Origin of the sequence: Collinsella sp. AF04-24 (assembly GCF_003465685.1) — a bacterium.
Lineage (GTDB): Bacteria > Actinomycetota > Coriobacteriia > Coriobacteriales > Coriobacteriaceae > Collinsella > Collinsella aerofaciens_AP.
Genome location: NZ_QSBK01000020.1, coordinates 1 through 42,008 on the forward strand (window position 1 = coordinate 1; position 42,008 = coordinate 42,008).

32 protein-coding genes, 2 rRNA genes and 2 pseudogenes are annotated in these 42,008 nt (G+C 59.7%); 10 read left to right on the plus strand and 26 right to left on the minus strand.

Features of this window, described 5'->3' with window-relative positions:
• Positions 1-184, plus strand: a pseudogene (locus DWV32_RS08190) (IS30 family transposase); the annotation flags it as partial.
• A 319-nt stretch (positions 185-503) separates the two neighbouring features.
• On the opposite strand, the gene DWV32_RS08195 reads toward DWV32_RS08190, so the two are convergent.
• Positions 504-794 carry a CDP-alcohol phosphatidyltransferase gene (locus tag DWV32_RS08195; protein ID WP_118260475.1) on the minus strand — a complete coding sequence of 97 codons (291 nt, stop codon included), beginning with the start codon at positions 792-794 and terminating at the stop codon, positions 504-506.
• A 294-nt stretch (positions 795-1,088) separates the two neighbouring features.
• Here DWV32_RS08195 and DWV32_RS08200 point away from each other — a divergent pair, with 294 nt between their 5' ends.
• Positions 1,089-1,610: a nitroreductase family protein gene (locus tag DWV32_RS08200; RefSeq protein WP_117757849.1), complete on the plus strand. Its 522-nt coding sequence runs from the start codon at positions 1,089-1,091 to the stop codon at positions 1,608-1,610.
• Positions 1,611-1,673: 63 nt separating this feature from the next.
• Here the strand turns inward: DWV32_RS08200 and DWV32_RS08205 are convergent, their stop codons facing one another.
• The 3 genes from DWV32_RS08205 to DWV32_RS08215 all read right to left on the minus strand — a co-directional run bounded on the left by DWV32_RS08205 (position 1,674) and on the right by DWV32_RS08215 (position 4,859).
• Positions 1,674-2,249 (minus strand): hypothetical protein, encoded by a 576-nt coding sequence (locus tag DWV32_RS08205; protein ID WP_147346223.1) that lies wholly within the window; start codon positions 2,247-2,249, stop codon positions 1,674-1,676.
• Positions 2,250-2,333: 84 nt separating this feature from the next.
• Positions 2,334-3,551: a helix-turn-helix domain-containing protein gene (locus DWV32_RS08210; RefSeq protein WP_117757851.1), complete on the minus strand. Its 1,218-nt coding sequence runs from the start codon at positions 3,549-3,551 to the stop codon at positions 2,334-2,336.
• A 273-nt stretch (positions 3,552-3,824) separates the two neighbouring features.
• Complete coding sequence (locus DWV32_RS08215; RefSeq protein ID WP_117757852.1) at positions 3,825-4,859, minus strand: YeiH family protein; 1,035 nt, start codon at positions 4,857-4,859, stop codon at positions 3,825-3,827.
• A 193-nt stretch (positions 4,860-5,052) separates the two neighbouring features.
• Between DWV32_RS08215 and DWV32_RS08220 the strand changes: the two genes are divergently transcribed.
• Positions 5,053-5,754, plus strand: coding sequence for a GntR family transcriptional regulator (locus tag DWV32_RS08220; RefSeq protein WP_050766156.1), 702 nt, complete (start codon positions 5,053-5,055; stop codon positions 5,752-5,754).
• Between the two features lie 116 nt (positions 5,755-5,870).
• Here the strand turns inward: DWV32_RS08220 and glmS are convergent, their stop codons facing one another.
• Positions 5,871-7,718: a glutamine--fructose-6-phosphate transaminase (isomerizing) gene (gene glmS / locus DWV32_RS08225; protein WP_117757853.1), complete on the minus strand. Its 1,848-nt coding sequence runs from the start codon at positions 7,716-7,718 to the stop codon at positions 5,871-5,873.
• Positions 7,719-8,250: 532 nt separating this feature from the next.
• Here glmS and DWV32_RS08230 point away from each other — a divergent pair.
• Positions 8,251-9,384, plus strand: a complete 1,134-nt coding sequence (locus DWV32_RS08230; RefSeq protein ID WP_233540441.1) for a LacI family DNA-binding transcriptional regulator — start codon at positions 8,251-8,253, stop codon at positions 9,382-9,384.
• Here DWV32_RS08230 and DWV32_RS08235 read toward each other — a convergent pair.
• The gene (locus DWV32_RS08235; protein WP_117757855.1) at positions 9,381-10,031 is read right to left on the minus strand and encodes an HAD family phosphatase; all 651 of its coding nucleotides are present in this window, start codon (positions 10,029-10,031) and stop codon (positions 9,381-9,383) included. The genes DWV32_RS08230 and DWV32_RS08235 overlap by 4 nt on opposite strands.
• A 173-nt stretch (positions 10,032-10,204) precedes the next feature.
• Between DWV32_RS08235 and DWV32_RS08240 the strand changes: the two genes are divergently transcribed.
• Complete coding sequence (locus DWV32_RS08240) at positions 10,205-11,083, plus strand: ATP-dependent sacrificial sulfur transferase LarE (RefSeq protein WP_117757856.1); 879 nt, start codon at positions 10,205-10,207, stop codon at positions 11,081-11,083.
• A gap of 302 nt (positions 11,084-11,385) precedes the next feature.
• Here DWV32_RS08240 and DWV32_RS08245 read toward each other — a convergent pair whose 3' ends face one another.
• The 8 genes from DWV32_RS08245 to DWV32_RS08280 form a co-directional block, all read right to left on the minus strand.
• A complete protein-coding gene (locus tag DWV32_RS08245; RefSeq protein ID WP_158566120.1) occupies positions 11,386-13,080 on the minus strand; it encodes an ATP-binding protein in 1,695 nt (564 codons plus the stop codon).
• 370 nt (positions 13,081-13,450) lie between these two features.
• On the minus strand, positions 13,451-14,101 hold the full coding sequence (locus tag DWV32_RS08250) for an HAD family phosphatase (RefSeq protein WP_117757858.1): 651 nt from the start codon (positions 14,099-14,101) through the stop codon (positions 13,451-13,453).
• 242 nt (positions 14,102-14,343) lie between these two features.
• Positions 14,344-14,796: a PTS sugar transporter subunit IIA gene (locus tag DWV32_RS08255; protein WP_117757859.1), complete on the minus strand. Its 453-nt coding sequence runs from the start codon at positions 14,794-14,796 to the stop codon at positions 14,344-14,346.
• Positions 14,797-14,808: 12 nt separating this feature from the next.
• Positions 14,809-15,747: a transketolase family protein gene (locus tag DWV32_RS08260; RefSeq protein WP_117757860.1), complete on the minus strand. Its 939-nt coding sequence runs from the start codon at positions 15,745-15,747 to the stop codon at positions 14,809-14,811.
• Complete coding sequence (locus tag DWV32_RS08265; protein WP_117757861.1) at positions 15,747-16,577, minus strand: transketolase; 831 nt, start codon at positions 16,575-16,577, stop codon at positions 15,747-15,749. Before DWV32_RS08265 ends, DWV32_RS08260 begins: the two co-directional genes overlap by 1 nt.
• A gap of 62 nt (positions 16,578-16,639) precedes the next feature.
• Entirely contained in the window at positions 16,640-17,323 is a 684-nt protein-coding gene (gene fsa, locus DWV32_RS08270) for a fructose-6-phosphate aldolase (RefSeq protein WP_117757862.1), read from the minus strand.
• A 125-nt stretch (positions 17,324-17,448) separates the two neighbouring features.
• A complete protein-coding gene (locus DWV32_RS08275) occupies positions 17,449-18,723 on the minus strand; it encodes a class II D-tagatose-bisphosphate aldolase non-catalytic subunit (RefSeq protein ID WP_006235615.1) in 1,275 nt (424 codons plus the stop codon).
• A 144-nt stretch (positions 18,724-18,867) separates the two neighbouring features.
• Positions 18,868-20,340 carry a PTS fructose transporter subunit IIC gene (locus DWV32_RS08280; RefSeq protein WP_117757863.1) on the minus strand — a complete coding sequence of 491 codons (1,473 nt, stop codon included), beginning with the start codon at positions 20,338-20,340 and terminating at the stop codon, positions 18,868-18,870.
• 415 nt (positions 20,341-20,755) lie between these two features.
• Between DWV32_RS08280 and DWV32_RS08285 the strand changes: the two genes are divergently transcribed.
• Together DWV32_RS08285 and DWV32_RS08290 are read left to right on the plus strand one after the other, a co-directional pair.
• Positions 20,756-21,766 (plus strand): LacI family DNA-binding transcriptional regulator, encoded by a 1,011-nt coding sequence (locus DWV32_RS08285; protein ID WP_233540442.1) that lies wholly within the window; start codon positions 20,756-20,758, stop codon positions 21,764-21,766.
• A gap of 119 nt (positions 21,767-21,885) precedes the next feature.
• Entirely contained in the window at positions 21,886-22,869 is a 984-nt protein-coding gene (locus DWV32_RS08290) for a DNA/RNA non-specific endonuclease (RefSeq protein ID WP_117757865.1), read from the plus strand.
• A 113-nt stretch (positions 22,870-22,982) separates the two neighbouring features.
• On the opposite strand, the gene DWV32_RS08295 is transcribed toward DWV32_RS08290, so the two are convergent.
• The 4 genes from DWV32_RS08295 to DWV32_RS08310 form a co-directional block, all read right to left on the minus strand.
• Entirely contained in the window at positions 22,983-25,058 is a 2,076-nt protein-coding gene (locus DWV32_RS08295) for a translation factor GTPase family protein (protein WP_117757866.1), read from the minus strand.
• 310 nt (positions 25,059-25,368) lie between these two features.
• Positions 25,369-26,133: an amino acid ABC transporter ATP-binding protein gene (locus DWV32_RS08300; RefSeq protein ID WP_117757867.1), complete on the minus strand. Its 765-nt coding sequence runs from the start codon at positions 26,131-26,133 to the stop codon at positions 25,369-25,371.
• Positions 26,126-26,779, minus strand: coding sequence for an amino acid ABC transporter permease (locus tag DWV32_RS08305; RefSeq protein ID WP_233540443.1), 654 nt, complete (start codon positions 26,777-26,779; stop codon positions 26,126-26,128). Before DWV32_RS08305 ends, DWV32_RS08300 begins: the two co-directional genes overlap by 8 nt.
• A gap of 150 nt (positions 26,780-26,929) precedes the next feature.
• Positions 26,930-27,790: a transporter substrate-binding domain-containing protein gene (locus DWV32_RS08310; protein WP_117757869.1), complete on the minus strand. Its 861-nt coding sequence runs from the start codon at positions 27,788-27,790 to the stop codon at positions 26,930-26,932.
• Between the two features lie 347 nt (positions 27,791-28,137).
• On the opposite strand from DWV32_RS08310, the gene rlmD reads away from it, so the two are divergent.
• Entirely contained in the window at positions 28,138-29,586 is a 1,449-nt protein-coding gene (rlmD, locus tag DWV32_RS08315) for a 23S rRNA (uracil(1939)-C(5))-methyltransferase RlmD (protein WP_117757870.1), read from the plus strand.
• Between the two features lie 79 nt (positions 29,587-29,665).
• Here the strand turns inward: rlmD and DWV32_RS08320 are convergent, their stop codons facing one another.
• The 5 genes and pseudogenes from DWV32_RS08320 to tilS form a co-directional block, all read right to left on the minus strand.
• Positions 29,666-30,487, minus strand: coding sequence for a phosphatase (locus tag DWV32_RS08320; RefSeq protein WP_117629855.1), 822 nt, complete (start codon positions 30,485-30,487; stop codon positions 29,666-29,668).
• A gap of 159 nt (positions 30,488-30,646) precedes the next feature.
• Positions 30,647-31,837, minus strand: a complete 1,191-nt coding sequence (locus DWV32_RS08325; protein ID WP_117757871.1) for a pyridoxal phosphate-dependent aminotransferase — start codon at positions 31,835-31,837, stop codon at positions 30,647-30,649.
• A 176-nt stretch (positions 31,838-32,013) separates the two neighbouring features.
• Positions 32,014-34,153 (minus strand): annotated as a pseudogene (gene ftsH, locus DWV32_RS08330) (ATP-dependent zinc metalloprotease FtsH).
• Position 34,154: 1 nt separating this feature from the next.
• Positions 34,155-34,703 carry a hypoxanthine phosphoribosyltransferase gene (gene hpt, locus DWV32_RS08335; RefSeq protein ID WP_117757872.1) on the minus strand — a complete coding sequence of 183 codons (549 nt, stop codon included), beginning with the start codon at positions 34,701-34,703 and terminating at the stop codon, positions 34,155-34,157.
• Between the two features lie 147 nt (positions 34,704-34,850).
• Positions 34,851-36,392 (minus strand): tRNA lysidine(34) synthetase TilS, encoded by a 1,542-nt coding sequence (gene tilS / locus DWV32_RS08340; RefSeq protein ID WP_187361850.1) that lies wholly within the window; start codon positions 36,390-36,392, stop codon positions 34,851-34,853.
• A gap of 48 nt (positions 36,393-36,440) precedes the next feature.
• Between tilS and DWV32_RS08345 the strand changes: the two genes are divergently transcribed.
• On the plus strand, positions 36,441-37,250 hold the full coding sequence (locus DWV32_RS08345) for an MBL fold metallo-hydrolase (RefSeq protein WP_117629858.1): 810 nt from the start codon (positions 36,441-36,443) through the stop codon (positions 37,248-37,250).
• An 81-nt stretch (positions 37,251-37,331) separates the two neighbouring features.
• On the opposite strand, the gene DWV32_RS08350 is transcribed toward DWV32_RS08345, so the two are convergent.
• Positions 37,332-37,763, minus strand: a complete 432-nt coding sequence (locus DWV32_RS08350; RefSeq protein WP_055251783.1) for an Hsp20/alpha crystallin family protein — start codon at positions 37,761-37,763, stop codon at positions 37,332-37,334.
• 277 nt (positions 37,764-38,040) lie between these two features.
• Between DWV32_RS08350 and DWV32_RS08355 the strand changes: the two genes are divergently transcribed.
• Positions 38,041-38,508 (plus strand): hypothetical protein, encoded by a 468-nt coding sequence (locus tag DWV32_RS08355; protein ID WP_117757873.1) that lies wholly within the window; start codon positions 38,041-38,043, stop codon positions 38,506-38,508.
• A 130-nt stretch (positions 38,509-38,638) separates the two neighbouring features.
• On the opposite strand, the gene rrf is transcribed toward DWV32_RS08355, so the two are convergent.
• Positions 38,639-38,754: ribosomal RNA gene (rrf, locus tag DWV32_RS08360) — 5S ribosomal RNA — on the minus strand.
• Between the two features lie 145 nt (positions 38,755-38,899).
• Positions 38,900-41,873 (minus strand): 23S ribosomal RNA (locus DWV32_RS08365).
• Positions 41,874-42,008: the final 135 nt, after the last annotated feature.

A 42,008-nucleotide genomic window follows, 5' to 3' on the forward strand; every position in this document is an offset into this window, starting at 1 on the left:
CGAGCCCCGCGGCGCGCTCGGCTTCGCGACGCCCGCCCGCGCCTTCCGGGCGACGCTCGGCGACGACGCGGCGGCGCTGCTGGAGGCGTACGGCATCGAGGACGTGCCCGTCGACGGGCCCGACCTGACGCCGGGGCTCATCGCGCGGGCGCGCGATGAGAGGGGCGATGCCCCGCTGTCCTAGCCTGAAAGGGAAAAACGGAATAGACGGAACCGACCGTTCGGCTGGGTCTGGGAGGAGGCGCCGGGCGGCGGGCGGAGCATGGCCACCGGACCCATCGAAACACATCTCCACCGTTCCTTCAACTGGGAAAATGCCGACCGGGGGCCCGAATGGGACCTCGGGGGCGTTCGGCTAGCTGCGGGAACGGCCTATTCGCTCAATGTGTTCGGCTGAGATCGGAAATCAACCCAAGACGTGCGACCTACATAACATATCGACAAAAAAGACCGCCGGCGCGGGGCGGCGCCGACGGTTGCGAGAGAATATCGATTGTTGGCTGTTAAGCAGCGACGGCCTCGTAGACCGTGGCGCCCGAGAAGCTGTCGTGCAGGCTCTTGCCGCAGATCCAAGGCAGCTCGACGACCTCGCAGACCGTGTTGACCAGCTCGGAGCAGTCAGTAAAGTGGCCCTTATCGTTGAGGGCCTCGCAATCCTGAACACGCCAATAGCCATCGGTGTGCGTAATGTAGTACTCGTGATCGTTGATCGACACGAAAGCGCGCGTCTTGGAACGCAACAGCTTCAGAAATCCTTCGAAGTCGGTCTCGACGACATCTCCAGCCTGGAACATGATGTTACCTCCTGGCCCGGCGCCACCATGGCGCGTTGATAAACGTTGGTACTCCTTTAGTAAAACCTTTATCAGGGCTTATGCGTTCGTCATTTAGGCAAGTGGTAAAAAACCGCAGGGTAGACGGGATAAAACGTTTAACCATCCCATTTGTTTGTCACATTCTGAAGGTACTTTTATGCAAACCTACTTTCCCAATTGGAATCTATCCTTTTGGCCGGGCAATTGACCGTCTACCGTTTGAGCCCGACGGGTATGAACGGGGCATCTGCAACGCCACTACAAGGAGACACCATGGAGACTATCGAAGCGCTCATCCACCGCCGCAGCTGCCGCAAATACAGCGATCGTCCCGTCGAGGCCGAAAAGCTTGCACGTATTATCGAAGCTGGCCAATATGCACCGAGCGGCATGGGCCGCCAACCGGTGACGTTTGTCGCCGTCACCGACCCCGCGACCGTCAAGCGTCTCTCACAGCTCAACGCCCAGGTCATGGTCAGCAACAGCGACCCCTTCTATGGTGCCAAGACCGTTGTGGTGGTGCTGGTTGACCGCAGCGTGCCCACGCATCTGGAAGACGGCTCGCTCGCCATGGGCAACTTGCTCAACGCCGCCTATGCACTGGGTGTCGATTCGTGCTGGATTCACCGCGCGCATGAGGTCTTTGACTCGCCCGAGGGCCTGGAGCTGCTGGCCAGCTGGGGCCTGCCCGCCGACGGCAGCCTGCGCGGTGTCGGTCACTGCATTCTGGGCTATGCCGAGGACACGCTACCCGAGCCCAAACCCCGCCGCGACAACGTCGTCTACGTAAGGTAACCCAGGAGCGTCATAGGGGTAGCTAATTTGGGACGGGGCTATTTTAGCCACCCCACTCGCAACTTATCTTGCCGATGGAGTTGTCGTCGTTTCGTTCGTGTGGGTCGTTTCGGCGCCGTCGCTCTGTTCGCCCTCGTCCTTTTGAGCGTCGGCGATGGTGGAGGCCGCCGCGACGATGCCGCGCTGGGGTGCGACGCCCGTCTGGGTCTGAGCGCCCTCGACAACTTCTGTGCCTGCATGCGCGAGCTCGGGCGATTTAAACACCGCGTCCAAGTTGGCGCCACCGCCGGCGTAGCCAAGCGCAGCGAGTGCGATGACGATCACTGCAACGACGACCGTGATCGGAACATAACGATGCCAACCAGCCGGATTGAGTCCGCTGCGACGAGCCGCCCCGCGGCTGATGTAGCCGAGCGTTCCGTCGTGCTTGAGCTTTGAGCCCACCACGCACTTGCGGCCCCACAACGAGGACTCTGCCTGCATGGCCAAGCGGGCGCTTGCCGAAGGATAGCCGTATTTAGTGCGCTTGAACGAACCATCAAACCCCGAGGCGTGTTTGCCCCACGTTACCGATGTCGTGCGTCGGTTGACCGGCGCGGCGCTCCGCCTTCTGCGGCTCGGTTTTGTAGTCTCAGCCATACGCCCCCGCACGCCGTAACCAAATCGAAACAATAACGCTTTGGACTGTAGCACACGCGTCGCGCGCGGTCACGGGCGCCTCGCTCAACGGTCATCGTCCTTCAGCAAGCGCCACAGCGTTGTTCGGCTTATGCCCAGCACCTCCGCCGCACGGGTTCGGTTGCCATGGAGATGATCTACAACCAGATGCGCGATATCTCGCTCGGTATCGGTCAGCGGTCGCAGGATATACAGGTCGCTTTCGAGTGTCGGGGCGCCAAAGGTTGCGGTCTTAATCACGTCCTCTTGGGCTAGCACTTCCTCCGCCACAGCGCGATCCACCGTGCCCGCCCCCACCAATATATACAGTCGTTCCGAGACCTCGCGGAGCTGCAGATAATTGCGCGGCCAGCGGTAAGCATCGAGCGTCTTCGTCGCCGCGGCGGACAGCGTGGGTGCTGCCGTCCCAAATGCATCAGCGAGATATTCCAAATAGCGCGCAACCTTCGTCGACGCGGCTCCCTGCTCGACGATTGCCGGCGCCACGCTCACCGCACAGGCGAAGCGCTCGGTCACAAAGGCGGCTTGATCACTTTCGCTGCCGCCCGGCATGTCATTCGCCGTCAGCACCACATGGCAGCGCGTCGCCAACGCGGTGTCGGCCATCGTGGAAACGAGCTCGCGAAGGCGCTGGGGGCCAACCGCATTCCAGCCCGCAATGCAAAGTGTCAGCCCCGTTTGGAACAACGGCGATTCGGCGCTTTTGAGCACGTGGCGCCAACCGCGATCGGTAAGCTCATCGAGCGCAACGGCAACAAAGGGTTGACCGGCAAAAGGACCGTCCAGATAGAGGCGCTTGGCGATCTCGATCTGACCCGCTCCCAGCTCGCCCTCGAGCATAAGGGGCACACCGCGCGCGTAGCTCTCGGCGACCGGCGCAGCTACCGAGGCCGCCCCCTCAACGATGCCGTACGCGCTCGATTCGTAGCGGGCCTCAACTTCGTCGGCGTTGAGCCACTCGATGCCCGCATGTGCCGCGGCGCCGCGCACCTCGCGGACCACGACGACCCAAAGGCCCCCACCCTCTTTGTCGGTGGGGCGAACGGTCAGACTCAGGCGCGTACCTGCACGTCCCATAACCAGACGCGCGCCGTCTCCTATACGGTCGAGGCGCTCAGCGACAAAAGCCGCCACATCCCGCTCAAGCGCCGCGTCATTCATGGTCGAAATCGCGACGTCCCCACGCACATCGATTGCCAATGCCGAGGCCCCGGCAGCAGCCAGGGCCTCGGTCAAGATGTTCAGCTTGGCATCGCTATCCATAATTTGCCCCTGTCCGCGGCGACGTGCAGCCGCCGACGGTCGCACGACCGAGTGTTTCAAAATTGAACGATATTGCTCACCAAACACTATAGGGCAGAAAGCGCCGACCTGCGAGTATAGGTGTTGCCCCGCATCGCCATCCTGGCGGGGCGATAAGAGCTCTTCGGGACTTATAAACCTGCGGACAAGCCATACCCGCAAGAGCTCCTATCGCTCCACCGTGAGAATGCGCTCACCAGCACGCAGCACGCAGCACGCAAATAAGCTACTTCTCTACCAGATTCCCAGCACGTGCTGCATCCCCAAACTCATGCACGCAATGCCAATCCAGCAGCAAAAGCCCAGCGCGATGGGCTTGCCGCCCTTTTTGACAAGTTCGACGATATCGGTATTAAAGCCAATAGCCGCCATGGCCATCACGATAAAGAACTTCGACAGCTCCTTGATGGGCGCCGTAATGGACGCGGGAAGCTGAAGCACCGTGGTGATTACGCTCGCCAGCACAAAGAACAGCACAAACATGGGAAACGCGCGTTTAAGCGAGAACGTGCTTTTAGCGTCGCCGCCGGCCTTGCGCGCCAGATGCATCTGCCAACATGCGAGGACCAACGTGATGGGAATAATGGCCAGCGTTCTGGTGAGCTTGACCACCGTGGCGCTCTCGAGCACATTGGCGCCGGGATGCATGCTGTCCCAGGCGCTCGCCGCAGCCGTTACGGACGAGGTGTCGTTGATGGCGGTGCCGGCAAACAGGCCAAAGCCCTCGTCTGTCAGCCCGAGCATACCGCCGAGCGTTGGAAACACGAGCGCCGCGATAACGTTAAACAGGAAGATGACCGAAATGGCCTGGGCAATCTCGCGATCGTCGGCATCGATGACGGGTGCGGTCGCGGCGATAGCAGAACCGCCGCAAATCGACGAACCCACACCCACAAGCGTCGCGATCTTACCCGGCACGTTCATAACGCGGCAGAGCACAAAGGCGATGACAAGCGAGGTCGAGATTGTCGCCACGATAATCGGCAGCGACTGGGCGCCCTTGGACAGAATCTGGGAGAGGTTCATGCCAAAGCCAAGCAGGATAACCGCGTACTGCAAGACTTTTTTGGACGTATAGGTGACGCCGGCGGCGAGCTGTTCGCGACGATTCTTGGGAAAGACGAGCGCCAGGACCATGCCAAAGAGGATGGCGAATACCGGACTGCCAACCACCTCAATTTGTTTGCCGAGCAACGTCGCGGGAATGGCGATGATCAGGCAGAACAAAACGCCTTTCCAGCGCTCGCGTACGATATTTGCCAGTTGCATATGGGATTCCTTCTTTCTATTTCACGTTTGCGACGGCTTATGATACGGCAACATTGAGCGCAGCCTTGCGCAAACACAGACTAAGATGCCGCAATAGTTCTCAGGCAACAGCCGAATTACCCACCGCGGAGAGCTGATTCGCGGCATAATTAACAACTGACATATGAGTTTGATAGAACAGTTGCGAGGCGCTATGGAAGAATCGATGCACGTCGGCGAGCAGGAAACGAGCCTACAGGACCAGTCCTACCACACCATTCGACGCAAAATCGTCTACCTGGACTACAAGCCGGGCGAAAAGCTGGGCGTCAAGCAACTTTGCGACGACCTGGATATGGGGCGCACCCCTGTGCGCGAGGCTTTGGTTCGCTTGGCGCAGGAAGGCCTGGTGCGCACCGTGCCCCAGAGCGGCACCTACGTCTCACCCATCAACCTCACCCTTGCCGAGAGTGCCTGCTACATCCGCGAACATCTGGAAAAGCAGGTGATTGTGGAGTGCTGTGCGCGAGCCACGTCGGCCGGCATCGAGCAGCTCGACCGCGCCATCGTGCTGCAGGAAAAGGCCATGGCCGAAGAGGATCGCATCGGCTTCTTTTTGAGCGACAACCTCATGCATCACATGATTTTTAGCATCGCATGTCGCAGCACCGTTTGGTCGTGGCTCGAAGAGACCAATGCCGACCTGGAGCGCTTCCGCTGGCTGCGCGCCGCCACGCAGGTTCTCGACAATCAGGACATCGTGAACGAGCACAAGCAGATTCGCCGCGCTATCGCCGGTCGCGACCCCATCGAAGCGAGCTTTTTGGTCAGCAAGCACCTGCATATGATGTTCCGCAACCAAACCGAGGTTCTGGACCAGTTCCCCGAGTACTTCGAGACCAGCAAGCTCCGCTAACCTGCCAAAAAGGGACAGGTTTATTTTGGCAGGTTTTATCTGGGCAAATGCAGAAAAGGCCCGGCTCCGTCTTTGATGCGGAGCCGGGCCTTAGTTGTTAGAACGACGGAACTCGATTATTCGACCGTGACGCTTTTCGCCAGGTTGCGGGGCTGGTCAACGTCGCAACCGCGCAGGATGGCTACCTCGCGGGCGAGCAGCTGCAGCGGGACGCTCGCCGTGATGGGGCTGAACACGTCGCGGACGGCCGGCACGCGAATGATGCAGTCGGCAATCTTGTTGATCTCCTCGTCGCCCTCGGTGGCAACGACGATGACCTTGGCGCCGCGCGCCTTGCACTCCATAAGGTTCGACACGGTCTTGTCGTAGGTGGCACTCTTGGTGGCCACAGCGATGACAGGGAAACCCGGGTCGATCAGTGCGATGGGGCCATGCTTCATCTCGCCGGCGGCGTAGGCCTCGGCGTGCAGGTAGCTGACCTCCTTGAGCTTGAGAGCGCCCTCGTAGGAGATAGCGGCGCCCATGCCGCGGCCCACGAACAGCGCGGACTGCGCGTCCTTGCAGACAAGCGCGGCCTCGTGCACGGCCTCGGTCTGCGTATCCAGAATCCACTGGATCTGCTCGGCCGTATCGGAAAGCTCGCGGAACAGCATGCGCGTCTGCTTGGTGGTCAGGCGGTACTTGACCTGCGCCAGCAGCAGAGCCAGCAGCGTCAGGCTCACGACCTGGCCGATGAAGCTCTTGGTCGAGGCGACAGCGATCTCCTTGTTGGCCTTGGTGTAGATGACGCCATCGCTCTCGCGCGCCACCGGGCTGCCCACCACGTTGGTGATACCAAAGACCTTGGCGCCCTTGATGCGCGCATCGCGAATGGCGGCAAGGGTATCGGCCGTCTCGCCCGACTGGGACACGGCAACGACGAGCGTCGTCGGCGTGATGATGGGGTTGCGATAACGGAACTCGCTGGCCGCCTCAACCTCGGTGGGGATGCGAGCCCAGCCCTCAATGAGATTCTTAGCAATGAGGCCAGCGTGATAGCTGGTGCCGCAAGCGATCACGTAGACGCGGTCGATGTCGTTGAGCTCCTCGAGCGAAAGGCCCAGCTCATCGATGTCGAGCTCGCCGGCAGGCGTCATACGGCCAACCAGCGTGTCGCGCACGACGCGCGGCTGCTCGTGGATTTCCTTGAGCATAAAGTCGGGATAACCGCCCTTTTCTGCCATGTCCAGGTCCCAGTCGATGTGGGTGACCTTGGGCTCGATAGCGCTACCGGCCTCGTCGGTGTACTCGACGCCTGCGGGCGTGAGCTTGGCAAACTGACCGTCCTCAAGCACCACGACATCGCGGGTGGCGTCGATGAGTGCAATGACGTCGGAGGCGACATAGGCGCCGGTCTCGCCTGCGCCGACCACAATCGGGGAATCCTTGCGGGCCACGGCGATCACGCCGGGCTCGTCAGCGCATACGGCGGCCAGACCATAGGCACCGACCACGTGGGTGCAAGCCTCGCGCACGGAGGCCGTCAGGTCGTGCGTCTCGGCATAAGCCTCTTCGATCAGATGCGCGAAGACCTCGGTATCGGTCTCGCTCTTAAAGTGATGGCCGCGGCCCTCCAGCTCCTCGCGCAGCTCGGCGAAGTTCTCGATGATGCCGTTGTGGACGATGGCGATACGACCGTCGCAGCTGGTGTGGGGGTGAGCGTTAACGACGGAGGGCTTGCCGTGGGTAGCCCAGCGAGTGTGACCGATACCGCAGGTTGCGTCGCTATCGATATTGGAAAGCTCGCTCTCCAGGCCCGCGACCTTGCCCACGCGGCGGATAACGTCGAGGTGCGCCGCGGCGCCCTCGCCCACCTCGAGCGCGACGCCCGAGGAGTCATAGCCGCGATATTCCATACGCTTAAGGCCCGTGACCAGTATGTTCTTTGCAATATCAGAGCCGGTGTAGCCGACAATTCCGCACATAGGATAAATCCCTTCGTCCGCGTGACTGCAAAACGCCCACGCACAAGGGGCGCTGAGACGTATAACGTTCGAGTATTGTACTCACGCAGGCGCAAGCTGATATACCAGATGTGGTATCTCAACTTAGATACCACCCGATGTACACACGTCCAAACCACCACGATGGGGACAGGCACCTTTGTGGTGGTTTGGGGCGGGCCAGCGCTCTGTCCCGGCGAAAGATCTCGATCTGTAACATCTGGGCCGCAATAAGCCGGCTTAGTGTTACAGATCGAGACATTACGGTTCGGCCCCCGCACTATGTCTCAATCTGTAACAGGTAGAGCCGCTTTTGCCGTCCAGATGTTACAGATCGAGACAATTGAAGGCCCGGGCAGCTCAAGCCACCACAAAGGTGCCTGCCCCCTTCGTGGTGGTCGCGCCGGCAACGGCGTTTCCCCAGATAAAACCTGCCAAAATAAACCTGTCCCTAATTGGCAGGTTTAGGATGCTACAATCTGCCTTGTACTTGAAACGCATCAAAGGGGCCGGTATGGCAAAGGTAAAAATCAGCGACGTCGCGCGCGAGGCGGGGGTCTCACTGGGCACGGTATCCAACGCGCTCAACCACCCCGACAAGCTGCGCCCCGAGACCCTCAGGCTCATCAACGAGACCATCAATCGCCTTGGCTACCTGCCCAATCAAAGCGCCCGTCAGCTTGCAGGCGGCACCACCAAGTCCTTTGGCTTGGTCCTCCCCCGCCTTGACCACGGCTTCTCGCTCCAAATTGCCAGCGGCGCCCATAACGAGGCCCGCAAGCACGGTTACGACCTGCTCATCGCCAACGCCGATAACGACAACATTCTCGAGGACCATTACCTGCGCTATTTTATGGGCACGCAGATGTCCGGCGTCATGGTGCAGCCCATGGCATCTCCCGATTGGCACCCCGCTATGACCAAGATGCCCGTGCCGATCGTCCATCTGGACATCCATTGCTCCGAGCCCGGTTACTACGTGGCCGCCGACAACGAGGCACAGGGGCGTATTATCGCCGAGCTCGCCATCGCCCGCGGCGCACGCCATATCACCGTTGTGGGTAGAGCGGCATTTATGCAGCTCACGCTGCGCGTACTTGGCATTCACAAGGCCCTTGCCCTGTATCCCGATATCAAAATTGAAGTCATTGACGCCGGAGAGTGGAATACCGCAGCCGACGGCTACAGTATCGGTGCCCAGATTGCCGAGCGCCCTGCTGACGAGCGCCCCGATTTTGTCATCGGTCTGACCGACGTATTGGCCTCGGGCGTTATCTCGGCGCTGACCGACAAAGGCATCTCCGTCCCCGAGCAGGTCCGCGTGGCCGGCTGCGACGGCAACCCCCTTGCATGGAGCGGGTCGGTTCCCCTTACCACCGTGGCACCGCCGGGCTACGAAATTGGCCGCAAGGGTGTGCAGCTGCTCATGGAACAGATCGAGGACAAGCCCGCCGCCAAGACCAAACGAGTCCGCATCGGCTCCGCCGCGCGTACCGTCACCACGGTCACAGCCACCGAGGACATTAACCGTCAGGAGCTCGTGCGTCCCTTCCTGCTCGAACGCGTAAGCACCCAAAAGGCCGAGCAGCGCCCGACGGGCCCATCCGCGGCCCCAATAACCGACATCAACCTGGGCGCCTACCTTTAGCGCACGGCCTTGACCGCTGCCGGCAGATCGAACAGCGTATCGAGCACAGCCTCGCAGCCATCCACCACGTCCTGCGGCAGCGGCACGATGTCGGGAGCGGCGAAGACGTGGCAGCCGGCCGTGATGCCCGAGACGCAGCCGTTGCGGGAATCCTCGACCACGGCGCACTCCTCGGGAGCAAAGCCCGCGCGCTCGCAGGCGAGCAGGTACATCTCAGGGTCGGGCTTGCCGTGTACGACGTCCTCGCCGCAGGTCACCGTCTCAAACTTATCAAAGAGGCCGACCATCTTAAGGTTGCGCTCGGCGGTAACATGGCGCGACGACGTCGCAAGACCCACGTGATAGCCCGCAGCCAGCAGCTCGTCCAGGCACTCGGCGGCACCGCCCTTAAGCTCCAGATCGGTCTTGACCATCTCGTCGCGAATCTCCTTGTGACGACGATAGATCGCCTCAGCGGTTTCGCGGCCGCCGTAATGCACATCAAGGATCTCCATGACATCAGGCAGCGTGCGGCCGATAAACTGATGGATCAGCGCATCATCAATCGCGAATCCCAGCTCGGCCGCGCCCGCCTTCCACGCCTTGATACCCAAACGCTCGGTATCGACCAGCGTTCCGTCCATGTCGAAAATAACGGCCTTGATCATATCGGTCCCCCATCGCTTCGCGCTGCTGTACTCCCGCAACTTTACCGCACCTGTAAACTTGTATATAACGTATATAGCATATTGCACTTTCGTTACATAGATAGAAGTCTTATGACAAGCGGCTCGGTAGGATTATAGTTTTCGACCGAGTACTCAACGGCAAGGATCGATTCATGCTTTCAGACACCACCGCACCTGCAGAGGGGCTTCAGGACAAACTCACAGCGCTCGAGCAGCTGCTTTTGGCATACGGACGCGTCGCCATCGGCTTTTCCGGTGGCGTCGACAGCAGCTTTTTGGCCGCGGTCTGCGCCCGCATCATGCCCGCCAGCACGCTTCTCGTTCACCTCACCACGCCGCTCATCGGCACGCCCGAGCAGGCTTCGTTTGAGTGGGCGGTTGACGGGCAGGCCGATGAGGGGCCGCATTTTAAGCTCCCCGTGCTCAACCTCTCGGTCGATCAGCTGCAGCTCCCCCAGGTAGCCTGCAACGACGCCGACCGCTGCTACCACTGCAAGCGCGCCGGCTTTACCGCCATCGTCAATCACGCCAGGTCGCTGGGCTTTCCCACCGTTATCGACGGCAGTAACGCAAGCGACCGCGGCGACTACCGCCCCGGCATGCGCGCCGCCCAGGAGCTCGGCGTGCGATCGCCGCTCATGGAGGTCGGCTTTACCAAGGACGAAGAGCGCGAGCTGCTGCGCGCCTGGGGATACCCCGTCTGGAACCTGCCAGCAGGAGCCTGCCTGGCCACGCGTGTCCCCACGGGCGAGGAGCTCACGCGCGAGAAGGTCGATGTGATTCGCGCCTGCGAGGACTACCTGCACAACCTTGGCCTGGCCCAGGTCCGCGCACGCCTCGTTGGCGGCTGCATGCATATCGAGGCCGCGCCGGCAGACGTCGCCAAGATCGCCGCCCTCGGCAGCACCGCGGTCAACGACGAGGGCAAGGCCCCGCTTCCCGTCGCCATCGAATCTGCCCTGCGCAACCTAGGCTGCGGCCATATCTCCCCCGAGGTCACCCCCTACATCCACGGCAACATGAACCTTTAAGTTACGCCGTTTTACAAACGGCGTAACTGCTCGGCGCTGCGCAGGTTCCGGGCACGGCAAACTGACGTTCAACTTCACGGGCGCGACCAAAAGGTCAGCGCCCGCTTGTTTCACGTCACCTTGCCGCACCCGGAATCTGCTCGCTCGCTTATGCTCAACCTGGGCTACATAAATTGTCGCCAACCTGCCAAGAAGGGACAGGTTTATTTTGGCAGGTTTTATCTGGGGAAATATCGCGGAGCCACCGCCTCTCTAGTATCCATCTAACTTCGAGAGACACTAGAGAGGCAACTCGGCTGCATCTACCTCTTCCGATAGCGGCGGTTGCGGCTCGTCGATGAACCCATTACTTCAATGAGTCCTTTATCCGCCATTTTTGGCAGATGGTAACGGACGGACGAAATCTTGACCCCCGATGCAACCGCTATTTCTCGCGCCGTCATATCCATTCCGGCGCTGAGAGCCTCCAGGATCCTATCCGCCGTCGAAGCTGACGATTCTCTGCTCATATCGATAATTTCAAACGCGTCTTTGCCACATTTTGACAGGACATGTTTATCGACAAGGTCCCCGCAGATCAGGCGAATGTCATCCGAATCCCACTTCAAAGCCTCTCGTATTTTTTGAACATCGCATACGCACCCATGCTCCCGCATAAACATGAGTAATGTTTCCTCGCGATGCGTCAGCTCGGTGTCCACATGGCCCTGAATCCACATGCGGTTTTCAGCAAGCTCCGCCCCGTGCCGGGAAAGCAGCACCGTAAACGAATCGGCCTTAACGATAAATTTCGGCCTGCCAAGCGAACGAGACTCCATCTCGCGAATCATAGCCGGGATGCCAGATCCCTGACTTTCCGCAACAGCCCCCTCAGCATGCTCTAACGGCGTCGCCCCCATCAGACTCATGAGCTTTGGGTTTCGGCAGCGCGATTCCCCGTCCGCAAGATTGTCCACCGTCTTTCCGCCCCAAAGCCCGCCGGGGTTTTTGATCTCTATTCTGTCTGGGTAGATATCGACGCTCACGGCCTGCCCCACAAACATGGGCGAATACTCTCGATGAATGCAGGCATTCGCCAAGGCCTCGCGCAAAACCTCCTGGGGTACTTCCCAATCTTCCCTTCTACCAGCGCCTCGCACTATCGCCGCTTTGCGCAAGTTTCGTCCGATCGCAGCGAGGGCATCTTCGATGCAAGCCGGAATCGGGCCATCGCACAACTGGCGGTCAATAAACCGGGGTTGCCCAGGAGCAGATTTTTCCACATCGGAATGAACGGCGACATCGATCATCAGCTTGGGATAGAACTGCTGGGGGTAAATTCCCGCCGACAGAAGCCCCGCGAGCTTCACATCCCCATCCTTTGTAGTGATATTGAGTCTGGCCAGCTGCTTTTCCAGCGTATCGGCCCCGCGCAAAACGCGCGGGGTCTGCAGCCGGCGATTTGCGATAATGGACCGCACGACATCCGGATCCAAATCCTCGACTGTTGCCTCCGAAACCACCGTACCGTCTGCATCACTCGGAAGCAACGCACTCTGTAGCTCATATAGCTCAGCGGGCGACATCTTGATATCTTTATCATCCACGCGCTTGTAGCTACCGTTCTGCACGCCGCGCGCGCCGATATAGCATGGCTTCGCTTTGAGCTCAAGTTCAAAGATGCGCACCAGAAGTACCTGGAGCCCGTCGACCTCGCCTCGATCAAGCTCATACCGCGGCGCATGGGTCACCACCGCCGCTGAGCCTCCGTCTCCGACACCCGAAACAAACTGGTCGCGCACCCTGTCGATAGCAAAGTTGGCAGAAGGAACAAATCCTTCGGCTTCGTTCAGGCCCAAAATAATGAGCCCGCCCGCAGTGTTCGCAAAAGCACTCACTGTCTCCCATACGTCTGCACTCAATTTATTCGTGCAGGCTTTAACTTCTACCGATGCGTCATCGGTCCCCCGCCTGCGAAGGCGCTCAACGATAAGGCCAAGAGGTTCATCCAACAGCATTGGCATTCCGTCTCTCTAAAACAATAGATTTATCTCTCTAAATCTTAGTATATCTCTCTAACTTTAGAGAGATGAGCACCTTCTTTTAGAGAGATATTTAGAGAGATGTATCGAATTCACTGCTAGATTACCTAAGGCCATCTCTCTAACCGATTTTTTCTTTAGAGAGACATTTAGAGAGACAAGCGTAATCTCTCTAACCATGGGCGCCGCTCTTTAAAGCGTACACATCCCAACCGTGTCCTAAGTTGCGGCGGGCATTGCCCCGCCAACCCGCCAAAAGAGGACAGGTTTATTTTGGCAGGTTTTATCTGGGGAAACGCAAGCGGGGCCACGCCGAAGCTACCGTCATCAACCTCGGCGCATACCTTTAGCGCACGGCCTTGACCGCCGCTGTCAGATCGAACAGCGTATCGAGCACGGCCTCGCAGCCATCCGCCACGTCCTGCGGCAGCGGCACGATATCGGAGACGGCAAAGACATGACAGCCGGCCGTGATGCCCGAGACGCAGCCGTTGCGAGAATCCTCGACCACGGCGCACTCCTCAGGAGCAAAGCCCGCGCGCTCGCAGGCGAGCAGGTAAATCGCGGGGTCGGGCTTGCCATATGCGACATCCTCGCCGAAGGTCACCGTTTCAAACTTGTCAAAGAGGCCGACCGTTTTAAGGTTGCGCTCGGCCGCAACGCGGCGCGACGACGTCGCAAGGCCCACGTGATAGCCCGCGGCCAGCAGCTCGTCGAGGCACTCGGCGGCGCCGGCCTTAAGCTCCAGGTCGGTCTTGGCCATCTCAGTGTGAAGCTCAATGTTGCGGGCAAAAATCGCGTCGGCGGTTTCGCCCTTGCCGTAATGTGCCTCAAGGATGTCCTTAACATCGGCATTCGAACGGCCGATAAACTGATGGATTAACGCATCATCAATCGCAATCCCCAGCTCGGCCGCGCCCACCTTCCATGCCCTCATGTCCAAACGCTCGGTATCGATCAGCGTTCCGTCCATGTCAAAAATAACAGCTTTGATCATATCGGCCCCTTCATCGGCTTGCGTTGCCGCAAATCTACTGCACGTCACAACCTTGTATATAACGTATATATCATATTGTACTTTCGTTACATAGACAGAAGCCTTATGACGTAACCTGCCAAAAAGGGACAGGTTTATTTTGGCAGGTTTTATCTGGGGAAACGCAGACAGGGCCGCGACGCCTATAGCGTCGCGGCCCTTTTCCTTGGAGAAGGATCGATTAATGGAACGGAGAGCCCGTTCTAACCCTCGAGCCCGGCGTTGATGAGCTCGGCAATCTCGACAGGATCGGTGCTCGTGCGCACTTTGTCGCGGAAGTCGGCATCCATCAGCATCACGGCAGCCTTGGAGAGCAGACGCAGGTGCGTAGTTCCAGCCTCGCCGGCGGGCACGTACAGCGCGAGCGCAACATCGACGGACACCCCATCGAAACTCGGCCATTCAACGGGCTCGGCCAGTTTAAGCACGGCAACGCCCGGCGTATGAATCGCGTCGCTTTTGGCATGCGGAACGGCAAAACCGGCGACAAGGCCGGTCTCGGCCTCGTTCTCGCGAGCAATAAAGGCAGCCTCTACAGCAGATGCGTCATCGGCAAAACCAAGCTCAACAGCCTGCTCGGACAGATAATGCAGCGCGTCCTCGCGCGAGGCGGCGGCGTAGCCAATCGTCACTTGGTTGGCAGATACAAACCCCATGGAAAACCTTCCTTACAACACGGACCTGACCGCGGCTTCGATGCCGTCGGCGTCCAAACCGTACTTGTGCAGCAAATCGACCGCAGGGCCGGACTCGCCATATACATCGCGCACGCCGACGCGTCGCATCGGCACCGGATGCTGTTCCGCGAGCACCGAGGCCACGGCCTCGCCAAGACCGCCGATAATCGAATGCTCCTCGGCGGTGACCACGCGACCAGTCTTCTTGGCGCTGGCAACCACCAGGCGCTCATCAAGCGGCTTGATCGTATGCATGTTGATGACCTCGGCGTCGATACCATCGGCAGCGAGCGCCTCGGCAGCCTCAAGCGCCTCGGCGACCATGAGGCCACAAGCGACGATGGTCACATCGGACCCCTCGCGCACGACCACGCCGCGACCAATCTTGAACTCATAGTCCTCGCGGTCGTTGATAACCGGTGTTGCCAGGCGGCCGAAGCGCATGTAGACCGGTCCCTCAAACTCATAGGCGGCGCGCACGCAAGCGCGAGCCTCGATGTCATCGGCGGGGACGATCACCGTCATGCCCGGAATCGTGCGCATGAGCGCGATATCCTCGCAGCACTGATGCGTAGCGCCGTCTTCACCGACCGAGATGCCCGCATGCGTAGCGCCAATTTTGACGTTGAGGTGCGGATAGCCGATGGAGTTACGCACTTGCTCATACGCACGACCGGCGGCGAACATAGCAAAGGTGCTCGCAAAGGCGACGCGACCCGTGGTCGCAATGCCGGCGGCAAGCCCCATCAAGTTGCTCTCGGCAATGCCGGCGTCGTAGAAGCGCTCAGGATGAGCGGCCTTAAACTTACCGGTCTGTGTGGCGGCGGCCAGGTCGGCATCGAGCACTACAAAGTCATCGCGCTCATTGCCCAGCTCGACAAGTGCCTCGCCGTAGCTAACGCGCGTGGCGACCTTCTTGACGTCTGCCATTAGAGCTCCTCCCCTGCTGCTGCGAGCTCGGCCATGGCCTGCTCAAACTGTTCATCGTTGGGCGCCTTGCCGTGCCAGCCCACCTGGTTTTCCATAAAGGAGACGCCCTTGCCCTTCACCGTCTCGGCGATAATGGCCACGGGCGAGTCGCTCACTTTGCGGGCCTCGGCAAAGGCGGCTGCAATCTGCGCCATGTCGTTACCGTCGGCAAGCTCGATCACATGCCACTTAAAGGCGCGGAACTTGTCGGCAAGCGGCATAGCCGAGTTGACTTCATCGATACTGCCGTCAATTTGCAGGCCATTGTGATCGACGATAGCGACAAGGTTATCCAGGTCGTGGTTGCCGGCGAACATTGCCGCCTCCCACACCTGGCCTTCCTCGCACTCACCGTCGCCCAACAGTGTGTAGACGCGGTAGCTGTCACCCCAGTGCTTTGCGGCAAGTGCCATTCCAACCGCGGCGGAGATACCCTGACCGAGCGATCCGGTAGACATGTCGACGCCCGGCGTGTCATTCATATTGGGATGGCCCTGCAGGCGGCTGCCGATATGACGGAGCGTCTCGAGCTCCTCCCTGGGAAAGAACCCGCGCTCGGCGAGCACGGCATAGAGTGCCGGAGCGCAATGTCCCTTGGAGAGCACAAAGCGATCGCGCTCGGCGCGGCTCGGATTCGCCGGGTCGACATCCATTTCCTCAAAGTAGAGGTAGGTCATAATGTCGGCGGCGCCAAGCGATCCGCCCGGATGCCCCGACTTGGCGGCGTGGACACCCGTGACAATACCGCGGCGAACCTCATTGGCAATCTTGGCCAGTTCCTGATCGGTCATGGAGTTTCCTCTCTTGAGCACGCCGGCCCGGCATAACAAATGCTGGGCCGGCAGAACCATCGTTACTGTGCCTCGACGACCTTTTTCCAGTCGGCCTCGAACGAGGCAAGGCCCTGGTCGGTCAGCGGGTGATGCAGGCACTTCTTGAGAGCGGCCATGGGCACGGTCGCGATGTCGGCGCCAAGAAGAGCCGCCTGGGTCACGTGGTTGGGCGTGCGGACCGAAGCGGTGATGATTTCGACGGTGTCGTCGACGTTCTTGCCAGTCCAGTCATAGTTCTTGATGCAGGTCACAACGTTGTCGAGCTGCGAAATACCGTCCTCGGCGATATCGTCGAAGCGTCCCACAAACGGGCTGATGTAGCGAGCGCCGGCGTTGGCGGCCATCAAGGCCTGGGTCGGCGAGAAAACAAGCGTCATGTTGACGCGCACGCCTGCATCGGCCAGGGCGCGGCAGGCGGCGAGGCCGGCCTCGCACACGGGAAGCTTAACCACGATGTTGGGAGCCAGGGCGGCAAGACGCTTGCCCTCCTCGATCATGCCCTCAGCAGTGGTCGCAGTGGACTCGGCGGACACGGGCAGGCCCTCGCAGAGCTCGGCAATCTTGAGCATATGGGGCTCAAAGTCGGCGAGTTTGCCGCCGGTCTTGGCGTACAGGGACGGGTTGGTGGTTACGCCGGCAAGGCAGCCCCAGCTCTTGGCCTCGGCGATCTCGTCAAGGTTGGCGGTATCGATAAAGAACTTCATGGTGCAAACTCCTTCGGAGGAATCCAAAACTCAAAAGAAAGGACAAAGGGGATGCCCCTTTGTCCTATGTGCCGGGCCTGCAGCTGGGACATGCCCCAGGCCCGGCGTCGTGTAGGAAAAACTACTTAGTCCTCGAGAGCCTTCTCGATGCGGCTCGTGACGCCCTTGAGGTTAAGGCCGACGACGTACTGCTTGATCGGGCGCTTGATGTGCTCGATCACAAAGCGCTTGCCGTCGATGTCCTGGGCAGCGAGGTTGCGATAGAGTTTCTCGACCTGCTCCTTGACCTCGGGATCGTTAAAGGCGTAGTGGCCGGAGACATCCAGAATCTTCAGGCTGAGCTCGTCGTCGGCCAGGATGTCGTCAACCTGCAGGTTGACGTCGTCGCCGGTCATCCACTTGCGCCAACGCTCGGTCTTGATAGCCTTGACCAGCAGCGTGTGATACAGGTCGGAGGGATCGTCGCACAGGCCGTTGTCGACCAGAATCTGCTCGGTAGCGCAGAGTTTGAGGTAAGCGCGGGTCTCCTCGGTGCCATACTGCGGAGCAACGTTGGAGGCGGTCACGTGTGCCGGGATATGCTCGAGCAGCGTCGCGTCATCCAGGTAGTCGGCGTTGTGCTCCTTCAGACCCACGCCGTAGCGCTTGGCCATATCGGCAAGCTCGCGAGCGTTCTTGAAGTTGTAGTGACCGACCTGCTCCGTCCAGCGGGTAAGGGTGCCGGTCTGGCCGACGATAAAGGTGGGCATGGGGCAGCCGCGCTTCTCGAGCTCGGGCTGCAGCTGAGAAATGAACTCCTCGTACTTATCGGTAGAGGTCAAGCCGCCATTGGTCTCCTCGGTACCGACCTCATAGGCGACCTCGGGAAGGTTATGCTCGCGACGGTACTGCTCAAGGTAGTCGATAAGATCGATCGTACGGCGAAGCACCACGTCGAGCGGAATAACCTTGCCGATCTGATAGGGGTCCTTGGTGGGGTCGACCATCAGCAGGTCAAAGCCCGCCTCCATGTCGGCGACAAAGGACTTGCGGGCGAGCTCCATGGCCTCGTCCTCGGGCAGGTGGGCGTTACGCTCCTCGTCGCGCTGCCACGGACCGCCGTGATCGCGGCACAGGTAGTACGGACCGGTGTAACCCACCTCGTCGGCAACCTTCTTGATGTCGGCAGCAAAGCGCGTCTGGTCCCAACCGTTGACGTAGCCGGCGCCCATCTCGTCCATATCGACCTGGTTGCGGCTAGCGATAAACATGGGCGGGAAATCCTCGTCCTTGGCAAGCTCGAACACGGCCTGAATCAGGTTGGGGCTCATGGGGCCAATGCCGACCATGGTTGCGTGATCGCCGCTATCCTGCAGCTTGAGCATGCCCTGAACGGCCTGGCGGATGGTGAGGTTGGACATTTTGTTCTCCTTCTCCAGAGGATTTTTGACAAAAGTTCCCTGGGACCCAGATGCGGGCCCTATCAGTACGGATGGATTTTGTTGTGTAGGGGCGGTTGTGCGGAGTCAAATCCATCCCTCCGCACAACCGGAGTCCTTAAAGGTTTACTTGGCCTGCTTATCGAGCGTGGGCTTCATGGCAATCAGGATTGCAGCGGCGACCACGGAGCCAATCACGATGTCCAGGCAGAACAGCGCGACGTTGTTGGTGGCAAGGGCGACGATAAAGCCACCGTGCGGGACGTAGCAGTCGATACCCTGGAAGGCGGCGAGCGCCGCACCCACGGCAGAGCCGATGCAGATGCCGGGCAGGGTGTGGCCAAGGTCCTTGACCGCGAAGGGGATAGCGCCCTCGGTAATGCCGATGCAGCCCATGAACAGTGCGGAGATACCCATCTGACGGTCGGCGTCATCGAACTTATTCTTGGCGATGAGCGCAGCGAGGCCACAGGCGATCGGGGGAATGGCGACGGCGACGCGGAACATACCGTTAGGGCCGTAGATGCCGGAGGCCATGATGGCCATAGTAAAGGTCGAAGCGGTCTTGTTGATGGGGCCACCCATATCGAAGGCGGTCATAACGCCAATGACCAGGCCCAGGACGACGGCGGAGCCGCCCTGCAGGCTACCGAGCACGCTGGTGAGCCAATCCATCACAAAGCCAAGCGGCGTGGCCAGGATGTAGATGTAGGCCATGCCCAGGACGAGCGAGGTCAGAATCGGGATGATCAAGATCGGCATGATGGTCTGGATGGTGTTGTTGACCTTCCAGGTCTTCATCCAGCGGACAAAGTAACCGCAGATGACAGCCATAATCATGGCGCCCAAGAAGCCGGTCGAAACACTGTTGCCGCTCGGGGTGACGACTGCGTTGTTGACCAGGTAGCCCAGGACAAAACCGGGGGCGAGCGCGGGCTTGCCGGCCATCGAGTAGGAGATGTAAGCCGCAAGCACTGGAATCATCATGGAGATGCCGGCCATGCCGATGGTGTTAAGGCTCACCATCAGCGGATTCGTAACCTCCATGCCGTTGGCGCCGGCGGTACCGGATGCCAACGAGAAGGCGAGGAACACGCCACCGATAACGACAATGGGGATAAAATAGGAAACGCCGGTATTGAATGCATTGAGCAGCGTCTTGCCAGGATCGGCAAAGATAGACTGCTTGGACGCCGGTGTCGGGGCCTGCGGGGCAGCGGAGACGGCCTTCTTCTCTGCCTTGGCCTCGGCCTTGGGCGCGTCAACGGCGCCACCCGTCGCCTCGATAATCTCAACAGCCTGGTCGATGATCTTGACCGGATCGGCGATTACATCCGAGGTACCGACCTTCAGGAACTTGCCCTCGGCCATCTTCTGCTCAAAACGGTCCTCGTTCTCGACACCCACGTCGACGGACTCCAGGACCAGGTCGGCGGAGTCCACGTCTTCCTGCGTGAGCTCATTCTCGATACCCAGGCCACCCTGAGCCTCGACCTTGCACTCGATGCCACGGGCGGCGCATTCATCCTGAATCGCCTTCTGGGCCATATACGTGTGGGCGATACCCACGGTACAGGCGGCAACGCCTACGATCTTCATTGCTTCCCTCTTTTCATAGAGTTGCGTGCGCAAGACACCGTTTGCGGAGGCCTCCGGAGCATCCCCTGCCGTTTGGACTTGCTGTCTTTTCGACAAGACCAATATAGGTGCTCAATTTTCTTAATGCCAGCTTATTTCGGTAAACGCGCAGGTCAGAGCGTTGGTTACGCTATTTAGTTATGCGTTTAACCAAAAATGAATCCTGCGATTTTACCCTCGATTTCAAAAGTCAAGAAGTATTTGATTTTCTCGGTAGACGGCAGATACGCATGCCGGTCACAAATTTCGACCCCACCCGTATACCGCATTTGTTGCATACTCATATGAAAGGAAAAGGTCGCTCACCGAAGCGCATCCCTCACCAAGACTCAAAGTCATCATGTTGGAAAATGCTCATCTGTCGGAAGGAGTCGCTGTGGCAAAACAGCGCGTTACGATTGCAGACGTCGCTCGAGAGGCGGGAACCTCGACGGCAAGCGTCTCGTATTACCTCAACGACAAACGAGAAAAGCTTAGCGAGAAGACGCAGACAAAGATTGCGCGCGTCATCAAGGAACTCGGATACGTTCCCAACGCCCAAGCGCAAACGCTCACCGGCAAGCAGACCCACGTCATCGCCATCATCATTTTGGATAACACCAACAAATGGGCGGGGCTCGTTCTCAATGGCATGGAGCAGGTCATGCTCCCCGCGGGCTACCAGACGGTCGTTTGCACGAGCAACTTTAACCCCGAGACCGAGCTCATGTACGTCGACAAGATGCTCTCGTTGGGCGTCGATGGCTTTATCATCCAGCCCACGGCAAACTTCAAAGCCGTGCACGACCGCATTAGGCGTGCCGGCAAGCCGGTCGTCTTTTTCGATGCGGCCATCTATAGCCCAGGTACCAGCTGGATCAAAACCAACCTTTACGACGGCGTGTACAACGCCACGCAGGCGCTTCTCGATGCCGGCTACGAGGACTTTTTCTCCATTGCCGCCAATATGACCGAAATGCGCACCCGCATGGAACGTTTTCAGGGATATGCCGAGGCATTAGCCGCGAATGGGCAGCTCTACAAAGCCATCCCCATCGATCACAACAAGCCGTCAATCAACGAGCTCACCGAATACTTTAAATACAAATTCAACCCCGCCAAGCGTACGCTCATCTTCGTACAAAACCAATGGGCGCTCCCCCGCGTCTACAAGGCACTTCAGCCCATGGCCCATCTGCTTCCGCAGCAAATCGGCCTTTTGGGACTCAACTGCGAAGACTGGACTAATCTCACCACACCGACCGTCTCCACCATCATCGAGCCCGTCGACCAGGAAGGTCGCGAAGCAGCCGAGATGCTGCTCGCCCTACTTGACGGCAGCAGCGAACCCGGCGAGCAGCGCATTCTCGAGTGCAAGCTCAACTGGCTCGACTCCACCTCGATCTAGACCGCGGGACAAATAAATCAGGAGTGTTTGTCCCAAATCTTAAGTATTTGTTCGATAGAACGGCCCCTGCCGGCTCCTGCTAGACTGGTAGATTCCCAACCGTCCATCCAGGAGCCTCAATGTCGCGCAAGTCCACCTACAAGCAAGTACTTTCCATCGGCACCGCCGTGGTGCTGGGGTTTGCGCTGTTTACGGGATCGCTCGACGGAGCTCCCAAGCTGCTGTCGCCGCAAAGCAATGAACAGGCGGCGGCTCTGGCCGAAAAGCAAAACGAGAGTCCCAGCCGCACCGAGGACGAGGCAGACCTGGTCGCTCGGCTCGAATCGGGAACGGCGAGCTCCCCGGGCCCTCAAAACGGCCAGGACTCTGGCGATGGCTCCGAATCCGCCACGACCAACAACAACGGCAACGTTGCCGAGGACAGCGCCGCCACCCCCATCGACGAGGTTGAAAACCCCGACCTCAACCGCGCCCGCGGTGTTTATCTCAGCAGCATTCCCGACTACGCCGGCAACCCCTACGTTGCCCTTCGCGCCGACAGCACGCACCCGCTCGGCACACCGTCATTCACGCTCGATGAATACGAGCGCGCCACCGAAGAGGGCTGCTTTAAGAAGTTCTCCAAGCTCGACAGCCTGGGCCGCACCCGCAAAGCACTCGCCTGCGTGGGCCCCGAATCACTCGGTCAAGGCGAGCGCGGCGATATCTCGCGTATCCATCCTGCCGGTTGGCACCAGCAGCGCTACGACTTTATTCCGGGCCAGAGCCTCTACAACCGCTGCCACCTCATCGCCTGGTCGCTCTGCGGCGAAAACGCCAACCGCAAAAATCTCCTCACCGGCACGCGCTATCTCAACGAAACGGGCATGCTGCCGTTTGAGGAGCAGATTCTCGGCTACATCCGCGACACGGGCAACCATGTGCTCTACCGCGTCACGCCCATGTATAACGAAGAGGAACTCGTCTGCCGCGGTGTCCGCCTCGAGGCGCAGTCGGTCGAGGATCACGGCAAGACGTTGTGCTTCCACGTGTACTGCTACAACCTGCAACCGCATGTGCAAATCGACTACGCCACCGGCCGCAACCAGGCCTCGGGGGATTAGCCCCGAGCCACGACAAGAACCGATTTGCAATCCCCCAGGGATCAAAAAGGGCCGCTCCGGATCACCCAGAGCGGCCCTTGCATCGACATGCGTGGCGCAGACAAAGCCACACGTTACTTAGCGCGGCCCTCCTCATAGCGCTCGACCAGCTTGGCCTGAACGTCATAGGGCACCTGCTCGTAGCCAGCGGGCTTCATGGTAAAGTCGCCCGTGCCGCGCGTAATAGAGCGCAGGCGCGTCGAGTAATCCGTCAGCTCGGCCAACGGGGCCTGGGCAATGACCACGGTATCGCCGCGCTCATCGGTCTCCATGCCCGTCACGCGACCGCGCGAGGCCGAGATGTCACCCATCACGGCACCGGCGTAGCTCTCGGGGATTGTCACCGTGATTTCCTCGATGGGCTCCAGCACCACCGGGTCGGCATCGGCGCATGCCTTGCGCAGGCCGATGCGAGCCGCCGCGCGGAACGCCATCTCGTTGGAGTCGACGCTGTGATACGAGCCGTCGTACACAGCCACGCGAATGCCCGTGAGCGGATAGCCGGCAATGATGCCGTCCTTCATGGTCTCCTGGACGCCCTTGTCCACGGCGGGAATCAGCGAGCGCGGAATGCGGCCGCCCACGACCTCGTCCACAAACTCATAGCCATCGCTCGTGCCGTCGGGCCCAATGAGCGGCTCCACGCGCAGCCAGCAGTCGCCGTACTGACCGGCGCCGCCGGTCTGCTTCTTATGGCGGCCCTGGGCACTTGCCGTACGGCGAATGGTCTCGCGATACGGAATGCGGATCGGCACACTCTTGGCAGCAACCTTGGCGCGATCCTCCAGACGGTTGAGCAGCACCGAAACCTGCGCCTCGCCAACGGCGGAGATAATGGTCTGGCCAGTCTCCTCGTCGCGGTCGATGCTCATGGTCGGGTCTGCCTTGCAGGCCTTCTCGATAAACGTGTAGAGCTTCTCCTCGTCGCCGCGGTTCTCGGCCTCAATAGCGATGCGATACTGCGAGTTGGGGAACTTAAACGCCGCAGCCTCGACCTTGCCGGTAATGGAGAGCGTGTCACCCGTCTCGGCCGCCAACTTGGGCGCCACGATAATGTCGCCGGCATAGGCGTGACCGACCTCGGTCATATCGCGGCCGCACATCACATACAGGTGAGCCAGACGATCGCTCTTGCGGGTACGCGCGTTGATCAGCTCAAGGCCCGGCTCAAGCGTGCCCGTCAGCACCTTGATAAAGCTGATGCGACCCTGCTGCGGATCGGCCAGCGTCTTAAACACAAACGCCACCGGACGATCATCGTCACTCGAGATCTTAAGCGAATCGCCGTCGATAAGCGGCATCTCGCCGTAGTCGGTCGGCGCCGGGAAGTACGTGGCAATGTCGTCCATCAGCGAGTTGACGCCCTGCTCCTTAATGCAATCGCCCGCAAAGACCGGCACAAAGATGCGCTCGGCGATCGCCTTCGACAGCAGGCCTTCAAGCTCCTCCTGCGTCAGCGTCTCCTCGCCTTCCAGGTACTTCATCATCAGCTCATCGTCGGCCTCGGCCACCAACTCGCACAGATGGTCATGGGCCTCCTCGGCCTGGGCACGATACTCCTCGGGAATCTCCGACTCAACGGCTTCGATGCCGTTGCAATGGCGCGCCTTCATGCGCACCAGGTCGATGATGCCGTCAAAGTCCTCGCCCTCGCCCCAGGGAAGGGTCACGGCGCCCAGGCGCGTGCCAAAGCGCTCCTGCAGCAGGTCCATTGTGGTCGCAAAGCTGGCCTCGGAGCGCGACAGGCGGTTTACGAATACCGCACGTGCCAGACGCAGGTCCTCGGCGGCATACCAGAGCTTAACCGTCGTAGGCTGCGGGCCGGCCTCGGCGTCAACCACAAACAGAGCCGTCTCGCAGACGCTCATCGCGGCAAAGGCGTCGCCGATAAAATCGGGGTAGCACGGGGCATCGAGCACATTGATGCGCGCGCCCTTCCAGTCGATCGGCGCGATGGTCGTCGAGATGGAGAATGCACGCTTGACCTCTTCGGGGTCATAGTCGAGCGTAGGCTTGGTGCCGTCGTGGCCGCCCAGACGGGCGGTCTTACCGGAAAGGTGGAGAATGGCCTCGGCGAGTGAAGTCTTGCCCACCCCGCCTTGGCCTACGAGCACCACGTTCCTTACGTTACCGGTCTTGGGAGCACCCATGATGACCTCCTTGCAGGGCCGCGCGCAATGCGCGACGCCAACGGGGAGGGTTCGCGGTCGGTGCCGTCCCGGGAGCAGCATGGTCGGCAGCCGAGCCGACTCACCCTCCAAATGTCCTATGCCACCACCCTACCCTCACGGGCGGCTGTCCATGCATACCTTTCGGCGCACGTATGAATACAGGCGGCGAGAGGAAGAGACAAGCTTGTGAGGCGATTATTGAACCCCGTCGATGCAAACAAAAAGCCGCCACAGACGGTAAGACCTGCGGCGACTTCGCCTCAATTAATAGTTGAGTAGATAGCTGAGCCTATCCCTCGATACGGCTCAAGAACTCGCGGGTACGCTGCTCGCGCGGATGGTCGATGACCTGCTCGGCAGGACCCTCCTCGGCAATACGACCACCGTCCATAAAGACCACGCGGTCGGCAACATCGCGCGCAAATTGCATCGCGTGGGTCACGATCACCATCGTCATATTCTGCGCCGCCAGGTCCTTAATGACACGCAGCACCTCGGCCGTCAGTTCGGGGTCGAGCGCCGAGGTCGGCTCGTCAAAGAATAAGATTTCCGGATCGAGCGCCAGGGCGCGGGCAATACTCACGCGCTGCTGCTGACCGCCCGAAAGCTCACACGGCACCTTGTTCTCGTTGCCCGTCAGCCCCATTTGCGCAATCAGCTCGTGAGCGCGGGCTTCCGCCTGCTCGCGCGGACGCTTAAGCACGCGAATCGGCGCATCGGTGATATTTTTCATCACGGTATAGTGCGGGAACAGATTGTAGTTCTGGAACACCAGACCAAAACGCGAACGCGCTTGCTTGGGAACATCTCCCTTCGCATAGACCGCACCCGATCCCGCATCCGTCGCAACCGCAAGGTCGCCAAACGAGAGCGAGCCACCATCGAGCGTCTCGAGCAGCGTGGCGCAGCGCAGCAGTGTGGACTTACCGCCGCCCGAAGGCCCGATAATCGCCACGACCTCGCCGCGCTTGACCTCGAGCGAAATATCTTTGAGCACCTCATTGCCACCAAACGCCTTGCGCGCGCTCGTTATATTCATTACCGAATTAGTCATGGTAGTAATCCAATTTTTTCTCGGCGGCGCCCAACAGCATCTCGACCACAAAGTTAAAGACCCAGTAGATCAGCGCCGCAATCGCAAACGGCACCATGCTCACCTGCGAGGCAACCAGCGCCTTGGCGGTCGAGAACATCTCACCCACGCCAATGGCAAACGCCAGCGACGTGTCCTTAACCAGCGTGATGATCTCGTTGCCCATCGCCGGCAGAATACGCTTGGCGACCTGCGGCATCACGATATACAGAAACGTCTGCATGCGCGAATAGCCCAGCACCTCGGCTGCCTCGTATTGACCGCGCGGAATGGACTGCAAGCCCGAGCGATAGATCTCGGCAAAGTAGCCGGCGTAGTTGATGAAGAACGCCACGACGCATGCCGTCCATTTGGAATCGGGCGTGAGCGAGATGCCGAACACGTAGTACGGGGCAAAGTAGATGGCAAACATCTGTAGCATGAGCGGCGTGCCGCGCATCACCGAAATATAGATGCGCGCGATCCAGCGAAGCGGCGCAATTTTGCTCATGCGCATAAACGCCACGGGAATTCCCAGCGGAATCGACCCCAACAGCGTCAGCACAAACAGCTGCAAGCTGACCAAGAATCCCTGGCCAAGCATCTGCATCATGACCTGAATAGACAACCCAAGCTCTCTTTCACAGTAACGGAACAGCGAACCCAATGCTAAAGCGGGTTTTCCAGGTGCCCGAGTTTGCCGTGAAAGAGGAGCGCCGCGTACTAAATGTACGCAAGCGACGGTTTGAACGGCAAAATCGGGTGCCTGGGAAAGCCGCTATTTGAGCACCCAGTTGTCGAAGGAAAGACCATAGCTTGAATACTTGTCGCACAGGTCCTTGACCGTGCCGTCCTCGTAGAGCGCCTTGAGCGACTCGGTCACGGCGTCGGCCGACTTGGTGTCGCCCTTCTTAAAGCCGACGGCGTAGTGCTCGCTGGACAGCGGCTTGTCGAGCTGCGTATAGGCATCGGGCTTGGCGGCAAGCTGATACTGGGCAATCGAAAGGTCGCAAGCCACGGCATCGACCGCGCCGCTCTCGAGCTGCATAAACGCCGTGTTGTACTCACCGATGGTATCGAGCGTGGCAAACGTCGCCGCCAGATCCTTCTGGTCACCCTCGAGCACGTCCTGAGCGGCGGAATCAGTCTGGGTAATCACGGTCTTGCCGGCAAGATCGTCCCAGCTCTTGATGCCCGCATCCTTCTTGACCACCAGCACCTGCTCATTGAGCATGTACGGCTCGGAGAACGTGTAGTCGTCCTCGCGGCCCTCCATGGTAAAGCCGTTCCAGATGCAGTTGATGGCACCCGAGTTGAGCAGCGTGTCCTTGGCATCCCAATCGATGGCCTCGTATTTGACCTCCCAGCCCTGCTTGTCTGCAACGGCCTTGGCAAGATCGAGGTCGAAACCAGTGTACTCGCCGTCGTCGCCCACAAAGCCGTACGGAGGATAGGACTTATCAAAGCCCACCACGAGCTTCTTGGACTCCGCAGCGCCCTTCACGTCCTTGGCCGCGGCAGAGCCAGCAGCGGAGCCCTTGCCGGAACCACCGCCGCAGCCGACAAGACCAAGGCCAAGCACCGTGGCAAACGAGCCGGCTAGGCCAACAAACTGACGACGAGACATATCGGTATTCATGGTATTCCCCCTTGGTGGCACTTTAGTTAAGTAAAGTGAGTCATGTAACGTTCAGAATCATACACTTTACCTTGATAGAGTACAAGGGAGGGTTTGCCCGGCGTGGGCGGGGAGCGGCGCGTAATTAAGTTTCCTGCTCTACAGTCCTGCGCAAGACGGAAAGCACATTAAGTGCTTTCCTTTGCGTGCGGAACTCGCGATAAACTTAATTACGCGCCGCTCCCCGCCCACGCCGGGCAAACGTCGTTGGACTTATCACTGACACGATTAAACCGCTTGTATATCGTCTGCTGGCTTGGCACGGTACAATACTTGCAGCTTTAATTCATGAATTAGTGGGGTTATTGATGGCAGAATCTCGTGCGGAGCGTAAGGCTCGTCGTGCTTTGATTGAGGCGGCTGAGGGGTCGGAGGAAAAAAAAACTTCTAAGAAATCCAAGTCGTCTCAGGTTGCGAAGGGTAAATCGACCAAGGGCAAGGCCAAGGCCAAGCGTTCCGGCTCTCGCCGGAGCGAGGACAAGGCATCTCAGACTCGCACCAAGCGCCCACATAGTGATTCGGTTTCGCCTGCGCGAAAGGCCGTGGATCCCAAGTCGCCTTGTTCCATCATGCGGGCTTGTGGTGGATGCACGGCGCTCAATCGTCCTTATAAGAAGCAGCTGGCGGCCAAGCAGGCTGCTATGGAAGAGCTGTTTGCTGAGCTCTGCGAGCGCGAGGGTATTGCCGTTGATCCCATTCGCGGTATGGGTGTTACCCTGGGCGACCCGGGTAAATATCCTGCGCCGCGTAGCTTTCGTCATAAGGCTGCCACCCCCTTTGCTCCCGGTAAGGAGGGTGCTGTCCGTTGCGGTTTCTTTGAGCGCGGCACGCACAAGATCGTTGCCGTACCCGAGTGCCCTGTCGAGGCCCCCGGTGCGCGCCAGATTCTCAACGGCATCGCACGCGAAGCTGAGCGGCTGCATATTCCCGCGTTTAATGAGGACAAACATCTTGGTTTGCTTCGCCATGCCGTAGTCCGCCGCGGCTGGCGTACCGACCAGGTCATGGTTACGCTCGTGACCGCCCAGCGTGACTTACCGCATGCGCAGGAGTTTTTTGAGGCCGTCGCCGCACTCGATCCGCGTATCGTCACCGTTGCCCAAAATATCAACGGACGCCCTGGCAACGCCATCCTGGGCGAGGAAACCCGTATCGTATATGGCGCTGAGTGCATGCGCGACCAGCTACTCGGCTGTGAGTTCGACATCTCCCCTACCGCTTTCTATCAGACCAATCCGCAGCAGACCGAGCTGCTCTACCAGTTCGCTATCGAAGGCATGGATTTGCGCCAGGGCGACGTGCTTATGGATGCCTACTGCGGCAGCGGCACCATCGGCCTTTGCGCCGCGAAGGATGCCCAGGACAGGGGCGTCGGCATTATGCTGCTCGGCGTGGAGCGAAACCCCGCGGGCATTGCCGACGCACGTCGCAATGCCGAGCTCAACGGCCTTACCCGCAGCGCTTGGTTTATGGCCGACGACGCCACCGGTTACATCCTGGACGCCGCCGATAACAACGAGCGTGTTGACGTTCTCTCCATCGACCCACCGCGCGCCGGATCCACACCCGAGTTCCTCGAAGCCGCTTGCGCGCTCAAGCCACGCCGCATCACCTACATCAGCTGCAACCCCGTGACCCAAGAGCGCGACCTGCACCAGCTCCTCGACGGAGGCTATCGCCTGCTCAAGATCACGCCGGTCGACATGTTCCCCCATACCGACCACACCGAAACCGTAGCGATCCTCGAGCGCCGCTAACCCACCCCGGTCGATTTTTGGGACAAGAAAGGGGGCGGCCCGTCTGGACCGCCCCCCTTTCGTTGGCTATATGAGCCCGCTACATCCCCTTGCGCAGGTCACACACGCCGGCTGCCGCCATCTCGCGCAGCAGCGTCTCGCGGTCGCGCGTCACGATCAAATCCAGCGGGAAGTGAATCTCGTCGAGCATCTTGCGCGCGTGATCGAGCTTGCCAATGGCCATGCCAATGTGGGCATCGGTCGACACGCCAATACCCACGCCCAGCTCGGCGCAGCGCTCGGCGATCTTGCGGCATACGGCCCAATGCTCAGTGTCGACACCGTGTTCAAGACTATGGTTGTTGATCTCGATGATCTTGTGCTTGGCCTTGGCCGCCAACAGCACCTCATCGATATCGAACGGCACGCCCGAACGACCCGCATGCCCAAGCATGAACACCTTGGGGTGCTCCAGGGCATTGATGTACATCTGGGTCGTTTGGGCGAGCGTCGCGCCTTCGGCAAACTGCGGGTTATGCACGCTTGCCACCAAATAATCCAAATTACGCGTCACCAAATCGAACAGCGAATGCTCACGACTATACGAATCGCCGGCGATATCGAGCGAAACGGGAATGTCTTCGCCAAACAAGCTGCCGTCCAGCGAAACGATATCAGCCTCGGCACCACGCAGCACCAGCACGCCGCTCCAAATGCGCGGCCAGATATCCTGGTTAATAAAGAATTGGAAACTGCGCAGGTCATTGGGACAAGGCGTAACCATCGAGCTTAAATGATCGGCGGAACCGAGCACCTGAAGGCCGCGCTCCGCCGCCCAATAGATGTTCTCCTCGATGGTTGAGTACGCATGCGCAGAGAACATCGTATGAGTATGAATATCACAAGAAAGAAGGTAGGGCATCGGGTCTCCTTGTCCAGTATGGCCGTCGCGTATATTCATTGTACGCATAGCTTTCGGCAGTCGTAAAACTGCTTCATCCCAATCACACAACGGCATAGACAACGGGGTCTGGCTTAAAACCAAACCCCGTTTCACGTAAAACATTGTAAGCAGAGCGCTTTACTTTCGACGATATTCGTCGGCCAGCTGCTTCCAGGCAGGCAGAGAGTTGACGATTGTCTCATAGCTCACGCAGTAGCCCAGGCGGAACCAGCCCGGCATGCCAAAGCTATCCGAAGGCACCGCGAGCAGCTCATGCTTCTTCGCGCGCTCACAGAACGCATTCGCATCGGACTCCAGCGCTTTCACCCATAGGTAGAACGCGCCATCCGGCTCAACATAGGTGTAGCCGTACTCCGCTAGTGCATCGGTAAGCGCGGTGCGGTTGCGAGCATAGGCCTCGACATCGCTCGGTTCATCAATGCAGTCGATGATTACACGCTGGAAGAGCGCCGGTGCACACACGAAGCCCAGCGTACGGGCGGCACCGGCAACGGCGGGCATTAGACGAGCTGCCTGAGGATTCGTATTGGGAACCAGGATCCACCCGACGCGCTCGCCCGGTAGCGAAAGCGACTTGGAATACGAGTAGCACACGATGGTGTGCTCGTAGATCGAAGGCACCCAAGGCACCTCGGCGCCATAGACAATCTCGCGATACGGCTCATCAGAGATGAGCATAATCGGATTCTCGGGATCGCGCTGAGCGTTGGCCTCGCGCAGAACATTGGCCAGTCGCGTCAGCGTGTCGCGTGTATATACGGCACCGGTCGGATTGTTGGGCGAGTCGATGATGACGGCAGCCGTCTTATCGGTAATCGCCTTGAGCACGTTACTCACGCTCAGCTGGAACGTATCTTCATCGGCGAGCGCCTCAACACACGTGCAGCCGGCCTTCTCAATCCACACGCGATACTCCGGAAAGTACGGGGCGATAACAACAACCTCATCGCCCGGGTTCGTAACGGCGTTGAGCGTGCAGGTGAGCGAAGCCGCGGCACCCACCGTCATAAAGACGTCCTTGCCCTCATAGCTCGTGCCAAAGCGACGGTTGAGCGAGTCGGCGACGGCCGCTCGACATTGCGGCAGACCCGGCGCAGGCGTGTATCCATGCAGCTGGTCGCTCGGCAGCTCCAATGCCTTCTTAATGGACTCAGCAACAGCAGCGGGCGCCGGAACACTCGGGTTGCCCAGCGAAAAATCGAATACGTTTTCCGCACCGATCTGTGCCTTGCGCTCAAGGCCATAGCTAAAAATCTCACGGATGATGGAGCTTTCCGCACCGCGAGCATACATAGTTTCGTTGATCATCTGTTCCCCTTTCGCATAGGCGCTATTGTACGCTTTAGCCAACTAGAGCGCCACAATGTTGATTGGGGACAGACTTAAATGCGTGAAAACGCTCATTTAAGTCTGTCCCCAATCAACATATCGCTCAAAAGAAAAAGCCTCCACAGGTTTCCCCGCAGAGGCTTTCGCTACAAGAACTATTTGTCGGCGTCGGTGTTGCCGTCAGCGTTGACAGCATTGCCATCACCGGCATCATCGGATGCGGCTTCGGCATCCTCCCGCATGGCCGCCTGCGCAAAGGCCGCAGCATCAGCCGCCAGCTCCTCCTCGCTCATGCGAGGCGAGCACTTCTTGGTCGGCATGCCGGCCGCCTTGGCGTTGCGCTCCTCCTTGGCCGCCAGGATATCGCCCTCGCGCTCAAGGTAAGCATCCCACTCGTTGTCGAGCAGGGCGTTCACGGCGTCGCCTTCGACGGTCTCGCGCTCAAGCAGCACCTTCGCCATCAGATCGAGCTGATCGCGACGGGCATCCAAAATCTCGACCGCACGGCGATGGGCTTCGCGCATGATGCGCTGAACCTCGATATCGATGCGGCGCGCCGTCTCCTCGGAATAATCCTGGTGATCGGCGTAATCGCGGCCCAGGAACACCTGATGCTGCGCCTCGCCAAACACCTGCGTGCCCAGTTCCTCGCTCATGCCCAGACGCGTGACCATCTCGCGCGCCATCTTGGTCGCGCGCTCCAGGTCGTTGCTCGCGCCCGACGTGATGTCGTCGCACATGAGCTCCTCAGCAACGCGACCGCCCAAGAACACGGCAAGCTCATCGAGCATCTCGTTCTTGGTCTTGAGGAAGTGATCCTCCTGCGGAAGCTGCAGTGTGTAGCCCAGAGCCTGGCCACGGCTGACAATCGAAATCTTGTGAACCGGATCGGAGTGCTCCAGGATATGACCCACCAGGGCATGACCGCTCTCGTGGTAGGCAATCGTGGTGCGCTCGGCTTCGGTCATCACGCGACCCTTGCGCTGCGGTCCGGCAATCACGCGCTCCATCGACTCCTCGACCTCGTCCATCGAGATCACGGAACGATGGCGGCGAGCAGCCAAAAGCGCAGACTCATTGAGCAGGTTCGCCAGATCGGCGCCGGTAAAGCCAACGGTCATCTGGGCGAGCTTCTCAAACTTAACGTCCTCGTCCATCGGCTTGTTCTCGGCATGCACGCGCAAGATCTGCTCGCGGCCCTTCACGTCCGGACGGTCGACCGTAACCTGACGGTCAAAACGGCCGGGGCGCAGCAGCGCCGGGTCCAAAATATCGGGGCGGTTGGTCGCGGCGATCAGGATGACCGACTCGCTTTCCTCAAAACCGTCCATCTCGACCAGCAGCTGGTTGAGCGTCTGCTCGCGCTCGTCGTGGCCTCCGCCCAAACCGGCTCCACGCTGACGTCCCACGGCATCGATCTCGTCAATAAAGATGATCGACGGAGCCTGAGACTTGGCCTCCTTAAAAAGGTCGCGCACGCGGCTGGCGCCAACACCCACGAACATCTCGACAAAGTCAGAGCCCGAGATACTAAAGAACGGCACGCCCGCCTCGCCGGCAACGGCCTTGGCCAGCAGGGTTTTACCGGTACCCGGAGGGCCCACCAGCAACACGCCGCGCGGAATCTTGGCACCCAGCTTGCGATAGCGGTCCGGATCGCTCAAAAAGTCGCGGATCTCCTCGAGCTCTTCGACTGCCTCGTCCACGCCGGCAACGTCCTCGAACTTGACCTTGGGGCGCGTGGCCTCGTTGGTCTTGGCGTTGGTCTTGCCAAACTGCATGTTCCTATTATTGGCGCCCATCATCTGGCGCATAAAGTAGAACATGATGGCGATCAGGGCAATCGTCGGAAGCACACTCATCGCCAAGTCGCCCCAAAAATCGGGATCGTTGGTGTTGACGATGTACTTGGTATCGGGGTGCTCCGCCATGAGCTCGGCAAGCGAATCGGAACCGACATAGGTCGAGGAAAAGCTCTTGAGCTCGCTCGTGTCGCCCTTGTCCTTTTTCGTCTTCCAGTAATGACCCGTCACGCTTCCGTCCTGAACCGTATAGGTCAGATCTTCGACGCGATCCTGCTTGATGGCGCTGACCCATCTCACTCGTCGCGAGCTTTACGGTATTGCTGGAGTTGGCAAAGCCGGAGCCCATGTTAAAGAAGGCGTAACCCAGGAGCGCGCAAGCCAAAAGAAAATACAGCCAGCCCGTACGCGTGGGCTTCTTGCCTCCGGGCATCCCCGGGATCTTTGGGTCCCGGGGAGTCTGGGAATTGTTGTCGTTACGGTCGTCGGGCATCTTACGAATAAACCTCCGGTTTCAAAATGCCCAGATACGGAAGGTTGCGATAGCGCTCGGCATAGTCGAGGCCGTAGCCCACCACAAAGGCATCGGGGCAATGGGTTCCAACATACTTGGGCGTGACGGCCGAGACGCGGTCCTCAACGTCCTTCCACAGGAAGGCAGCGACCTCCAGCGAGGCGGGCTTACGGCTCTCGAGATTCTTCATCAGGTACTTGAGGGTCAGGCCCGAGTCCAGAATGTCCTCGACAATCAGCACGTCGCGACCACGGATGTCGATATCCAGGTCCTTAATGATACGCACTATGCCCGAAGACTTCACACCGTCGCCATAGCTCGAAACAGCCATGAAATCGATGTTGGTCGGCAGCTCGATCTTGCGCATCAGGTCGCCCATAAAGACCACGGCGCCGCGCAGGACCGCAATCAGCACCAGATCCTTACCCGCGTAGTCGCGAGTAATCTGCTCGCCTAGGCGAGAGACGATACCGTCGATATCCTCCTGCGTAAACAGAACCTTCTCGATATCCGGATGTTGAGAAGCCATGACAACCCTTTCTTGTGCTTATCGCCCACGCACCGCCGCATGGACGCGAACTACACATTCTAGCAGCGCACGGGGTATATTTACCAGCACGTGCGCCATCAGCGCGGGAATACCGTCAACGTCGCACAGAATAGCTGGCGCGAAGCGCTATTCCGCATCGACCACACGAAGCAGATATGCCACGCGCGTTGCGGCCGTGCATTTAAAACGCTCGTCCGCGCGAACGCCCGCGACCCATACTACGGCACCTCCCGGAGCCGTTCTTACCACGGGTACGCCAGAGCGGTCTGAAACAGGAATGCGCGCCTCGTTTAACAGGTCTGACACTTTCTTGCTTCGGCCGTTCATCCCCAACGGGCACATCACGTCTCCCGGCACAGGGCTATCCACCCACAGGCGCGCCGATCGTGCCTCGGTGGGGATCTCCCCGCGCGAGCCGGCTAACATCCGCTCGCCATCGCGGTCGGCAAACCCCAGGGCCGCCGCATCCACCAAGGCCGCAACCTTTCCGGCAGCAGCAAGCTCGCGGGCACGGTGCACGATATCGCACCCCGGCTCCACAGCCATCGGCTCCGCTGTCAGCATATGCCCCGCCCCCAGCGGCAGACAACCGGGAACGGAGATCCAATCGGCCACTAAACCCTCGCGCGCCGCCGGGGCCTTGAACGCCAGCATGCCAAACTCCACACGGGCATCAATTCCCGCAGGAAGCGTAACCGAGCCCGAGCCCGCAGCGACGCAGGCGAGCACGCGCTCCACGTGCCGCATCTCCGGTCGCGCGTCGGGATCGATGCGCTTAATCGCCAACCGCACGATACGCCGTGCAATCACAACCTCAGCGGCGGCAAGACGGCGCGCATCGAGCACCAGTGCGCCCGCCGCTTCCTTGCGCAGGCAGCTTCGAAACGCCTGTGCCGAAAGCTGGGAAAGAAAGGCGTCTTCGTCGCCCAGAATTTCGCAAGCGGCGCCAATCGTCTTACAGACGCTCGCGTTGCGCCGTGCCACCACCGGCATCACCCGATGGCGTACATAGTTGCGCAGGTACGAAACGTCCTCGTTGCTTTCATCTTCCCGCCATGGCTGACCGTGCACCTGCAGATAGCCCACGAGTTCATCGTGCGTGAGGTCGAGCAAGGGGCGAACCACAATGTTCCGACGGCGCGGAATGCTCGATAGACCCGCGGGACCCGACCCTTTAATGGCATTCATCAAAAATGTTTCCGCGCGGTCCGACGAAGTATGCGCGGTACAGATACGAGCCGCCGTCCGCGGTGCGCCCGATTCGGCACAAAGTTCGCGAACGTATCTCCGTGCCGCGGCATAGCGCACCTCGCGAGCCGCAGCCTCGATATTGCCCGATTCGTCATCAAAATAGGCATGCTCAACACACAGCGGCAAACCGTATTGTGCGCACAGGTCACGTACAAAGGCCTCGTCGCCATCGGATGCCTCCCCGCGCAGATGATGGTTTACATGCAGCACGTGCAATCGCTCGCGCGCAATGGGAGCGACGCCGCGCCCGTCCTGGATATCCAGCTTTGATGTGCAAGCCATAAGGAGCAGCGCCGTCGAGTCCGCACCGCCTGATACCATAAGCACTACGGGGGCAGCGGCCTGCCGCGTTGCCAGGGCGCTCTTATCCGTCCTCGGCGCGGCATGATGTCCATAGTGCTGAGATACCGTTGGCATTCGCTTCCTCCTCTATTCGTCCGCACTCATTGTATCCTTTGGAATCTTATGTCTCGCCTGCACCTTCATATCCTCGGCAGCGGCTCAAAAGGCAACTGCGCACTCGTCGAGGGACCTCAGGGGCTCATCATGATCGACAACGGCCTGTCCCGCCGCGAGACACTTAAACGCATGGCGGAGCTTGGCCTCTCGGCAGACGACGTCGCCGCTCTTGTAATCACCCATGAGCATGGTGACCATATCAAGGGGCTCGATGTATGGTGCAAGCACTGGCATGGTCCCCTCTTTGCCAGCAGGGACACCCTTTCATGCAAAGAAAACCTCGCGCGCCTGCCCGTAGAGGAATTTGACCCCGGCGACACGCTCCCCATTGCCGGCATCCACGTGCAAACCTACTCAACATCGCACGATGTCATCAATCCTGTCGGCTATCGATTTAATGCTCTCGATGATTCCATTGGGTTTGCCACCGACACCGGAGAGTTATCGAGCAAGGCCATAGGCATCCTCAAAGACTGTCGAGTTCTCGCGCTCGAAAGTAACCACGATGTAACTATGTTGCGCGAAGGAGCGTACCCCCGCTTTCTTCAGGAGCGCATCCTGTCCACAAAGGGGCACCTCTCCAACAACCAGGCCGCCGAAGCCGCGCGCGAACTTGTTACCGATCGCACCGAACAACTCATCGCCATGCACATCAGCCAGGACAATAATCGTCCAAGCCTTACCGTCAAAAGCTATGCCAACGCGCTTGATGCAAGTCTCGATGATGAACTCGGCAGTTCTGCCACCCGTCTTCAAGGGCCACGGAAGCTCTCGATACGCCCTGCAAGCCAGTATCAACCGACAACCATTCAATAGCCCCTCAAGACAACAAAGGGGGGCTGGGAATCACTTCCCAGCCCCCCTTAACTCATACTCTCGATTGAAGCAGAGCCATCGTTAGTCGATGGAGATCTTCGTAACGTTCTTCTTCTCGACAATCTTGGGAACCGTAACGGTCAGGATGCCGTCAGCATACTTAGCCGAAAGGCCCTCGCTCGAAGCGTCCTTCAGATACACGCCGCGCGTCGCGCTGTACGAGCTAAACTCCTTCTGCAGGAAGTTCTTGCCCTCGTTCTCCTCGTCCTCCACAACGTTCACGCTAATCGACAGGCGACCCTCGTTAAGCTCAACGTCGATATCATCCTTAGCGACGCCGGTCAGATAGGCCTTGACCTCATAACCATCGCCCTTGTCCTCGACATCAACGGGGAACGCCTTGGAAGCAATCGAGTTGTTTGCAAGATCGGTCATATCATCAAACAAATCGAACAGCGAGCTAGCAGAAGGACGAACGCCAAAAACCGAACGATAAGGAACCATGCTTGCCATGTTTACCACTCCTTTTAAGGACTGCCGAGTCATCTTCTAGGTGACTGGGACTTCTTTTGACGCTCTTATATATGCCCACCCAGTGCTCATATATACATCGACTATAAAGTTTTTTGAGTCCAGTACTATAAGCATATCTAAGTGTGTATGACTCAGGTCTTAGTAAGGTTAAGGTTCTTTGAACCAGAGCTTAAATAAGAAGTATGTTCGCAGCTACAAATAACAAGGGGCTTACAATGAGCGCGTACACGTTGTTGGTAACGAGCTAAAGGGCATCATGGACGACCAAAACCAGAACAATATGTTTATGCCGACGCAGGGCGAAGATACTTCTACGCAGCCGCCACGGTTCCATCGCCCCCACATCTCGCAAGAGCCCATTAATGATCCTGAGCCCGATTATGTGACGAGAAATCGATATCAAACGCTCGAGGATGCCCAAACGGGACGTAAACATATGGGCGTTGCCTCGGGAGACCCTGTATATCTGAAAGACGCACCATTATCTAAAAACAGCGCAGCTAGCGATGAGCCGATGAAAGCATCCGCCGCTCATCAACAAAGAGGGCCTCGACCCAAGCAAACCTTGACGCATTCGGCTCGCTATCTCGAAACGCCAAAACAGGGAAAATCAATCTTCGTTTCGTCAAGTAAACGACGCAAGCAGCATCAGCTGACAATTCTGCTTTTGATCATTGCGGCCATAGCAGTTGCCCTTGTTATACGATTTAATTTCTTTAAATAAAGGCTCAATACCAAAAACAACAAGATCGTCTGGTGTAATTGAGTCATTTACACCCCGTAAACGCAAAAAAGGGGGAGGCCGCGAGGCCTCCCCCTTCTTCAAGTCATCCGACGGCTCGGTGCCGTCCACCGGTCAGCGGCGCCCTGGCCTCCCACGGGCTGGCCCCGCAGTACTCTCGGCGCGATGGGGCTTAGCTTCCGGGTTCGGAACGGGACCGGGCGTGCCCCCCATGCTCTGGCCGCTGACCGGTGGGCGGCGCCCACCGTTACGGTGTCCGGTATCGCATACACGTGCCCTGGGGGCCGCATGGCGTATAGGAAAGGTCTGACTCGGGGGCATCCTCGTGCCCGGACCGCGCATGAGCGCATGTCCCGCGGGCCGCGAGGTGCGGTTCCGGAAGAGCTCGGGCGATTAGTGCGGCTCGGCTGAGGACGTCGCCGTCCTTGCACCTGCCGTCTATCGACCAGGTAGTCTACCTGGGCCCTTACCGGAAGGAGAACTAATCCCTGGAACGGCTTCCCGCTTAGATGCCTTCAGCGGTTATCCGCGCCGCACGCGGCTACCCGGCCGTGCCGTTGGTCGACAACCGGTTCACCGGAGGTGCGTCCACCCCGGTCCTCTCGTACTGGGGGCAGCCTCCATCGATTCTCCTGCGCCCACGGAGGATAGGGACCGAACTGTCTCACGACGTTCTGAACCCAGCTCGCGTACCGCTTTAAACGGCGAACAGCCGTACCCTTGGGACCTGCTCCAGCCCCAGGATGCGATGAGCCGACATCGAGGTGCCAAACCTTGCCGTCGATGTGGACTCTTGGGCAAGATCAGCCTGTTATCCCCGGAGTACCTTTTATCCGTTGAGCGACGGCCCACCCACTCGGGGCCGCCGGATCACTAGAGCCTGCTTTCGCACCTGCTCGGCTTGTGGGCCTCGCAGTCAAGCCCGCTTGTACTCTTGCATTCAAAAGGACGGTTGCCGACCGTCCCGAGCGGACCTTCGCGCGCCTCCGTTACCCTTTAGGAGGCGACCGCCCCAGTCAAACTGCCCGCCTGGCACGGTCCCCGAGCCGGTTGACGGCCTCGGGTTAGGACGCCGGTCGCGCGAGGGCAGTATTCCAAGGGCGGCTCCCCGGGGGCTGGCGCCTCCGGATCGATGCCTCCTGCCTATCCTCTACACGCGGGACCAGCGGCCAATGCCAAGCTGCAGTGAAGGTTCACGGGGTCTCTCCGTCCTTCCGCGGGTAAGTCGCATCTTCACGACCAGTGCAATTTCACCGGGTCCATGGTCGAGACAGCGCCCAAGTCGTTGCGCCTTTCGTGCAGGTCGGAACTTACCCGACAAGGAATTTCGCTACCTTAGGACCGTTATAGTTACGGCCGCCGTTTACCGGGGCTTGGCTTCGGGGCTTCGCGCGATGCGCTAACTCCTCCGCGTGACCTTCCGGCACCGGGCAGGCGTCAGACCCTATACGTCGCCTTGCGGCTTCTGCAGAGTCCTGTGTTTTTGGTAAACAGTCGCTTGGGCCTCTCCACTGCGGCCCGCCTCCGCTCCCGGAGCAAGTCCGTTCACGTACGCGCGGGCACCCCTTCTCCCGAAGTTACGGGGCCATTGTGCCGAGTTCCTTGACCATGGTTGACCCGATCGCCTCGGTATGTTCTACCCACCCACCTGTGTCGGTTTGCGGTACGGGCGCGCACGCGCCTGCCTAGGGGTTTTTCTAGGGACCTCGGGCTCACTCGCTTCGCTTGATCGCTTCGTCCGGAGCCTCGCCCTCGTGCGGACCGGATTTCCCTGGTCCGCGGGCCGCGCTCCATCACGGGGACGTCCAGAACCCCGCCGAGCCACCCCCATCCGTCGCCCCGTCGGTCGTAGCGCCGCGTGCGCGGTGCAGGAATGTCTGCCTGCTGCGCGTCGGCTACGCCTCCCGGCCTCGCCTTAGCCCCCGACTGACCCTGGGAGGATTAGCCTTGCCCAGGAAACCTCGGGTTCACGGCGGACGAGTTACTCTCTCGTCTCTCGCTACTCATGCCAGCATTCTCACTCCCATGCGCTCCACCGCCGGTCGCCCGGCGGCTTCGCCGCCCATGGGAAGCTCCCCTACCGATTCTGAAAATCAAAATCCCGCCGCTTCGGTGTCCAGCTTAGCCCCGTGTATTGTCGGCGCATGTCCACTCGACCAGTGAGCTGTTACGCACTCTTTGAATGGATGGCTGCTTCTAAGCCAACATCCTGGTTGTCTGGGCGGACGCACATCCTTTGCCACTCGGCTGGAACTTGGGGACCTTAGCGGGCGGTCCGGGCTGTTTCCCTCTCGAGCACACAGCTTAGCCCACATGCTCTGACTGCCGCGCTCTGGGCCGCCGGCATTCGGAGTTCGGTTGGATTCGGTAGGCGGCGAAGCCCCCTCGTCCATCCGGTGCTCTACCTCCGGCGGTGAACGCGCGACGCTAGCCCTAAAGCTATTTCGGGGAGAACGAGATATCTCCGGGTTTGATTGGCCTTTCACCCCTATCCGCAGGTCATCGCCGCCGTTTTCAACCGACGTGCGTTCGGCCCTCCACGGGGTCTTACCCCCGCTTCAGCCTGCCCACGGATAGCTCACCCGGCTTCGCGTCCGCGGCGCGGGACTCAAGTCGCCCTGTTAAGGCTCGCTTTCGCTCCGGCTCCCTTTCGGTTAACCTCGCCCCGCGCCAGCGACTCGCTGGCTCATTCTACAAAAGGCACGCCGTCACACCGTATAGGTGCTCCGACTGCTCGTGGGCGCACGGTTTCAGGTACTGTTTCACTCCCCTCCCGGGGTGCTTTTCACCTTTCCCTCACGGTACTGGTGCGCTATCGGTCACAGGGTAGTACTCAGGCTTGGATGGTGGTCCACCCAGGTTCGGACCGGGTTTCACGTGCCCGGCCCTACTCAGGGACCGCGTCGCGCCGTCCGGTCTGGGTTCGCGTACGGGGCTGTCACCCGCTGCGGCCGGCCCTCCCATGCCGTTCCGCTCCCCAGCCGGACCTGCGCCCGGGGGCGGCAGCCCCCGGATGCGCGGCCCTGCAACCCCGACGGCGGAACCCCTGCCGGGTACGCCCGCTCGTCGGTTTGGCCATCGGTCCCCTTTCGCTCGCCGCTACTCGGGGAGTCTCGAGATTGATTTCCTCTCCTCCGGGTACTTAGATGTTTCAGTTCCCCGGGTTGTCCTCCCCCCGCCTATTCGTTCAGCGGGGGGATATGCACACTGCTGTGCATGGGTTCGCCCATTCGGAGACCCCCGGGTCGAAGGATGTGTGCTCCTCGCCGGGGATTATCGCAGCTTGCCGCGTCCTTCATCGGCTCCCTGTGCCAAGGCATCCGCCGTGCGCCCGTGGTATCTTGCGGGACCGCATCGGGCCCGCGGGATATCCACGTGTCGCTAAAGTTAATTAATCGATATCATGAATAGCGCTCGTATGTCGCAATTCGGGTATCTCATACCGCGGCACAGTAGTTGACTGTGCTCGCGATCAGATGCTC

Coding starts and splice junctions, on each gene's coding strand:
- DWV32_RS08310 (WP_117757869.1), bottom strand. CDS start 27,790: ATGAATACCGATATGTCTCGTCGTCAGTTTGTTGGCCTAGCCGGCTCG.
- DWV32_RS08300 (WP_117757867.1), bottom strand. CDS start 26,133: ATGACTAATTCGGTAATGAATATAACGAGCGCGCGCAAGGCGTTTGGT.
- DWV32_RS08325 (WP_117757871.1), bottom strand. CDS start 31,837: ATGATCAACGAAACTATGTATGCTCGCGGTGCGGAAAGCTCCATCATC.
- DWV32_RS08275 (WP_006235615.1), bottom strand. CDS start 18,723: ATGTCCAACCTCACCATCCGCCAGGCCGTTCAGGGCATGCTCAAGCTG.
- DWV32_RS08195 (WP_118260475.1), bottom strand. CDS start 794: ATGTTCCAGGCTGGAGATGTCGTCGAGACCGACTTCGAAGGATTTCTG.
- DWV32_RS08345 (WP_117629858.1), top strand. CDS start 36,441: ATGTCTCGCCTGCACCTTCATATCCTCGGCAGCGGCTCAAAAGGCAAC.
- DWV32_RS08220 (WP_050766156.1), top strand. CDS start 5,053: ATGGAAGAATCGATGCACGTCGGCGAGCAGGAAACGAGCCTACAGGAC.
- hpt (WP_117757872.1), bottom strand. CDS start 34,703: ATGGCTTCTCAACATCCGGATATCGAGAAGGTTCTGTTTACGCAGGAG.
- fsa (WP_117757862.1), bottom strand. CDS start 17,323: ATGAAGTTCTTTATCGATACCGCCAACCTTGACGAGATCGCCGAGGCC.
- DWV32_RS08280 (WP_117757863.1), bottom strand. CDS start 20,340: ATGAAGATCGTAGGCGTTGCCGCCTGTACCGTGGGTATCGCCCACACG.
- glmS (WP_117757853.1), bottom strand. CDS start 7,718: ATGTGCGGAATTGTCGGCTACACCGGCTCTGATATTGCAAAGAACATA.
- DWV32_RS08350 (WP_055251783.1), bottom strand. CDS start 37,763: ATGGCAAGCATGGTTCCTTATCGTTCGGTTTTTGGCGTTCGTCCTTCT.
- DWV32_RS08200 (WP_117757849.1), top strand. CDS start 1,089: ATGGAGACTATCGAAGCGCTCATCCACCGCCGCAGCTGCCGCAAATAC.
- DWV32_RS08250 (WP_117757858.1), bottom strand. CDS start 14,101: ATGATCAAAGCTGTTATTTTTGACATGGACGGAACGCTGATCGATACC.
- DWV32_RS08205 (WP_147346223.1), bottom strand. CDS start 2,249: ATGGCTGAGACTACAAAACCGAGCCGCAGAAGGCGGAGCGCCGCGCCG.
- rlmD (WP_117757870.1), top strand. CDS start 28,138: ATGGCAGAATCTCGTGCGGAGCGTAAGGCTCGTCGTGCTTTGATTGAG.
- DWV32_RS08320 (WP_117629855.1), bottom strand. CDS start 30,487: ATGCCCTACCTTCTTTCTTGTGATATTCATACTCATACGATGTTCTCT.
- tilS (WP_187361850.1), bottom strand. CDS start 36,392: ATGCCAACGGTATCTCAGCACTATGGACATCATGCCGCGCCGAGGACG.
- DWV32_RS08260 (WP_117757860.1), bottom strand. CDS start 15,747: ATGGCAGACGTCAAGAAGGTCGCCACGCGCGTTAGCTACGGCGAGGCA.
- DWV32_RS08240 (WP_117757856.1), top strand. CDS start 10,205: ATGCTTTCAGACACCACCGCACCTGCAGAGGGGCTTCAGGACAAACTC.
- DWV32_RS08210 (WP_117757851.1), bottom strand. CDS start 3,551: ATGGATAGCGATGCCAAGCTGAACATCTTGACCGAGGCCCTGGCTGCT.
- DWV32_RS08245 (WP_158566120.1), bottom strand. CDS start 13,080: ATGCTGTTGGATGAACCTCTTGGCCTTATCGTTGAGCGCCTTCGCAGG.
- DWV32_RS08290 (WP_117757865.1), top strand. CDS start 21,886: ATGTCGCGCAAGTCCACCTACAAGCAAGTACTTTCCATCGGCACCGCC.
- DWV32_RS08255 (WP_117757859.1), bottom strand. CDS start 14,796: ATGGGGTTTGTATCTGCCAACCAAGTGACGATTGGCTACGCCGCCGCC.
- DWV32_RS08295 (WP_117757866.1), bottom strand. CDS start 25,058: ATGGGTGCTCCCAAGACCGGTAACGTAAGGAACGTGGTGCTCGTAGGC.
- DWV32_RS08215 (WP_117757852.1), bottom strand. CDS start 4,859: ATGCAACTGGCAAATATCGTACGCGAGCGCTGGAAAGGCGTTTTGTTC.
- DWV32_RS08265 (WP_117757861.1), bottom strand. CDS start 16,577: ATGACCGATCAGGAACTGGCCAAGATTGCCAATGAGGTTCGCCGCGGT.
- DWV32_RS08355 (WP_117757873.1), top strand. CDS start 38,041: ATGGACGACCAAAACCAGAACAATATGTTTATGCCGACGCAGGGCGAA.
- DWV32_RS08235 (WP_117757855.1), bottom strand. CDS start 10,031: ATGATCAAGGCCGTTATTTTCGACATGGACGGAACGCTGGTCGATACC.
- DWV32_RS08230 (WP_233540441.1), top strand. CDS start 8,251: ATGGCAAAGGTAAAAATCAGCGACGTCGCGCGCGAGGCGGGGGTCTCA.